The organism is Pseudomonas mediterranea CFBP 5447 (assembly GCF_000774145.1).
Lineage (GTDB): Bacteria > Pseudomonadota > Gammaproteobacteria > Pseudomonadales > Pseudomonadaceae > Aquipseudomonas > Aquipseudomonas mediterranea.
This window is the reverse complement of the sequence record NZ_KN322983.1, coordinates 1-57,671: the sequence shown is the minus strand read 5'-3', so window position 1 is coordinate 57,671 and position 57,671 is coordinate 1. Positions and strand designations below refer to the sequence as shown.

General features: G+C 62.7%; 46 protein-coding genes (1 of these 46 running past the window's edge). 18 read left to right on the top strand and 28 right to left on the bottom strand.

Annotated features, from left to right (window positions below):
* Positions 1–20 carry the 3' end of an SRPBCC family protein gene (locus N005_RS05795; protein WP_047700253.1) on the top strand. It extends 328 nt beyond the left edge of the window, so the window shows 20 of its 348 coding nt (coding positions 329–348); its start codon lies beyond the left edge, outside the window; it ends in the stop codon at positions 18–20.
* A gap of 7 nt (positions 21–27) precedes the next feature.
* Here the strand turns inward: N005_RS05795 and N005_RS05790 are convergent, their stop codons facing one another.
* From N005_RS05790 to N005_RS05745, 10 genes are all read right to left on the bottom strand, one after another.
* Positions 28–1,407 (bottom strand): PepSY-associated TM helix domain-containing protein, encoded by a 1,380-nt coding sequence (locus N005_RS05790; protein ID WP_047700249.1) that lies wholly within the window; start codon positions 1,405–1,407, stop codon positions 28–30.
* Positions 1,408–1,558: 151 nt separating this feature from the next.
* Positions 1,559–3,685: a TonB-dependent copper receptor gene (locus N005_RS05785; RefSeq protein WP_047700248.1), complete on the bottom strand. Its 2,127-nt coding sequence runs from the start codon at positions 3,683–3,685 to the stop codon at positions 1,559–1,561.
* A gap of 82 nt (positions 3,686–3,767) precedes the next feature.
* The gene (locus tag N005_RS05780) at positions 3,768–4,172 is read right to left on the bottom strand and encodes a DUF2946 domain-containing protein (RefSeq protein WP_144402655.1); all 405 of its coding nucleotides are present in this window, start codon (positions 4,170–4,172) and stop codon (positions 3,768–3,770) included.
* Positions 4,173–4,226: 54 nt separating this feature from the next.
* Positions 4,227–4,706, bottom strand: coding sequence for a copper chaperone PCu(A)C (locus N005_RS05775; protein WP_047700244.1), 480 nt, complete (start codon positions 4,704–4,706; stop codon positions 4,227–4,229).
* 47 nt (positions 4,707–4,753) lie between these two features.
* Positions 4,754–5,152 (bottom strand): DUF2946 domain-containing protein, encoded by a 399-nt coding sequence (locus N005_RS05770; protein ID WP_047700241.1) that lies wholly within the window; start codon positions 5,150–5,152, stop codon positions 4,754–4,756.
* Positions 5,153–5,299: 147 nt separating this feature from the next.
* A complete protein-coding gene (locus N005_RS29630; protein WP_230165321.1) occupies positions 5,300–5,593 on the bottom strand; it encodes a helix-turn-helix domain-containing transcriptional regulator in 294 nt (97 codons plus the stop codon).
* A gap of 255 nt (positions 5,594–5,848) precedes the next feature.
* Positions 5,849–6,205 carry a DUF6124 family protein gene (locus N005_RS05760; protein WP_047700238.1) on the bottom strand — a complete coding sequence of 119 codons (357 nt, stop codon included), beginning with the start codon at positions 6,203–6,205 and terminating at the stop codon, positions 5,849–5,851.
* 352 nt (positions 6,206–6,557) lie between these two features.
* Positions 6,558–7,274, bottom strand: a complete 717-nt coding sequence (locus N005_RS05755; protein ID WP_047700237.1) for a cobalt-precorrin-6A reductase — start codon at positions 7,272–7,274, stop codon at positions 6,558–6,560.
* Entirely contained in the window at positions 7,271–8,368 is a 1,098-nt protein-coding gene (locus tag N005_RS05750; protein ID WP_047700235.1) for a cobalt-precorrin-5B (C(1))-methyltransferase, read from the bottom strand. Before N005_RS05750 ends, N005_RS05755 begins: the two co-directional genes overlap by 4 nt.
* Positions 8,361–9,572: a bifunctional cobalt-precorrin-7 (C(5))-methyltransferase/cobalt-precorrin-6B (C(15))-methyltransferase gene (locus tag N005_RS05745; protein ID WP_047700233.1), complete on the bottom strand. Its 1,212-nt coding sequence runs from the start codon at positions 9,570–9,572 to the stop codon at positions 8,361–8,363. The genes N005_RS05750 and N005_RS05745 overlap by 8 nt, the downstream gene beginning before the upstream one ends.
* A 382-nt stretch (positions 9,573–9,954) precedes the next feature.
* Here N005_RS05745 and cobG point away from each other — a divergent pair, with 382 nt between their 5' ends.
* The 5 genes from cobG to N005_RS05720 all read left to right on the top strand — a co-directional run bounded on the left by cobG (position 9,955) and on the right by N005_RS05720 (position 21,716).
* Complete coding sequence (gene cobG / locus N005_RS05740) at positions 9,955–11,286, top strand: precorrin-3B synthase (RefSeq protein WP_052126361.1); 1,332 nt, start codon at positions 9,955–9,957, stop codon at positions 11,284–11,286.
* A complete protein-coding gene (locus tag N005_RS05735; RefSeq protein WP_047700231.1) occupies positions 11,286–11,912 on the top strand; it encodes a precorrin-8X methylmutase in 627 nt (208 codons plus the stop codon). Before cobG ends, N005_RS05735 begins: the two co-directional genes overlap by 1 nt.
* Positions 11,912–12,643 carry a precorrin-2 C(20)-methyltransferase gene (locus N005_RS05730; RefSeq protein WP_047700229.1) on the top strand — a complete coding sequence of 244 codons (732 nt, stop codon included), beginning with the start codon at positions 11,912–11,914 and terminating at the stop codon, positions 12,641–12,643. Before N005_RS05735 ends, N005_RS05730 begins: the two co-directional genes overlap by 1 nt.
* On the top strand, positions 12,640–14,340 hold the full coding sequence (gene cobJ / locus N005_RS05725; protein WP_047700227.1) for a precorrin-3B C(17)-methyltransferase: 1,701 nt from the start codon (positions 12,640–12,642) through the stop codon (positions 14,338–14,340). The genes N005_RS05730 and cobJ overlap by 4 nt, the downstream gene beginning before the upstream one ends.
* A gap of 317 nt (positions 14,341–14,657) precedes the next feature.
* Entirely contained in the window at positions 14,658–21,716 is a 7,059-nt protein-coding gene (locus tag N005_RS05720; protein WP_047700225.1) for a TcdA/TcdB pore-forming domain-containing protein, read from the top strand.
* Between the two features lie 27 nt (positions 21,717–21,743).
* Here the strand turns inward: N005_RS05720 and N005_RS05715 are convergent, their stop codons facing one another.
* Entirely contained in the window at positions 21,744–22,406 is a 663-nt protein-coding gene (locus N005_RS05715) for a hypothetical protein (RefSeq protein WP_047700223.1), read from the bottom strand.
* A 213-nt stretch (positions 22,407–22,619) separates the two neighbouring features.
* Here N005_RS05715 and N005_RS05710 point away from each other — a divergent pair, with 213 nt between their 5' ends.
* The gene (locus tag N005_RS05710; RefSeq protein WP_047700221.1) at positions 22,620–23,438 is read left to right on the top strand and encodes a hypothetical protein; all 819 of its coding nucleotides are present in this window, start codon (positions 22,620–22,622) and stop codon (positions 23,436–23,438) included.
* 13 nt (positions 23,439–23,451) lie between these two features.
* Here the strand turns inward: N005_RS05710 and N005_RS05705 are convergent, their stop codons facing one another.
* From N005_RS05705 to prmA, 8 genes are all read right to left on the bottom strand, one after another.
* The gene (locus tag N005_RS05705) at positions 23,452–24,048 is read right to left on the bottom strand and encodes a MarC family protein (protein WP_047700219.1); all 597 of its coding nucleotides are present in this window, start codon (positions 24,046–24,048) and stop codon (positions 23,452–23,454) included.
* A 62-nt stretch (positions 24,049–24,110) separates the two neighbouring features.
* A complete protein-coding gene (locus N005_RS05700; protein ID WP_047700218.1) occupies positions 24,111–26,882 on the bottom strand; it encodes a hybrid sensor histidine kinase/response regulator in 2,772 nt (923 codons plus the stop codon).
* A gap of 99 nt (positions 26,883–26,981) precedes the next feature.
* Positions 26,982–28,277: a phosphoribosylamine--glycine ligase gene (gene purD, locus N005_RS05695; protein WP_047700216.1), complete on the bottom strand. Its 1,296-nt coding sequence runs from the start codon at positions 28,275–28,277 to the stop codon at positions 26,982–26,984.
* A gap of 173 nt (positions 28,278–28,450) precedes the next feature.
* A complete protein-coding gene (gene purH, locus N005_RS05690; protein WP_047700214.1) occupies positions 28,451–30,058 on the bottom strand; it encodes a bifunctional phosphoribosylaminoimidazolecarboxamide formyltransferase/IMP cyclohydrolase in 1,608 nt (535 codons plus the stop codon).
* Positions 30,059–30,141: 83 nt separating this feature from the next.
* Positions 30,142–30,462, bottom strand: coding sequence for a DNA-binding transcriptional regulator Fis (gene fis, locus N005_RS05685; protein ID WP_024781407.1), 321 nt, complete (start codon positions 30,460–30,462; stop codon positions 30,142–30,144).
* Positions 30,459–31,466 (bottom strand): tRNA dihydrouridine synthase DusB, encoded by a 1,008-nt coding sequence (dusB, locus tag N005_RS05680; protein WP_047700212.1) that lies wholly within the window; start codon positions 31,464–31,466, stop codon positions 30,459–30,461. Before dusB ends, fis begins: the two co-directional genes overlap by 4 nt.
* 184 nt (positions 31,467–31,650) lie before the next feature.
* Complete coding sequence (locus tag N005_RS05675; protein ID WP_047700210.1) at positions 31,651–32,886, bottom strand: DUF3426 domain-containing protein; 1,236 nt, start codon at positions 32,884–32,886, stop codon at positions 31,651–31,653.
* A gap of 30 nt (positions 32,887–32,916) precedes the next feature.
* A complete protein-coding gene (prmA, locus tag N005_RS05670; protein ID WP_047700209.1) occupies positions 32,917–33,795 on the bottom strand; it encodes a 50S ribosomal protein L11 methyltransferase in 879 nt (292 codons plus the stop codon).
* Positions 33,796–34,039: 244 nt separating this feature from the next.
* Between prmA and N005_RS05665 the strand changes: the two genes are divergently transcribed.
* Entirely contained in the window at positions 34,040–37,987 is a 3,948-nt protein-coding gene (locus N005_RS05665; RefSeq protein WP_047700207.1) for a dermonecrotic toxin domain-containing protein, read from the top strand.
* A 64-nt stretch (positions 37,988–38,051) separates the two neighbouring features.
* On the opposite strand, the gene accC is transcribed toward N005_RS05665, so the two are convergent.
* The 5 genes from accC to N005_RS05640 form a co-directional block, all read right to left on the bottom strand.
* Complete coding sequence (gene accC / locus N005_RS05660) at positions 38,052–39,407, bottom strand: acetyl-CoA carboxylase biotin carboxylase subunit (RefSeq protein WP_047700205.1); 1,356 nt, start codon at positions 39,405–39,407, stop codon at positions 38,052–38,054.
* A 17-nt stretch (positions 39,408–39,424) separates the two neighbouring features.
* Positions 39,425–39,895 carry an acetyl-CoA carboxylase biotin carboxyl carrier protein gene (gene accB / locus N005_RS05655; RefSeq protein ID WP_047700204.1) on the bottom strand — a complete coding sequence of 157 codons (471 nt, stop codon included), beginning with the start codon at positions 39,893–39,895 and terminating at the stop codon, positions 39,425–39,427.
* A gap of 48 nt (positions 39,896–39,943) precedes the next feature.
* On the bottom strand, positions 39,944–40,396 hold the full coding sequence (gene aroQ / locus N005_RS05650) for a type II 3-dehydroquinate dehydratase (protein ID WP_047700202.1): 453 nt from the start codon (positions 40,394–40,396) through the stop codon (positions 39,944–39,946).
* Positions 40,397–40,811: 415 nt separating this feature from the next.
* Positions 40,812–41,579 carry a methyl-accepting chemotaxis protein gene (locus N005_RS29930; protein ID WP_408003374.1) on the bottom strand — a complete coding sequence of 256 codons (768 nt, stop codon included), beginning with the start codon at positions 41,577–41,579 and terminating at the stop codon, positions 40,812–40,814.
* Positions 41,580–42,810: 1,231 nt separating this feature from the next.
* Positions 42,811–44,472, bottom strand: a complete 1,662-nt coding sequence (locus tag N005_RS05640) for a diguanylate cyclase (RefSeq protein WP_047700198.1) — start codon at positions 44,470–44,472, stop codon at positions 42,811–42,813.
* A gap of 287 nt (positions 44,473–44,759) precedes the next feature.
* On the opposite strand from N005_RS05640, the gene N005_RS05635 reads away from it, so the two are divergent.
* The 6 genes from N005_RS05635 (at position 44,760) to N005_RS05610 (ending at position 51,577) form a co-directional block, all read left to right on the top strand.
* The gene (locus N005_RS05635; RefSeq protein WP_047700196.1) at positions 44,760–45,827 is read left to right on the top strand and encodes a DUF2333 family protein; all 1,068 of its coding nucleotides are present in this window, start codon (positions 44,760–44,762) and stop codon (positions 45,825–45,827) included.
* Positions 45,828–45,830: 3 nt separating this feature from the next.
* The gene (locus tag N005_RS05630; protein ID WP_047700194.1) at positions 45,831–46,376 is read left to right on the top strand and encodes an NUDIX hydrolase; all 546 of its coding nucleotides are present in this window, start codon (positions 45,831–45,833) and stop codon (positions 46,374–46,376) included.
* 165 nt (positions 46,377–46,541) lie between these two features.
* Positions 46,542–46,913 (top strand): translation initiation factor Sui1, encoded by a 372-nt coding sequence (locus N005_RS05625; RefSeq protein WP_024781395.1) that lies wholly within the window; start codon positions 46,542–46,544, stop codon positions 46,911–46,913.
* Between the two features lie 210 nt (positions 46,914–47,123).
* Complete coding sequence (gene speA, locus N005_RS05620; RefSeq protein ID WP_047700192.1) at positions 47,124–49,037, top strand: arginine decarboxylase; 1,914 nt, start codon at positions 47,124–47,126, stop codon at positions 49,035–49,037.
* A 450-nt stretch (positions 49,038–49,487) separates the two neighbouring features.
* The gene (locus N005_RS05615; RefSeq protein ID WP_047700191.1) at positions 49,488–50,786 is read left to right on the top strand and encodes a type VI secretion system Vgr family protein; all 1,299 of its coding nucleotides are present in this window, start codon (positions 49,488–49,490) and stop codon (positions 50,784–50,786) included.
* The gene (locus tag N005_RS05610; protein WP_047700188.1) at positions 50,783–51,577 is read left to right on the top strand and encodes a DUF4123 domain-containing protein; all 795 of its coding nucleotides are present in this window, start codon (positions 50,783–50,785) and stop codon (positions 51,575–51,577) included. Before N005_RS05615 ends, N005_RS05610 begins: the two co-directional genes overlap by 4 nt.
* Before the next feature lie 4 nt (positions 51,578–51,581).
* On the opposite strand, the gene N005_RS05605 is transcribed toward N005_RS05610, so the two are convergent.
* The 4 genes from N005_RS05605 to N005_RS05590 form a co-directional block, all read right to left on the bottom strand.
* The gene (locus N005_RS05605) at positions 51,582–52,931 is read right to left on the bottom strand and encodes an MATE family efflux transporter (protein ID WP_047700186.1); all 1,350 of its coding nucleotides are present in this window, start codon (positions 52,929–52,931) and stop codon (positions 51,582–51,584) included.
* Between the two features lie 257 nt (positions 52,932–53,188).
* Positions 53,189–53,536: a DUF6124 family protein gene (locus N005_RS05600; protein ID WP_047700184.1), complete on the bottom strand. Its 348-nt coding sequence runs from the start codon at positions 53,534–53,536 to the stop codon at positions 53,189–53,191.
* A 505-nt stretch (positions 53,537–54,041) separates the two neighbouring features.
* On the bottom strand, positions 54,042–54,389 hold the full coding sequence (locus tag N005_RS05595) for a DUF6124 family protein (RefSeq protein WP_047700182.1): 348 nt from the start codon (positions 54,387–54,389) through the stop codon (positions 54,042–54,044).
* A 533-nt stretch (positions 54,390–54,922) separates the two neighbouring features.
* Complete coding sequence (locus tag N005_RS05590; protein WP_024780721.1) at positions 54,923–55,216, bottom strand: hypothetical protein; 294 nt, start codon at positions 55,214–55,216, stop codon at positions 54,923–54,925.
* 163 nt (positions 55,217–55,379) lie between these two features.
* Between N005_RS05590 and N005_RS05585 the strand changes: the two genes are divergently transcribed.
* The 4 genes from N005_RS05585 to N005_RS05570 are packed head-to-tail and all read left to right on the top strand — an operon-like array spanning position 55,380 to position 57,628.
* Positions 55,380–55,685, top strand: coding sequence for a MazG-like family protein (locus N005_RS05585; RefSeq protein ID WP_003186192.1), 306 nt, complete (start codon positions 55,380–55,382; stop codon positions 55,683–55,685).
* Positions 55,682–56,431 (top strand): methyltransferase domain-containing protein, encoded by a 750-nt coding sequence (locus N005_RS05580; RefSeq protein ID WP_047700179.1) that lies wholly within the window; start codon positions 55,682–55,684, stop codon positions 56,429–56,431. The genes N005_RS05585 and N005_RS05580 overlap by 4 nt, the downstream gene beginning before the upstream one ends.
* Positions 56,432–56,443: 12 nt before the next feature.
* A complete protein-coding gene (locus tag N005_RS05575) occupies positions 56,444–57,052 on the top strand; it encodes a DUF4136 domain-containing protein (RefSeq protein ID WP_047700177.1) in 609 nt (202 codons plus the stop codon).
* Between the two features lie 21 nt (positions 57,053–57,073).
* The gene (locus N005_RS05570) at positions 57,074–57,628 is read left to right on the top strand and encodes a DUF4136 domain-containing protein (protein ID WP_047700175.1); all 555 of its coding nucleotides are present in this window, start codon (positions 57,074–57,076) and stop codon (positions 57,626–57,628) included.
* Positions 57,629–57,671 lie beyond the last annotated feature (43 nt).

Below are 57,671 nucleotides of genomic sequence, written 5' to 3'. Positions count from 1 at the left end.
GCGACCTGTTCCGGCCTTGACCGTCGCTCAGGAGATTGCATCACTGCGGATGTCCTGGGCCCTGCGCGAAATCCACAGGCGGTCGATCATCCACACCACCACCAGCGACGCCCCCACCAACGGAAATACCACCGCCAGGACCAGCATGATGAACACCCCGGTTTTCCACGTCGGCAGGTCGTGACGCATGGGCGGTACGCCAAGCTTGCCCTGTGGCCGGCGCTTCCACCACATCACTATGCCGCTCACGGCGCTGAGCAGGATCATCAGGCAGATCAGCAGTACCACGATCTGGTTCGCCGGGCCGAACATCTTGCCTTCGTGCAACATGACGCCGGTTTCGGTGGCGCGGGCGACGACGCTGTAGTGAGCCCAGCGCACATCGGCCAGGACCTTGCCGGTGTACTGGTCCACATGGAGAGTCGCGTCGTTGCGCGGATCATCGGCGAACACGGCGATGGTGAAGACTCCCGTGGCCGTGGTCGGCAGGGTGATGCTGTAGCCAGGTGTGACCTTGTGCGCGGCGGCGATGTCCTGCACCGCTTGCAGGCTGATGGCCGGGGCGGCAGGACCCTCGTGCATGCCACCGTGGGCCATGTGCTCGGCATGATCGCCGGACATCGGCATCGGCGTGTTCTCCACGGCCCAGGGCACGGTCTGGCGATGGGCGCTGTTGAGGCTGCCGGCGTCGGCGTCGGACTTGGGCACGTCATTCCACATCGCGGCGGGGAAGCGATTCCAGAGATTGGCGTACTGTTTGCCCCAGAAGCCGGTCCAGGTCATGCCGCTGAGCAGCATCACCAGCAGCAACGCCGCGCCCCAGAAGCCGATGACAACGTGCAGGTCGCGCCAGAACAGCCGGCCACGAGCATTCCAGCGCGGCCACAGGACCCCGGCGGACGATTGCCCGCGCGGCCACCACAGGTACAGCCCCGACACCACCAGCACCACGCCCCAGCCGGCAGCCATTTCCACCAACCGATCACCGACGGTGCCGATCAACAGTTCACCGTGGATGGCCCTGGCCATGGCTTGCAGGTTGTTCTTGGCGTCCTGTTCGCCGAGGACGTCGCCGTGGTATGGGTCGATGAAGACGTTCAGCTCCCGGCCCTTGTCGATCACCACGAACTGCGCGCTGCGTTCGGCGTCGGCCGGTGGCAGGTACTGTTTTACCTGGGCTTCGGGGTAGGCCTGGCGGACCTGTTGGAGCAGGTCGTCCGCAGCCATCGTGTGATGGCCGGCCGGGACGTTCAGCAGGTTGCCGTACATCAGTGGATCGAGTTGCGGCTTGAACAGGTAGATGATGCCGGTCAGGGCCAGCATCACCATGAATGGTGCGACGAACAGCCCGGCATAGAAATGCCAGCGCCAGGCCAGGTTGTAGAAATTCGGTTTCGGTTGGCTCATCGAAAAGCGCTCCGCTTGGCAAATGTGGTTGTACGATCAGATCCCTGTGGGAGCGAGCCTGCTCGCGAAAGCGGCGGTACATTCAGCATCGAGGTGACTGATAGACCGCATCGCGAGCAGGCTCGCTCCCACAGGTTCTGTGCACTTGTTGTTAGAAACTCATGTCCACCTTGGTCCAGAGCGTGCGCCCCGGTTCGTTGATGGCTTGCGGGTCACTGGCCGGGTAGCCGAATCCGGCGTTGCCGGCCAGGTTCAGGTGCTCGGCGTAGGCTTTGCCGAACAGGTTGTCGACGCCGCTGCTGACCTTCCAATGCGGGTTGATGCGGTAGGCGCCATTGAGGGAGAAGACCCCGAAGCCCGAGCTTTTGCCATAATCCTTGCCCACCACGTTGCCCCTGTTCTCGTCGACGCGATGCTGGGCTGCCACCACCCGCCACAGGGCGCCGGCGCTCCAGCGGTCTTCGCTGTAGGTCAGGCCCAGGCGTGCGTCCAGCGGTGGCATTTGCGCCAGGGCCGTGCCGTCGCTGCTGTTCTTGCCCCAGGCATAGGCCAGGGTCGCATCGGCTTTCCAATGCTCGGTCAGTTGGAAGGCCGCGCCGAGCTCGCCGCCCATGATCCGCGCATCGATATTCTCGGCCCGCGAAGTGCTGCCCATCATGCCGGGGGTGTAGTCGAACAGGATGTAGTCACGCACCTGCCCGATATACCCCGACGCCCAGGCTTCGAGGGTTTCGGTCTTGTACTGCAGGCCGAAGTCGAGTTGGGTGGTTTTTTCCGGCTTGATCGAATCGAAGGCATTCCGCGAGCCGGTGGGTCCGTTATCCGGCGAGAACAACTCCCAGTAGTCGGGGAAGCGTTGCGCGTGACCCAGGCCGGCATAAACCGTCGTGGGGCTGTCTGCCAGGTCGTGCTCGTAGCGGACGAAACCGCTGGGCAGGGTATCGGCGCGGGTATCGTCGGCAGTGGGATTGGGTCGGGCCATCATGCCGGAGCCGATGCTCTGCCGGTAATCCTTGGCCGAGGCCCGGTCGAGACGGGCGCCGGTCACCAGCCTGTCGCGGTCGGCGGCGTACCAGGTCAGCTCGCCGAAGACGCCGTAGTTGTGAAAGTCGGCGTCCTTGGTGCGCGGCAGTTCCTTGTAGGTGTCGACGCCCATGCTGCTGCGTTGGCGATGCTCGTTGGTCTGGACATCCAGGCCGCTGATCAGCTGCACATCGGCCCAGCGCCAGGTGGCCTTGATGCGCGCGCCCAGTGTGCGTCGGTCGACGTTGGACGCCATGGGCCCGGCCATCATCCCGGTGCCTGAAGGCGTGCGCAGCGTGTAGTTGTCCATCACGTGGTCGGCGTAGTTGTAGTAGACCTGGGCCTCGATCTTATCCAGCACCTCGCCGAGGTTCGACCGTTCGAAACGCAGCCCTAGGCTTTCACGCTTGAACTGCGAACCGTCCATGCCTCGCCCGGCGTAGCGCGCCTCGCCGTCGCCCTTGCCGGCGGTCAGTTCCAGCAACGTGTCGGCATCCGGCGTCCAGCCAAGGGTGACGTCGCCGTTCCACTTGTCGTAGCGCGACGGCACGGTGTCGTTGTTGCCGTCGCGGTAATCGTCCGAATGGGCGGTGTTGCCGATCACCCGTACGTAACCCAGGGACCCGCCGGCAGCGGCGTCCAGCACTTTGTCGAAGCGACCGTTGGAGCCGGCCAGCACACTGGCATTGACCCTTGTGCCCAACTCACCGAACTGTTCCGGCTTGCGGTCGAACAGGATGGTCCCGGCCGACGCGCCCGGGCCCCACAACACGGTTTGCGGGCCCTTGATCACGGTGAGCTGATCATAGGTTTCCGGTGAGATATAGGAGGTCGGCGCATCCATGCGGCCGGGGCAGGCGCCCAGCAGCGTGCTGCCGTTGGTGAGGATATTCAGCCGTGAGCCGAACATGCCACGCAGCACCGGGTCGCCGTTGGTGCCGCCGTTGCGCACCAGGGCGAAGCCGGGAATGGTCTTGAGGTAGTCACCGCCGTCACTGGCCGGGACCGGCTGGCGCGGATCCTTGGGGTTGGTGACCACGGTCAGCGGTGAGCTGGGCGCAATGGCGGTAATGACCGTCGGGCTCAGTTCCTCGACCTGGCCTTCATGATGGTCGTGCTCATCGGCCAGCGCGTGAGACGTCAGTAGCAGGCCGCACATGGCGGCGACGGCAGGGTGAAAACGCACCCGTGCCTCATTCGGAGGGCAACTGGCCTGGGCAGTGCCCAAAGCGATGCCGGCAGAAAACCTGGACATGATGATTCCATCGAACAAACGTAGACGACACGGTCGGGTAGCCTGGAGCTGTCTTGTGCGACCGGGTTGGTAAGTGTCGGATCTACGCGTCGAGGGGCGGTGCGCGGGTGCGGGCGCCAGGGAAGAGGGCCGGCCGGGCATGGCCCAGGCGTGGGGAAGGGCTGGTGTAGGTGTTGGCCGTTGGGGTGTCGAAAACGGCCAGGGACTGCCCACCGGGCAGGGCCGGGCAATTGAACAGCAGGCTGCAATAGCCGCATTTTTCCCACAGCGCGTGATGCTCGTTCCGAGGCGTGTCGTGTTCGGCTGTCGGAGCTTCATGTCCGGCGTGAGCCCCTGCGTCCATGTCCATGCTCATGTCCATATCCATGCTCATAGGCATGGACGAAGACATGTGCTGATCCATCGGCATCGACTGGGAAACCAGTGGACCGATAAAGATCATCAGCATGGCGAACAGGCTGATCCAGCTGCCGCGTGCCAGGCTCATCGGCTGGCGGCGGGGCATGGAGGGCCTGGCGCGGGGAAGACCCATGGGCCGCTATCAGTGCGTGTGGGCTTCGGTCATGGTGCCGTCGGGGGCTTTTTTCTGCACCGCAACGTCGACCGTGACATCCCCGGCTTTCTCGAAATGCAGGGTCATGGCAAAGCGTTTGCCGTCACTCAGCAGGCTGCGATCCTTCAGGTCCAGCAGCATGACGTGGTACGCCATGGGGGCGAAGGTGACGGTGGCGCCGGGGGCAATCGCAACCGTGGGCACGGGCTGCATCTTCATCAGGTCGTCCTGCTTCACGTGCTCGTGGAGCTCGGCCTTGCCGGCAATCGGCGTGTCGACGCTGAGCAGTTTGTCCGCCGTTGCCCCGGTGTTGTGGATCACGAAATACGCGGCCACGGTGGGCGCATTGGGCGGCAATTCCTGGGACCAGGGATGGGCGATCTCAAGGTCGCCGACCTTGTACTGATGAGCATGGGCAAAGCCGACGGGAAGCAGCAGGGCAGCCAGCAGGATGAGTCTGTTCAACATGGTGATTCTCCGGAACGATTCAGGACGCAATTTTTATGCGGTGGGAATCAGACCAGAGGCGAGGCGCGGGGGTTGAGACTCGGCCATTGCTGGCGCGGGGTGGGACTGTCGTGGGTCGAGTGGACGAGGCCGTGATGGGCAGGCTGTGGGGCCAGGTACAGACGCGGAGCCTGTCCGGTGAGCGCCACCAACGACGCCGAGCCTGCGCAGCACCAGCAATGCTGCATGGTCGAATGATCGTCGTTACCGGGCGTGCTCTGTTCGAGCTTGCCCAGGGAAATCGCCACCAGCTTCGTGCCGCTGGAGGAACAGAAACTGCCCCATAACAACTGCTCGGCCGGCGCATTGCCCTGTGCGGCCGCGCTGCCGGAAAGCGGCATGGCAAGCATGTTGAACAGCACTGCGAAGCAGGCGATCCAGGCAAATGCAAGCCGTTGTCGGGACATGGGCGAATCCGCTCGGTTGGGCGATCAGGTGGCGGTATTTAGCCTGATCGCGGGCTGGAAGTAAAAAAGCCATGTGCGGTGTAGGGTCGCAGGGCTCCTGTTAACAGTAGCAATAGATCGCCAGATGAGCGCTGTTGTGGCGAGATATCAGTCGACGTTCGATTGGTCACCATCCGCATCGAGGGCAATCGGCGTCATGTCTTTTGCTCGAGCGATATCGTCGAGAGCCGCTCGTACCAGTACGCCGTCACCATCGTCCTCGTCGAAACAGGCATCCAGATACGCGGTCATTTCCTCAGGCGTTTTGAGATAAATAGCAGCATCGAAGCGTGTGAATGTTCCGGTCATTGAGAGCGCCTCCTCCAACAGTAGCTGAGCAAACTCAGGGTCACGCCTGGCGCGTTCGACAATCGTGTGTTTGTAGTTTCGTGTGAGGGCCATAGGATTACCTTCAAAGACTCCAATAGCTGGTGAGTATCTGTGGCGAGAAGATTTATTCCCCGTTGGGCTGAGTAGACACTGTGGGAGCAAGGCTTGCCCGCGATGAGCGCGACTCGGTTCCAAGATAAACCGCGTCGGCTTCATCGCGGGCAAGCCTTGCTCCCACAAAGCGCAGCGGTGTGACGTTTCGCTAGACCCTCCTTGCCACAGATATAGAGTTCGACCCTTGTAGTGATCAAGCCAAGAGCCTGTTGCTTACCTTGGGTCAACCTCATCCAATGCCCGATTTGCCAGCAACTGGCCCAGCTCGATCATCTGTTGAACTCCCAGTGCGATGTGCCTTCGCGAGCCCTCCAGATCGAACGCCAGGTCGCTGACCATTGCGTTGGCCGAAGCCAGGGTTTCGCTGAGGTTGGCGAGCAGGCATTCGGCGTTAATGCCGGGAGCTATAACGAAAAGGGTATCGAGGGTGTCGGATTTTTCTTCAGCGGGCGGTTTGAGGTAGTAGTCCAAGGCGCGGGTGGCCGCATCATCGAGTTTTTTTGAGTTGATGCTGTTACCGCCAGATGCAGTATCGGCGGTGTCTGGGGGATTGGGTGTGATCTTGAACATTGCTGAAAACTCCTTGTATGGAGCCGCAACGGCTTCGCGACTAAACGAAGGGAGGCGGCTGTACGCAGGTTAGTCGACCGGGGAGTTCAGCATTACCGGCGCGCCCGAGGGCGCCCTGCGCACAACCACCATCAAGCGCAGGTTGGATACCTGACTGGACGGAGCTTATGAACCAGCTGAAAGCCTCGGGCGACTAAACCCGATCACTGAGGGGCAGTGACGGAGTCCAAGCTACCGGTGCGCTCCCAGGTCCACAAGCCGGCGGATTCTGGCGCAGTTGTAGGCAGCGGCGCAAGGCGATGTAGTCTGTGTTCGTAGTCTCAGTGCGGTCGGATCGTGAAGGTCGGCGGAGTTACATCGACAGCGCCGACAACATCTCCTCAAGCGTCCAGAATTCACGATCCACCCCCGCCAACACCGGCCGCCTCAACACCAACACCGGCACTCCTCGCTCCCGCGCCACCTCCAGCTTCGGCTCGGTTGCGGTGCTGCCACTGTTCTTGCTGACCAGCACATCGATCTGCCGCCGCTCGAACAGCGCCCGCTCGCCGTCGATATGGAACGGCCCTCGGGCGCCGATGACTTCGCAGCGTTCGTTGCCGGGGTAAACGTCCAGGGCGCGCAGGGTCCAGAATTGCTCCGGGGGAATCTCATGCAGATGTTGCAGCGGTTCGCGGCCGAGGGTGAAAAGGGGGCGGTGGAAAGGCTTCAGGGCCTGGATCAGTTCGGCCCAGTCGGCGACTTCGCGCCAGTCATTGCCATGGCGGGGCTGCCAGGCCGGGCGGCGCAGGGCCCAGCAGGGAATGCCGCAGGCGCGGGCTGCCTGGGCGGCGTTGTGGCTGATCCGGGCGGCGTAGGGGTGGGTGGCGTCCAACACCAGGCTGATGCCCTGGTCGCGGATGAATTGCGCCAGGCCCTCGGCGCCGCCGTAGCCGCCGACGCGCACCTGGCAGGTCAGGTCGGTGGGGACACGGCCCACGCCCGCCAGGCTGTAGATGTGTTGAGGGCCGAGGGTGCGGGCGATGGCCAAGGCTTCGGTGATGCCGCCCAGCAGCAGGATGCGTTTCATGTAAAGGCTCCGGCGTGGCCGACGATCCCGCCCTGGCGGTCGATGGCGAAGACTTCGACTTGGACCTGGGACGGCACGATGCTGCGGGCGAAGGCCAGGGCGTGCCCGCACACCGCGTCGCCGAGGGCGATACCGGCGGCGCTGGCCATTGCCAGGGCCTGTTGGCTGGTGTTGGCGCCGCGGATGCCTTGCTGCAGAGCCACGTCGGCGCCGATTGCGGCCGCCCAGTCGGCCAACTGTGGCAGGTCGATGCTCGAGTGGCGGCTGTGCAGGTCCATGTGACCGGCGGCGAGTTTGCTGATTTTACCAAAGCCGCCGCAGAGGCTGAGTTTGTCCACCGGAACCTTGCGCACGTGCTTGAGCACGGCGCCGACGAAGTCGCCCATTTCGATCAAGGCGATTTCCGGCAGGTTGTAGACCCGGCGCATGGTGTCTTCGCTGGCATTGCCGGTGCAGGCCGCGATGTGCAGGTAACCGTTGGTTTTCGCCACGTCGATGCCCTGGTGGATCGAGGCAATGTAGGCCGCGCAGGAGAACGGCCGGACAATGCCGCTGGTGCCGAGGATCGACAGGCCGCCGAGGATGCCCAGGCGTGGGTTCATGGTTTTGAGCGCCAGGGCTTCACCGCCCTCGACGTTGACCGTGACTTCGAAACCGCCGGTATAGCCGGTTGCTTCGGCCAACCGGTCCAGGTGATCACCGATCATCTTGCGCGGCACCGGGTTGATCGCCGGTTCGCCGACCGCCAGCACCAGGCCCGGTCGCGTCACCGTGCCGACGCCGCGCCCGGCAACGAAACGCACCCCCGGTTCGACCGTCAGCCGCACTTGGGAAAACAACAACGCACCGTGGGTCACGTCGGGGTCGTCGCCGGCGTCCTTGATCGTCCCGGCCTCGGCCCCCTGGCCGGTCAGGCGACAGAATTCCAGACGCATCTGCACCTGTTTGCCCTTGGGCAAAACGATCTCCACGGCATCGGCGCAATGACCTTGCAGCAACAGGCGTGCCGCCGCCAGGCTGGTGGCCGTGGCGCAACTGCCGGTGGTCAGGCCGCTGCGCAGGGGCGCGGGTTGTTCGGCGGTTTCGTCACGCATCGAGGGGCTTTACCAGGTCCAGCAGGGTAATCGGCAACGCCTGGCGCCAGGTGTCGAACTCGCCCAGTGGTTGGGCCTGGGCGATGTGGATGCGGGTCAGTTCGCCGCCATGGAGTTCGCGCCAGTTCATGAGCGTCATTTCGCTTTGCAGGGTCACGGCGTTGGCGACCAGCCGGCCACCGGGCTTGAGTTGGGCCCAGCAGGCTTCCAGCACGCCCTCACGGGTGACGCCGCCGCCAATGAATACGGCGTCCGGTCGCTCCAGTCCCACGAGGGCCTGCGGCGCTCGTCCGCGAATCAGTTGCAGGCCGGGTACGCCGAGAGTCTCGCGGTTACGTTCGATCAAGCCCTGGCGGCCTTCGTCGGCCTCGATGGCCAGGGCCCGACAGGCAGGGTGTGCGCGCATCCATTCGATGCCAATGGAGCCGCTGCCGGCGCCCACGTCCCAGAGCAATTCGCCGGGCATCGGGGCGAGGCGCGCCAGGGTGATGGCGCGCACGTCGCGCTTGGTCAACTGGCCGTCATGTTCGAACGCGGTGTCCGGCAAACCGGCCAGGCGTGACAGGCGCAACGCCGAGGGTTCTGCCCGGCACTCGACGGCGATCAGGTTCAGGTCGGTGATGTCCGGCTCGGACCACTGTGCGGCGCAGCTTTCGATCCGCCGCTCTGCCGGGCCGCCAAGGTGTTCCAGCACGGTCATGGGGCTGGGACCGAACCCGCGCTCGCGCAGCAATGACGCCACCGCACCTGGGGTGTGGCGGTCGTTGCTCAGCACCAGCAGCCTGACGCCTGCGGATAAATGGGCATTGAGTGCCGCCAGGGGGCGTGCCACCAGCGACACAGTCACAACGTCCTGCAGCGGCCAACCCATGCGCGCAGCCGCCAGCGAACATGACGATGGCGCCGGGATGACCTGCATCTGCTCGCTTGGCAGCTGTTTGGCGAGGCTGGCGCCGACGCCAAAGAACATCGGATCGCCGCTGGCCAGCACACACACCGGCTCGTCCCGTCGTGCCAGCAGCGGTTCCAGGGAAAACGGGCTTGGCCACAGCTCCCGTTGGCCGCGGATGCACACCGGTAATAACGCCAGTTGGCGCGCGCTGCCGACAATGCGCGTCGCCCGCAACAGGGCATGGCGGGCCGTTCGGCCCAGGCCCTTGAAGCCGTCTTCGCCGATGCCCACTACGGTCAGCCAGGGGGTCATCTCTGTTCCTCGAATGGGTAGGTTTGCTCGACGGGCACTTCTGTCCCGCGAACCGGGCCGCCATCATACCGTGCCGGTGGGAGCAAGGCTTGCCCGCGATGGCAGTGCTCCATTCAACATTACCGTCACAGAGAGACCGCTATCGCGAGCAGGCTCGCTCCCACATTGGTGTGGGGGCGCCCATTATTTTTGCGCCAGCCGCAGGTCCCGTGTGGGAGCGAGCCTGCTCGCGATGGCGTCGGTCCATACAACCCCACCTTGCCCGCCAGAGCGCTATCGCCAGCAAGTCCGCGTCTCACATTCCTGACCGCACTGCACATAATCCGACGGGCAAGCTTTTCATGCCCCCCGGCAAAGCAGGCATAATGGCGATCTTTCGCCGATGCTGACCGGTTTGCCCTTGAACGAACGTCCATCCACCAACGTCATACGCCCCTCGGGTTGCCCGGGGTTGCTGCGTGTCGTCCAGGCGTTGGACGGCGGCATCTGCCGGATCAAGCTCGATGGCGGCGCCATCCGGGCGGATCAGGCCGAAGCCGTGGCGCTGGCGGCCGAGCGGTTCGCCGGTGGCGTGATCGAGGCGACCAACCGGGCCAACCTGCAGATCCGCGGGATCGGCCCTGAGCACGCCGCGTTGATCGAGTCATTGCTGGCCGCCGGACTCGGCCCGCACACGCCGGCCGGCGACGATGTACGCAACTTGATGCTCAGCCCCACGGCCGGCATCGACCGACAGAGGCTGCTGGACACCCGCCCGTTGGCCGCGCAGCTTCTGTTCAGCTTGCAAACCCACGACCGATTCCATGAACTGTCGGCCAAATTTGCCGTGCAACTGGACGGCGGCGAGGCGCTGGCGATGCTCGATCACCACCATGACCTGTGGTTGTCGGCGTTCATGCGCCACGGTGAGCCCTGGCTGGCGTTCGGCTTGGCCGGTTCGCCGCTGGATGCACCGGCCGGCGCGGTGCCCCTGGCCGAGGGACATGGGTTGGTGCTGGCGGTGCTGGAACTGTTCCTCGACCTGGCCCGCCCGGACCAGACTCGCATGCGCCACCTGCTGGCAGAACTTCCCCACCCGGAATTCATCCAGCAACTGGCCTGCCGGGTCGCGTTAAAACCGTGTACCGGTTGGCAGCGCGACGGGTCCATCGATGGACTGCACCTCGGCATCCAGCCCCAGCATAACGAACGTGTCTACGTGGGCGCCGCCGCGCCCCTGGGCCGACTCGACGCCGTCATGCTGCGAGGCCTGGCGCAACTGGCAAGGGAAAAGGGCGACAGCAGCCTTCGCTTCACCCCGTGGCAAAGCCTGTTGTTGCCTAACGTACGCCGCGAGGATGCGGACGAAGTGCTGACGCGGCTCGAAGGGTTGGGCCTGCTGTGCTCGGCGGAGCAACCGTTGGCGCATCTCATCGCCTGCACCGGTTCCAGTGGCTGCGGCAAGGCCCTGGCCGACACCAAGGCCGATGCCCGGCGCCTGGCCGACATGCTGCAACGCCAGGGCCACGGGATGAAGGTCCATTTGTCCGGTTGCCCGCGCTCCTGCGCGGCGGCCCATGTCGCGCCCGCCACCTTGCTGGCGGTCGCTCCCGGTCGTTACGACCTCTATTTTCGCGATGCGACGCAGCCGGGTTTCGGCGCGTTGCAGGCGCACAACCTGACTATTGAAGCGGTCGGCCAATGGCTCGACGCTCGCCCCCGGAGCCCCCTTTGATGCTTGATTACATCCGCGACGGTCAGGAGATCTATCGCAACTCCTTCGCGATCATTCGCGCCGAGGCCAACCTGGCGCGCATTCCGGCCGATCTGGAAAAACTCGCGGTACGGGTGATCCACGCCTGCGGCATGGTCGAGGCGGTCGACGGGCTGCAGTTTTCCGAAGGTGCGGGCACGGCCGGGCGCCAGGCCCTCGCTGCCGGTGCGCCGATCCTGTGCGATGCGCGGATGGTCAGCGAAGGCGTGACCCGCGCTCGCCTGCCGGCCAACAACCCGGTGATCTGCACCTTGCGCGACGAGAGCGTGCCGCAGTTGGCCCGCGATTTGGGCAACACCCGTTCGGCGGCGGCCCTGGAGCTGTGGCGTCCACATCTGGAGGGCAGCGTCGTGGTGATCGGCAATGCGCCCACCGCGCTGTTCTACCTGCTGGAAATGCTCGACGCCGGCGCACCGAAACCCGCGTTGATCCTGGGCTTCCCGGTGGGGTTCGTCGGCGCGGCCGAATCCAAGGCGATGCTGGCGGCCAACAGCCGCGGCGTGCCGTTCGTGATCATGCAAGGTCGACTGGGTGGCAGCGCCATGGCGGCGGCCGCCGTCAATGCCCTCGCCACGGAGATTGAATGATGCAGCAGCGTGGACGTCTGATCGGCCTCGGCGTGGGCCCCGGTGACCCGGAACTGATTACCCTCAAGGCCCTGCGTCTGCTGCGCGAATCCCCCGTGGTGGGGTACTTCGTCGCCAAGGGCAAGAAAGGCAACGCCTTCGGGATCATCGAGATGCATCTGCAAGAGACGCAAACGCTGATGCCGCTGGTCTACCCGGTCACCACCGAAGTGTTGCCGGCGCCGCTGTCCTATGAGCAGGTGATCGCCGACTTCTACGACACCGCCGCCGAACAGGTGGCCGTGCATCTGGATGCCGGGCGCGACGTGGCGGTGATCTGCGAGGGCGATCCGTTTTTCTACGGTTCGTACATGTACCTGCACGATCGTCTGGCCGAGCGCTACGACGCCGAAGTCATTCCCGGCGTCTGCTCGATGCTGGGCGGTGCCTCGGTGCTCGGCGCGCCGTTGGTGTACCGTAACCAGAGCCTGTCGGTGCTCTCCGGCGTGCTGCCCCATGACGAACTCAAGCGCCGGTTGGCCGATGCCGACGCGGCGGTGATCATGAAGCTGGGACGCAACTTCCCCAAGGTCCGCCAGGTGCTCGGGGAACTGGGCCTGGATGGCCGGGCCCTGTACGTCGAACGGGCGACCATGGCCAATCAGAAAATCGTGCCGTTGGATGAAGTCGAACCGATGTCCTCGCCGTATTTCTCGTTGATCATCGTGCCGGGCGAACGGTGGCAGGGATGACGCTCAAGGCACCGGCAATCGTCATCCTCGGCCCGGGCAGTCTCGCCACGGCCCGGCGGGTCCAGCAGTGCTATCCCGGCGCCTTGATCCACGGCCTGGCCGGGCGGGTCGAGGGAGTGGACCGTCACTACCTGGAATTCGGCGCGACGTTGCGCGAGCTCTATCAACAGGACACACCCATCATCGCCCTGTGCGCGGCGGGCATCGTCATCCGCACCCTGGCGCCGCTGCTGCTGGAAAAAGGCGTCGAGCCCGCCGTGCTGGCAGTGGCCGAGGACGGCAGCGCCGTGGTGCCGTTGCTCGGTGGCCTGGGCGGGGTCAACGTCATGGCCCGGGAAATAGCGAACACCCTGCAAGTCGCCCCGGCGATCACCACCAGCGGCGAATTGCGTTTCGGCACTTGCCTGCTCAATCCACCGAGCGGCTACCGGCTCGACGATCTGGAACAGGGCAAGCGCTTCGTCTCCGATCTGCTGGCCGGTGAGCCGGTGCGCATCGAAGGGGCTGCGCCGTGGCTGGATCAGGCGCACTTGCCTCAGGACCAACAGGCGCGCCTGGCCATCCGTATCGACAGCGCTGCCGGGGTGCCCGCAGTCGATGAACTGCGTATTTATCCCCGCAACGTTGCCGTGGCGCTGGGCGCCGGGGCGACGGACATAGCGGCCGCAATTGGCGCTGCCCTGGAACAGGCCGGCCTCGCGATGCAATCGCTGGCTTGCGTGTTGGCGGCGGACAGCGAAATGACCCGTCCAGACTTGCACGAAGCCGCTGCGAGCCTGGGCGTGCCACTGCGCTTTGCTTGCGCCAGCGGCGACATCGCGCAGTGGTTAAGCGAGGCCCTCGGCCAGCCGGCCTCGATTCGGGTCATGGGCAGCCTGGCTATCGCGGTCGCCGAACAGCCTCTGGATCCGCAACGCATCGGCCGTCCACGCGGGCGTCTGGCGGTGATCGGCCTGGGCCCGGGCGCGGCCGAGTTGATGGTGCCGGCGGTGCGCGCCGAACTCGACCGCGCCAACGACGTGCTGGGCTACGAAACCTACGTGCGCATGGCCGGGCCATTTCGGCCTGATCAGGTGCAGCATTGCACCGACAACCGCGAAGAGCTGCAACGCGCCCGCCACGCCTTCGAACTGGCCGCCCAGGGCCGCTCCGTGGTGGTGGTGTCGTCTGGCGATCCGGGCGTATTCGCCATGGCCGCCGCGGTCCTGGAAGCGCTGCATGAGTCGACGAATGCCGATTGGCACGCTGTCGACCTGCAGATCCTGCCGGGCGTCTCGGCTTCCCTGGCTACCGCCGCCCAGGCCGGTGCGCCGCTGGGCCATGACTTCTGCGTGCTGTCGCTGTCGGACAACCTCAAGCCCTGGTCGATCATCGAGAAGCGCCTGGACCTGGCGGCACAGGCGGATCTCGCGCTGGCGTTCTACAACCCCATCTCCCGTTCCCGGCCCTGGCAACTGGGGCGGGCGCTGGAGATCGTCGCCCAGCATCGAACCGCGCAGACGCCCGTGGTCCTGGGGCGTGACATCGGCCGTCCGGGCCAGAGCCTGCGGGTCACGACGCTGGGGCAGTTGACCCCGGATCAGGTCGACATGCGCACCATGGTCCTGGTCGGGTCTTCGACCACCTGCGTGTTCCCCCGCGCCGACGGTAGCCAGTGGGTGTACACGCCGCGCTGGTATGGCGACAAACCGCTCTGATACAACCCGGCGGTCCGTTCGGGCCGCCGTCGTTTCTCGAACTCGCTGATTGTTGAGTGTTTTCGCTTATATAACTTGGTCCGTGACATAAAGTTGCGGGCATGTTGCGCCTGTAACATGGAGTTGGTTTCTTATTTGGAAATTTATTGGCTTGCTTATTAGTTGAGCCGTGCGCGGGCGTCAGGTTATTTTTATTCGCGCTTATCAAGAGCGATGCATTTTGAGAGTTCAACGCCCAGTGCTTGGATGCACGTGTGGGCTGCTGTTGCCTGAAAAAAGGCTTCGGCTATTCATGTACGATAAATGGAAGTGTTGTTATGAGTGAAAGGAAGTTTTCGACAGAGGGTTATGTCGATTTCAAGGGCTTATTGAAACTGAAGGATCTTGAGCAGGCGTTGGCGCCCTACAAGGGCACCGATCAATATGAGGCGGTGCTCCGCTATTACTCCGGCTGTACCGCTGTGCAGGATGCGCCATCCCTGCTGAAACCACTGGGGCTGCTCAAGCAGGCATTGACGACATTGCCGGGCAATCGTCAACGCCGTGCGACCGAACCGACGCCGCCCGGCGGCACCTTCCCAATGGATCTGGTGCACATCCAGAATCAGGTCGAGCATTTTGAAGCGCGCCTGCAGAACAGTGTCGAACAATTGAAGGTAGCAGCCACTGAAGTTCCGAAGAAACTGCACTTTGCCTGGCTCGGCGGTGGTGTTGGTGCGATTCAACGTGATTACATCAATATATGGAAACAGGTGCTGGGCGCAGCCGACCATCAACTTTATCTCTGGTATGACAGTGATGCGCTGCTGGCCTATGAAACCAACCGGATTATTGTCGAGGCCGCCAAGGCCGATGCCATGTCCAGCGGCGGAAAGGACAGTACCGATGCGTCTGAGTTGGGTGACCGTTATGAAGAGCGAGTCATTGTCCTCAAACAACAGATATACGCACACATCAAGAAAACAGTGGAAAACGGCGGCAGTGCCGATGATGCGCGAGTGGACCTGCTGGTTCGGGCCTATGGCCAGGACAAGGCGCGGCTGACGAGCCTCAAGGCCGATAACCGGCGCAGCCTCCAGGCATTGGCCGAAGGGAACCTGGTACTGCGTGATCTGGCCCGGGGTGAAGGGCTGCAACTGAAAGATATCTACCAGCGCGAGATCAGCCTGCGGGGCAATTTTGCCGCAGCCTCCGATGTGGTGCGCGCCGAAGCGCTGTTCAAGGAGGGCGGCAGGTATACCGATGTCGACTGTCTGCCACCCTTGCTGGAAAAACTCGGGCCAGTCGACATTCGCGGGTTCAAGACCGACGCGCGCCTCGGCGCCCTGCAGTTGCTGCTTGATCGCAATCCCGACTGGATGCCGGGACGCCAGGCCTTGCGCAATCGGTACAAGGACTACCTGGAACAGATTCCACTGGAAAGCCGCGAGGCACTCAAGGGATTCGCCGACAGCAAACCCGCGTTGGATCGCGTTTTTCGCATGCCGGAGGAACGTCTGGCGCGTCCGTACGAGTTGCGTGCCGTTGTCGTCCGGAATTCATTGAGTAACGCATTTCTGATGGCTCATCCAGGTGCGGCCATGCTCAAGGCCATGCTCGAACGTTTCAGATTCAACTATGAAGTCGTGGATGCCACTGCTCGCCTGGCCGATGAGCAGAACATTGCCTTGATCGATGTCAACGCCATGGCCCGTGCTGCCGATCAGGCCGTGACCCGGGTATTCGGTACCTTGCGTGAGCTGTCGCCGGACGCGGAAATGATGGTGTCTTTCCTGGCCCAGGCCGCCGCTACCTACTACAGCGACGGTATCCGCCCCCAGAGCGAAGTGACGATCTACCTGACCGGACCTGGCGCCATGCGCGAGGGGATGGCGGATTATCAAAAGGCGCATTTCACGCCTCGAATGGCTGAACGTTGGCGAACGGAGGCCGCGATCCCGGCAGTGGGCTCCGTTAACCTGGCCACCGAGGAAGAGCAGGACCATTCCTGGAAGGAGAACGAAAGCAATACCACGGACTGGCTCGCCAACGAGCAGAAGCGCTGGCGGGATGACCGCTTCAAGGCCCGTTATGCCGGCGACATGGCTGAGCTGCTCAACTACCGCTCGCTCACGTTCGATGAAGGCTGGCCGGTGCTGGAGGGGCGTCATGTGCTATCCACCGAGTTGCTGCAGCATCTGGCCGATGACCTGGGTGATACCTTCATGAACGCGATGAGTCGTGGTCATACCGGCACGGTGACTTTCGGCAAGGCCATCGTGTTGAGTTTTGCCGAGCGCCAGTCGATCCGTGACCAGAGCGCGAATGTGCTGCCCCCGGCATCTTTGAGCGATGCACAGACGCAGCGCTTGTCCATCACCGAACTGCTCGGCCGTCTCGCCAAAGGCAGTTTCGAAGTGGCTCAACTGAGCCCGTTGCAGCGCCTGCTGGTGGGGGCGTTGATCGGTGCGCAAACCCTGGATAATCGCAGCTTCAACGCAGTTCGCCCGCAACTGGATAACCTGGCCAACAACCTCGATGAACGAGGCATCGCGGGTAACTATGCGACGATCGAGCGTGTCTTGTTCAAGCTGCAGGCGCCGGCCTTCCAGGCCGGGTTGGCCGACCCGGGTGGTGAGCCGCCCGGACATTCCGAAACCGCCCTGGAATTGAAGAAGAAGGCGCTGGAGCAGCCACTGACATTGCGCCAGTGGGGACGGCACGTCGCCCGGATCCAGCAGGTGGCGAAGCTTGAGTACCGTGTCCGGATCACCGAGCGCCTGGCGACTGTCCTGGACGGCTTCGAGGCCGACGCGATCAAGCTCGTTCCCCAGGACCTGCTGCTTCAGGGCGAAGGCGACAGGGTGGGCGGGCGCTGCTATCCATTGGCCCTGGTCATGGCGGCGGCCATGACGACCGGGAAGGTGGCGGTCAACACCCTGCGCGAGCGCTTCTACCTGGGCGCCATTGAGCCTGAGGCCAGCGATTGCGTGACGTTTTTGCAAGGCGTGGAAGCGTTGCGCGAAGTGCAGCTCAGTGACGTCGGCAACGCATTGGGGCGCTCGGATCTGAAACGGGTGGTGGAGACCCTGCAAGCCAGGACGACCACCGGCACGCTGATGCTCAATTCCGACAACCACGCCATGCTGGTGGCCAGGACCTTCGACGGCGAGCGCAGTACCTATCACTTCTACGATCCGAATTTCGGTGTCTTCGAGTTCGAGCATGCCACTCGATTCAGACAGGCACTGGAGCGGTTCTTCATTCAGCAGGAAATGGCCGTTCACTATGCGGCGTACGGTGATACGGCCCGTCCGACGTTCGAGCTGATCGAGCTGGACGGTGAGCGCGTTTCGAAAGCCGCGCTGCCCGGTTCGATCCAGGTCGCGGAGCTGCTGCGGCCCGGCGCCTTGCCTGGACGTGCGCAACCCCCCGTCAGACAGCGGTTGGCCAGTGCCCACGGGCAATCGCTGATGAACAATCCTCGTCTCGGCAGCCGCCTGCTGGCGCTGGACGGTCACTGGTGGGGCCAGCGGATTGCAGAGGTCACGACCCAGCTCAAGCAGCAGAACCGATTGGCGCCGCAACTTGTGCCGTTATTCGAAACCCTGGAAATCACCTCGGACGGGTCGTATCGGATCAACCTGATCGATCCGAAAGAGCCCGAGCAGTTGGTACGGATTGTCAGCGACGATCATCGACTCCTGCGGATCAAGAACTACCTCTCGGAGCGTTTCCTGACCCTGGCCAACAAACCCCTGGTCCCGGGCAAGCCTGCCGAAGTGGGCAGTGTCCACACCCTCAATGCCGGCTTCAGCATACAGGCGCTGATGTCCGCGTTGACTGAGCGGGAAGGGTCGGACCGTTCTTTGTCCCTGGCGGTGCGACTGCATGTCTATGTCAATTACGCACAGCTGGTGCATGGCAACGTGGCCGATGTGGCCGGCTTGATCGGTTTGGTCCGGCAAGCGCTGGCGGAAGAAAAACTGATTGCCCGCACCGTTGCGCCTGTGGTCAAGGCGGCGCTGGGATCCAGCGTGAGCGAGGCGACCGGAGGCGTGCTGCAACTGGCCAATGTCGGGTTCGATATCTATCAGTTGTCGACCGCGTCCAGCGAGATCGAGCGCGCCCGGTTCGGCACGCAGCTGGCGTTCGATTCGGCCGGGCTGGTGCTGGCGGCAGGAGCGCTCGGCCTCGGCGCCACCACCGCTGGAGCGTTTCTTGGCGGGGCTGCCGTGATCCTGGGCGGCCTGGCGGTAGGCGTAGCGGCAGTGACCCAGGGGTTCGCCGCCATCGCCGAAGAAGCCAAACAGGTCGGGCTGTTCTTCGATGAACTGAGCAAGGCCCATCTCCAGGCCTATCGTTTCGATACCCATAGCGATGCCTGGTTGCCGCGCCCGTCGCTGATCGTCGGCACGTTGGATCTGGTGCGTGGCGAGCTGGTTCTGGACAGCCCGAGGCTGTATCCGTTGCGGGATCATTTTGGCGTGCCGACGTTCGATGACGATTATGACGAGGCGATCGATATCCGTCGGGAGCTGCGGTTGGTCGATCGGGTCAGGTTCAGCCCGTCCGCTGGCCAGGCCATCGTACTGCCTTGCGTGCCGAGAACTTGTTATCGCTATGAGTACAAGGCGTTGCCATTCGCAGGATTGCGTCATGACGTCGGCTTCGACACGGCACGGCGGCTGGAGAAAAAAAAGGCGGATGGCGGATGGCTGTTCCTGTTTTCGTTCTATTCGTTTCCGAGCGACTACATCCTGTATCGCCTGCTCCCGGACTATCGGCCAACCGTCATCGACGTGGTGCTCGATGAGGCCGAGCGTTCGCTGGTGGTGCCTGTGCTTCCAGCGCAGTGGCAGCAAAAAATCAGCTATCGGATCAAAGGCGCGGGCAAACGCTGCACAGTGGGACTCAATCCCGGCGTGAGCCTCACCCTCGAGTCGCTGAACCGTCAGAAGTCGAGCTGGGTACTGGACGCTCCCTGGGCCAATGAGGGCGACATCCGGGTCGAGCGCTACGCGAAGCTGTTCGTGGGTACCGTCCAGGTGAGCTTCGCGGGAACGGGCCTTCATGACGTGTTGCTGCGGATCGCTGGTCAACAAGTGTTCCAGGTCGGGTTGGGTGAGCGCACACTCACGCTCGTCGAGCAAGAGGTGCCTGCGGGCTTGGATCGACAGGCGCTGCAGCCGCACCTCAGGAGCCTGGCGCAAGGTCATCGCCTGGTGATGCCCTACACGCCGCTCCATCGCTACCTGGTTCCTTTCGAGAAGCTCGACGAGCCCCGTCACGTCACGGCCTGGTATGACGCGAAGGAGGACCGTTTCCTCTACATCCGTAACGAGATCCCCGGTACCGATGACGTGCTGTTGGGGGCGGTGGCGGGCGACAGCGCCTATTTCTACGACCCAAAGGGTTTGATCGTCTGGCAGGCCGACGCGACCACCGGGCTGTTGAGTCATCGTTATTGGCTACGCAGTGCCAGGGATGCGGCGACCACCATCAGCCGCGTCGAGGCGGACGCCCAGGGCGTGGTCCATGTCGAGCAGCGCATCACCCGCGCCGACCAGACCCGCGATGTGCTGGTCTATGTGATCCATGACGGGCAATTGCTGTTGAGTTCGGTGACCCGGGAAGCAGGGCCGGCGCTGGAATCGGTGTTCAGCGCCAGCGAAACACTGGCCGACTGGAGCCAGGTCCTGGGCAACGGTTACCCCTTCACACCGTATGTCGACAACGAGGCGGCTTACATCACCGTCAGTTGGCAGCCTGCCGCCTTCGTGTCGGTCTGCTGGAAAATCGATGCGCAGTGGCGGGACATGGCCTGGGTTCGTCGCAGCGACCAACTGATCATCCGCCCCGCGCCGAAACACAATCATCTGCGCGGCTGGCCGGACTCGATCAAGAACATGACGGACCTGACCTTGCTCACGCCGAAAGATGGCAGCGATGTGTTCATCGTATACGACAGACCCGCAAAGGCGCTGTGCCGTCGGCGACGCATCCTGGTGGCGGACAAGTGGCAATGGTCGAGTAAGTGGAAGCAGCACGAGAAACTGGAAAATATCATCGCCATCGACGATGGCTACCTGGTACTGACTTCCGACGGGCTGTTCTACACCCTCACGGACCAGGGCGAACTGAGCCTGGGCGGCATGAACGCGCCATGGTTCAAGAATCGGACACATTGGTGGTCTGCATTGGAGCCGCTGGCCCGACGACACGCCACCGAGCGTCTGGCCCTTGTGGGTCTGACCAATTTCAGCGGTGACGCGAAGTTGTGTGCCTGGTACATCGGCAACAGGCTGCTGCTGGCTGAACCGGGGCATGGCAAGGAAATGCGCCTGCTGAGCGTCACTCCAGATGGCGAGGCGGCCTGGCTGTTCGATGTCTCGACTGGCGGAGTGTATCGCCAGGCCTTCATCGATCCGCAGAAGCTTGAGTCGGTCTTCGAGCAGGGCACGCGAGTGCTGCAGGCTGATGCGTTACCCACGGCGCAGCGTGAATGGGCGTCCTGGACATTTGCCGAGGTGACGGTCGAAGGCACCGGGTTGCGGGGCGTGACACCCGAAGGTGTCGTGGTTTCGCTGCGCAATCGCGAGCCGGCGTTGATCACGGGCGTGACGCGTGAATGGGTCATTGCCCGGGATGGCCGGGAGCAGAAGGCGCTCGAGCAATTGGCGGACCAGCCGTCTTGTAGCGCGTTGCTGACCGTGGAGGATCCCGACGACCTGAAATGGTTCGTCACTGAGCGCAAGCGCCTGGTTCGGGTGTCCAGGGCCGATATCCCGGGAACCTTCGATGTACTGGGGACCCAGCGACAGGACAACGTGCTGCTGCATGAACAGAGCAAAAGCAGGCTGCTGAGCTACCCGGCCATAGAAGAGGCGGGATCCGTCGGCTACGCCCAGCGTGAGGGTGAGGTCCTGGTCGTCGGCGCGGAGAAGATGAAGATCGATGATTTGCTGCCGGACGATGTCACGACCCTGGTCCTGCGCATGGGGCAGGGGAGTGTGAGTTACCGGCTGACGAAGGCGGCCTGGCTGAGGCTCGAATCGGTCGTTCTCGACTGCCGGCCTTCTTTGGATGGCGCGTCTGCCGAGCCTGGCAAGTTGATCTGGGAGCTGGATGACCCGGACCGGCTGCTGCTGAGCATCGTCGATGAGCACTTGGTGATCATTGATCCTGACACTGGGCACAGTGTGATTGTTCGTGAGATGTATGCCGGCGATATCAACTTGCGCGGTGAGGTCTTGCTCAGTTTCGAGGAACATCGACGCTATGCCGTTTCAAAGCTGATAAAACGCTTGGACGCCCAGCCGAATCCCCGCAACAGCATCACGCTGAAGGAATTGCTGGGCGTTTCGCAGAGGATGGAAAGTAATGCGGTGACCTGATCAGGCTATAAAACAGGTAGAGCCAAGTCAGGGAGTGTTCATGAGGCGATTTCTTCTCAGGTTGAATCGCCTCATGAGGTGTTCGTCCAGCTTCTTTTTGATAAGCGTTCTTTTACTGTCCAAATGGCTTCTGTCCAGTTTGAAAAATGCCTGCTGCTGGATGATTTTTGCCGAGCGCTTTTCCCAATCCCAGAATAGAAAGTTGTGTTTTTTTATATTCACACTCAGCTCGAATTTATAGACGGCGATATGCACATTGTTCCATGAGTCGTAGCGGGCCGGGATGATCTGAAACGTTTCCCCTTGCCGGGTTTCCCTGTCGAAGGACAGCATGGCCGGCTGATCCACCTTCAGGGCGTCGAGGGTATCGATCATGGCGTTCGCTTGCCGTGAGTCCTTCATGAGCTGGGCGCCATGGACCAGGAAATCCGCCACCGAGCCAGAGACAATGTGCCTGGAGCGGGTGTAGATGGTGCCGTCGTACAGCGACCAACCAAGGAAATTCATTGTGCGGACATATTCCTCGAACCAGCCTTTCGAGCCGCTGTAGCGGTTGTGACCAAGGTCGGCCGATCGGACGGCAATACTATTGCAGTCCGCGATGTCGTTATGATCCTGCAGGGAAAGCGTCTCGAGATAGGAAAACAGATTAGGACCGGTGACCAGGCCGGCCAGTGATTCGTTGTTCATGGGAAACCTCCGTTAAAGTTGTCTGTTATAAATACAACGATGGTCGGTAAGTTCAAGTGAGTGAGCGAGTTGATTTAAATCCGAATATTTTTGGGGTGAGAGGCAAGAGCGGCTACATATGTTGTAATGGGCTGAAAGTTGCAGTTTTCCTGAAGGGTAAATTAGATTGCTGTTGGTCCGCAGGAGCGGTCATTACATAATCAAGGAAGTTATATGGAACAGTTTGAAAGTGAAGTAAGTATTGAGCAGAGTATTGAACTGATCGGTGCGCGCATCAACAGGCGCAAGGCGCTGGTTTCTGCCGGTCGGCGTGTGCGTCGATCCGCGGCGTTGCAGGACAGCCCCACCAGGGACCTGGACGCGCTGATGTTGGGAAACGCGCTGGTAGGCTACGGCGCCAACATGTCGCTCAGCAACATGGCGATCATGGAGAACCTGATGACCATGGCCATCATGGAGGCCAACTTTGAAGTGCCGGGCGGCAAGAACACCCTGGCGTGGTATGACGCGTTTATCCGCTGCCTGCACGACCTCGGCTGTTTCGTGGCCGATGACGGCTATACCCGCTATTCCGAGAGTTCCCAGCGCGTGGACATGGACTTCGTGATCAGCGACATCGTCAAGGGAATCATCGATGGGGTGAAGGCCAGTGTCCCGGCAGCGTCGGTGCTCGGTGCGGTGGTGAATACCACGATCGACGGGCTGAAGCAGGATAAGCAAACCCTCGATCTGTACAACAGCCAGGTCAAGACACCCGAGGGCGCCCGCCTCTCCGTCATCCCCTGCGAGCAGTTGGCCAACGGGATCCTGATCGCCTCGTCCGCCTCGATCAGGCAGACCGGAACGTCGAATAACGGCGGTGTGCTTTTCGTGAACTGGCAATCGTCGGCGCGGGAAATCTTTCGCGGTAAATCCTTCGTGACGTTCAACCCGGCTCGTTACGAAGAGTTCAGGTCGGAGATCGAGGAATACCTGGGCGAGCACCGCCGGGAAGTACTGCGAAAGCGCTTCAACCGCCGCAAGCAAGGCTGACCGGTCAGCGGTGCTAGGGCACCAGGTAGCCTTTTACGCCGGTGAAGATGATCTGTGCCGCCAGCGCACAGACGAATAACCCCATCAGGCGACTGACGATCTGCAAGCCCTGGTCACCCAGGATCCGTTCGATGCGGCTGGACAGGTAGAGCACGACGCCGACGGTGAAGCTGGCCAGGGCGATGCTGATGATGGCCATGAGTTTGTCGTCCCAGTGCGGCTGGCTCACGCCCATTACCAGCAGCGCGCCGATGGTACCGGGGCCGACGGTCAACGGAATGGTCAGCGGGACGATGGTCACGTCCTGCTGGACACTGTCGGTCTGTACCGCCGACTTGCCTTGGGCCATGCCCAGCGCCGAAATGAACAGCACGCTGCCGGCGCCGATACGGAACGCATCCACGGTGATGCCGAACACGCTGAAAATCACCCGTCCGAACAAATACAGCAGGACGCTGGAGACCAGCGTCGCGATCGCGACCTTCCAGGCCAGGCGTCGCTGCTCCTTGCGCGAATAGCCACGGGTCAGGCCGATAAAGCACGACAACACGAAGAAGGGGCTGTAGAGCACCAGCATCTTCAGGTAAACGCTGAACAGCACATGGAGCATGGTCGGGGCTCAGGGCGGAAGAAGAGGACGGAAGTCTATCAGGCGGTGTGACGTCTGTCGGCTCAGGACGTTTGCGCCGTACGGTTCTGTTGTTCGCGCTGGGCCACCCAATGCTCGATCAGCTCGCGCAGCTGCGACAGTTCCACCGGCTTGGCCATGTGGCCGTCCATCCCGGCCTGGCGGGCCCGCTCCTTGTGCTCGGCGAGGATGTGGGCGGTGAGCGCTACGATGGGCGTACGGGTTCGCTGGTTGCCCATTTCCCAGGCTCGCAGTTGCTGGGTGGCGGAAAACCCGTCGAGGATCGGCATTTCACAATCCATCAGGACCAGGTCGTAACGCCGTTCCTTCATGGCCTTGAGGGCTTCCTCGCCGTTGCTGGCGGTGTCGGGTTGCAGGTTGAGCTTGCCGAGCATGCCGCGGATGACCTTGGTGGAAATGCTGTTGTCTTCGGCCACCAGGATGCGGAAGTCACTGGGGACTTTCACCGGTGCGGCGGGACCGGCATTCATTGGGATATTGGGGGCATGGCCTCTGTTGCGCTGGTTCAGTTCGTCCGCGAGGGTGGTCTTGAGGGTATAGCCGGCCACCGGTTTGGCGAGGATGCGCTTGACGCCGCTGTTGCGCGCCACGATCTTGCTCGGCGCGTTGCTGATGCCGGTGAGCATGATCAACAGGATGTCGTGGTTCAGGCTCGGGTCTTCCTTGATCTTGGCCGCCAGTTGCATGCCGGTCATGCCGGGCATGTTCTGGTCCAGCAGCACCACGTCGAAATAATCCCGCAGGTGGGCCTTGGTGCGTAGCAGCGCCAGGGCTTCCTTGCCCGATGGCACCGCGCTGACGTTCAAGCCCCAGGCGCTGCATTGCTGCACCAGCACCTTGCGACAGGTCTCGTTGTCGTCAACGACCAGTACCCGGGCGCCTTGCAGCGGGCTGTCGAGATCGGAGGTCGGATGCTCCAGGCGATCCGGGTCCAGCGGCAGGGTCAGCCACAAGGTGCTACCCTGGTTGCTTCCGCTCTTGATGCCGAACTCGCCGTGCATCAGCATGATCAATTGGCGGGCGATAACCAGGCCCAGGTTGCCGCCCAGGCGCGTGGCCGACAGGAAGTTCTTGCTGTGCAGCTCCGCGTGCATGAGCGTGTCGCGCTCTTCGGCGTCCATGGGCACCCCGCTGTCCTGCACGGCGATGCGCAGGCGCGGTTCGCTGCTGCGCTCGTCGAGGGCGACGACGATCAGCACCTCGCCCTCGTCGGTCTTCTTCAAGGCGTTTTCCAACAGGCTCAGCAACGCCTGGCGCAGCCGCGTCGGATCACCGCTGATCACCCTTGGCACCTGGGGCTGGATGAAGCTGATCAGTTCGACATTCTGCTGCTCGGCCTTGGCGCGGAAGATGCTCAGGCAATCCTCGATCAACGCATTGAGATCGAACTGCACATCGTCCAGTTCGATCTGGCCGGATTCGAGCCGGGAAATGTCGAGGATCTCATTGATCAGCGTCAGCAACTCGTTGCCGGCGCTGTGGATGGTCTGCACATAGTCGCGTTGCTTGACCGACAGCGGCGTGCCCAGCAGCAGTTCGGTCATGCCCAGCACGCCGTTCATCGGGGTGCGGATCTCGTGGCTGATCTTGGCCAGGAATTCCGCCTTGGCGTTGATCTCGGCATTGCTCGCGGCGAGGTCGCGACTGATGCTGAAACGGCTCTCGTTGATGGAGCGCTGGCGTTCGCCCAAGGCTACGCTCATCAACAGGCCGCTGATGCAGATGAACACCAGCAACGTGACGATCAGGCCTTGGGGAGCGACCTCCGTGAGGCCCTGCAGGGCCGGCAGGATGATCAGCGTGCCCAGGTTGAAAACCACCATGGCCGCGACAAACAGCCGTGCCGGGCGATAGCCTTTCTGCCAGTGCCAGGCGCTGACGAACAGCATGCTCAAGCCGGCCAGGGCCACCAGCGCATAGGTCATGATATTGAGCGGCAGGGTGTTGACGAACAACAGCAACAGACTGCACAGCATGATGAAGACGATGTCCCCCAGCAGCAGCCGGTTCAGCGGATGCGGTCCCAGGGGGGCAAAGAAGCGGTAGGCGAACATCAGGCCGCAAGGCGCGGTCAGCAACAGGGCCAGGTAGGCGCCCGGCGTCTGCACCGCCGGCCAGTCGGGCAGCCAGCCCCCCGCCAGGTTCAGCAGCAGGGCCAGGCTCAGCATCAGCAGCCCCTCGCAAGCCGCCAGCCACAGGCAGCTGCGTGAGCGGGTGTAGGCGTAGCGGGTGAGGTTGTGCAGGATCAGCATGGCGATGCAGCCGAACAGCAAGCCATAGATCAGGGTCTGGTTCTGATCCGCCGCCGCCATGATTGCCGGCTGCAGGGTGATGTACGGGCGCAGTTCGTGCCGGGATGCCAGTCGCAGGTAGACGTCCAGCGGTTTGTCGCTGCGGGGCAGGGCCAGCATGAAGTCGCTGCTCGGCACCGAATGTTCGCTGCGGGGCAGGGCGTTGCCGGTGATCTGCTGGTCGACCAGGGCATCGCCGTCCAGCACGTAGAGATTCAGGCGCGCCAGGTCGGGCGCGAAGATGCGCAGGATCTGTTCGTGCTTGTCGGGAGCCAGTCGGAAGCGCAGCCACAGCGCGCCATCGGGCCCGGCGGCCTGGAGACGGTCGAGGTCGATGGGGCTGAACTGGTTGGTGTAGCGGGCGGAACGGATGTCGCTCAGCTTCAGGTCGCCCTGTTCGTCGAGCAATACCGCCCAGCCGCTGCCTGGCGCGGCCTGGGCCGGGAGCATGAGCAGCGTCAGCAGGGTGACGGTATAGCCTATGGCGATCCTGAGCCAGCGCACGGCGAAATCCCTTCGTAGGTTGATGCCAGATTATAACTATGCGCGGCGCCCTGACAGACAGGCAAGGGCCACGAAGCCCTGCCTGGCTGAAAGGCCGGGTTATTGCAGATTTTCGCCACGCTCGCGGGCAATGGCACGATAGCCGATGTCCTTACGGTAGAAGCAACCTGCCCAATCGATCTCGGCCGCAAGCTTGTAGGCCTGCTGCTGGGCGGCGTCGACACTGGCGCCCATGGCGGTGGCGCACAACACGCGACCGCCGGCGGTGACGACCTGGCCATCCTTCAGCGCGGTCCCGGCGTGGAAAACCTTGCCTTCCAGCTGGGCTGCGGCTTCCAGGCCATGGATCGCGCTGCCCTTGGCGTAGTCGCCCGGATAACCGCCGGCTGCCAGGACAACACCCACGCTCGGGCGCGGGTCCCACTGGGCTTCGACCTTGTCCAGCGCCTGGGCCAACGCGGCTTCGACCAGCAGTACCAGGCTCGATTGCAGGCGCAGCATCACCGGCTGGGTCTCAGGATCGCCGAAACGGCAGTTGAATTCGATGACTTTTGGGTTACCAGCCTTGTCGATCATCAGACCAGCATAGAGGAAACCCGTGTAGACGTTGCCTTCCTCGGCCATGCCGCGCACGGTCGGCCAGATCACCTGGTCCATGACGCGCTGGTGCACCTCGGCGGTGACGACCGGAGCCGGGGAATAGGCGCCCATGCCGCCGGTGTTCGGGCCGCTGTCGCCGTCGCCGACGCGCTTGTGGTCCTGGCTGGTAGCCATTGGCAAGACGTTTTTGCCGTCGACCATGACGATGAAGCTGGCTTCCTCGCCGTCGAGGAATTCTTCGATCACCACCCGGGAACCGGCGTCACCGAAGGCATTGCCGGCCAGCATGTCGCGCACGGCGTCTTCGGCCTCGGCCAGGGTCATGGCCACGATCACGCCTTTACCGGCGGCCAGGCCATCGGCCTTGATCACGATCGGAGCGCCTTTCTCCCGCAGGTAGGCCAGGGCCGGCTCGATTTCGGTGAAGTTCTGGTAGTCGGCGGTCGGAATCTTGTGCCGGGCCAGGAAATCCTTGGTGAAGGCTTTGGAGCCTTCCAGCTGTGCGGCACCGGCGGTCGGACCAAAGCAGTCCAGGCCACGGGAGCGGAACAGGTCGACGACACCGGCGACCAGCGGCACTTCCGGGCCGACGATGGTGAGCGAGACGTTCTTCTCGGCGAAATCGGCCAGTTGTTCCAGGGCCAGCACGTCGATCGCGACGTTCTCGCACTTGGCTTCGATGGCGGTACCGGCATTGCCCGGCGCCACGAAAACCTTCTGCACGCGCGGATCCTGGGCCACTTTCCAGGCCAGGGCGTGTTCACGGCCACCGCTGCCAATGATCAAAACATTCAAAGAAAGACTCCTTCGGAGAAGCTGCAAGCTACAAGCTGCAAGTAAGAGCGAATACGTGTGGCTCTTGTTTGCAGCTCTTGGCTTTGAATTAGTAAGGCTGCACCGGTAAAAAGATCGACATCTGCCTGCTCTTTTCTTGCCGCTTGCAGCTTGAGGCTTGTAGCTACCGCCGGTCAGTGGCGGAAGTGGCGCATGCCGGTGAATACCATCGCGATGCCTGCTTCGTCGGCCGCGGCAATCACTTCATTGTCACGCATCGAACCACCCGGCTGGATCACCGCAGTGATGCCGACCTTGGCCGCGTTGTCGATGCCGTCGCGGAACGGGAAGAACGCATCGGAGGCCATGACCGCGCCCTGGACCTGCAGGCCGGCGTGTTCGGCCTTGATGGCGGCGATGCGGGCCGAGTTCACGCGGCTCATCTGGCCGGCGCCGACGCCGATGGTCTGGCGGTTCTTGGCGTAGACGATAGCGTTGGACTTGACGTACTTGGCGACTTTCCAGGCGAAGATCAGGTCATGGATTTCCTGCTCGTTCGGGGCGCGCTGGGTCACGACTTTCAGGTCGTCGCTGCCGATCATGCCGATGTCACGGCTCTGTACCAGCAGGCCGCCGTTGACGCGCTTGTAGTCCCAGGCCGGTGCACGGTCGGCCGACCATTGTCCGCAGGCCAGCAGGCGCACGTTGGCCTTGGCGGCGACGATGGCGCGAGCCTCTTCGCTGACCGAAGGCGCGATGATCACTTCGACGAACTGACGTTCGACGATGGCTTTGGCCGTTTCGGCGTCCAGTTCACGGTTGAAGGCGATGATGCCGCCGAAGGCCGATTCGGTGTCGGTGGCGTAGGCCAGTTCGTAGGCCTGGCGGATACCGCCCTCGGCATCCGGGCTCACGGCCACGCCGCACGGGTTGGCGTGCTTGACGATCACGCAGGCCGGCTTGACGAAGCTCTTCACGCATTCGAGCGCGGCGTCGGTGTCGGCCACGTTGTTGAACGACAGTTCCTTGCCTTGCAACTGGGTGGCGGTGGCGATGCCGACTTCGGCAGGCTTGGCTTCCACGTAGAACGCCGCGCTCTGGTGCGGGTTCTCGCCGTAGCGCATTTCCTGGGCCTTGATGAACTGGGTGTTGAAGGTGCGCGGGAATTCGCTGCGGCCTTCGGTCGACAGGGTTTCAGCGGCCTGGTTCACGGTGCCCATGTAGTTGGCGATCATGCCGTCGTAGGCAGCGGTGTGTTCGAAGGCCTTGAGCATCAGGTCGAAACGCTGGGCGTAGGTCAGGCCGCCGGCCTTGAGGTTCTGCAGCACGCCGGCATAGTCGCTGGCGTTGACCACGATGGCGACGTCCTTGTGGTTCTTGGCCGCCGAGCGGACCATGGTCGGGCCGCCGATGTCGATGTTCTCGATGGCGGTCGGCAGGTCGCAGCCCGGCTTGCTGATGGTGGCTTCGAACGGGTAGAGGTTGACCGCCACCAGGTCGATCGGCTTGATGCCGTGTTCGTTCATGATGGCGTCATCGATGCCACGACGACCCAGGATCCCGCCATGGATCTTCGGGTGCAGGGTCTTGACCCGACCGTCCATCATTTCCGCAAAACCGGTGTAGTCCGCGACTTCCACTGCGGCGACGCCATTGTCCTGCAGCAGCTTGAAGGTCCCGCCGGTGGAGAGGATCTCGACGCCCAGCTGTTGCAGCTCGCGGGCGAATTCGAGGATCCCGGTCTTGTCGGAGACGCTGATCAAGGCGCGGCGGATCGGCAGGCGGGTGGTCTGGTCGGTCATTTCAATTTCCATCAAAAGCAAGGGAAGTCAGCAAAAAAGGCGACCGTTTTCTACGCGGGCGCCTTTCTGGTTTGATTGAATGCTTACAGCAGATCGTACTGCTTGAGTTTCTTGCGCAGGGTGCCGCGGTTCAGGCCCAGCATCTCACTGGCCTTGGTCTGGTTGCCCTTGACGTAGTTCATCACGCTTTCGAGCAGTGGCGCCTCGACTTCCGAAAGCACCAGGTTGTACACATCCGTGACGGCAGCGCCCTCAAGGTGGGCGAAATAATTGTGCAGCGCCTTCTCGACACTCCCGCGAAGGGTCTGACCCTCTTCGCTGGGCGTGTTGAGGTGCTGTTTCAAATTCACGTTGTCGCTCACGGGTGTTATTCCACTCACTAAAGTCTCGGTCATCATCGTCATGCGGCCACCCCTTCGTCCCCTGTCAGGCTCTTGTAACGTTCAGCGAAGAAGGCCTGAACGTCGGCGCATTGTGCTTGCGTACCATCCAAACGATTGAAGCGGGCGCGAAACTCCCTGGCGCCCGGCAGGGTTGCGAGATACCAGCCCACATGCTTGCGCGCGATGCGCACGCCCATGACTTCTCCATAGAAGGCATGCAGCGCGGCTAGATGCTCCAGCAGAATTCGTTCCACCTCGGACATTTGCGGCGCAGCCAGCTTTTCGCCAGTGCGCAGGAAGTGTTCGATCTCACGGAAAATCCAGGGCCGCCCCTGGGCAGCCCGACCGATCAACAGGCCGTCGGCACCGGTCGCGTCCAGCACGTACCGGGCCTTCTCTGGCGAGTCGACGTCGCCGTTGGCAAACACCGGTATCGACACCGCCTGCTTGATCGCGGCGATGGTGTCGTACTCGGCCTCGCCGGTGTACAGGTCGGCACGGGTGCGGCCATGGACCGCCAACGCCGTGATTCCCGCCTGTTCGGCGATCTTCGCCACCGTCAGGCCATTCTTGTTTTCCCGGTCCCACCCGGTGCGGATCTTCAAGGTCACCGGCACATCGACTGCGGCGACGACCGCCTGCAGGATCTCGGTAACCAGGGCTTCATCCTTCAACAATGCCGAGCCGGCAGCCTTGTTGCAGACCTTCTTGGCCGGGCAGCCCATGTTGATGTCGATGATCTGTGCCCCCAGCGCCACGTTGGCCCGGGCCGCCTCTGCCAGCATCTGTGCATCGCCACCGGCGATCTGCACCGAGCGGGGCTCGGGATCGCCCTCGTGGATCATGCGCAGACGTGACTTGCGGGTGTTCCACAGGCTCATGTCGCTGGTGACCATTTCCGAAACCACAAGACCCGCGCCCAGCCGTTTGCACAACTGACGAAAGGGCTGATCGGTGACGCCCGCCATGGGGGCGAGAACCAGACCGTTCTGCAGTGTGTATGGGCCGATGCGTACCGCCGACATAGGACTTCCCTGAAGTGGGGCCGGATCATGAGAGTTCGAAAAAGGGTTGGCATGATACCCGCTCTCGATGACTGGATAAAGATGGAATTGGATAAAATCTGAACAGCTATTTTGTTATCGCCAGCGGTTTGGTCCGGCTGGGGTGGGTCAGAAAGCTGCCGTCAATCGACTGGCCCCGCTGACTTCACTCGGGAGAGTGGAAGCTCAGACTGTAGTTCACCGCTTTGGGGCCCGGATCCAGAATGTCCAGAGCGATATGAATAGGGGTCTGCGGTGGCATTTCCCCCAGGCCCTCGAGATCGCCGCCCAGGTACTCTCCGGGCTTGAACCGACGGCTGGCGATCAAGTGTCCGTTTAGGTCGGCGAAGCGCAGTTCCAGCAGCGGAAAAGGCTGGGAGAAGGGCGCACGATTGTAGATGATCGCGTCCACCACCAGGGCGCCGCTGAAGTCCGGATGACTGCGCACCACAAGGTTGCTGCTTTTGATCTTGGCGATGTCGACCTTGGACGGCACGTCGCAGCCGATGGTCGGACATATCTGCAGGAACCAGGGGCGGTACTGGTCCTGGCGGGCCAATTCCTCGAAGTGGTAGGCGATGTACTGGCCGGCCAGCGCGGCGGCGGCCAACAGGATCAACAGACTCCACAGCAGGCGCCGTCCCCAGGGCGAGCGGCGCTTGCGCCAATCCAGTTGCAACGGATCATCGTCAAGGTCCTGAAGGACTTCGGCACGGATTCCAGGCTCCTGGCGTTCGCGTTTCTTGCGCGGCAGGGCCGGTTCTTCATCGATATCGTCAATATCGTCGGTGGCGGACAGGCGCTCGAGGCGTTCGTCGGGGTCGTCGTCCGGCGCCAGGTGCAGCGGCGCGCCAGGCACTTCGTCCGGTTCCAGTGGTTCGAGCGTCAGGGGCAGGGACAGGGACGGCTCGGTACGGGGTGGTCGGACCGGTTCGTGGGGGGCGAACGGCTCGATGGGGGCTTGGGCGACGGCTTCCGCGCGCTCGGCGGGAGACTCGCTGTACAGGCTGTCGGACCAGGGTTCTTGCTCGTCGGAAAGGTGGTCCCGCTGCGCGCTCAGGTTATCTTCGCGGCGTCGGCCGAAGGAGTCCGGTGCCCGTTTGTCACGGCGCTCCAGGCGCGCCAGCTCCTTGTCCAGGTCATCGAGGTCGAGCTCGGCGGCGGTCCACTGCTTCTGGCTGATCGCCCTGGGCGGTGCTTCGACGGCGGCAGGCCGGATGGGCGCGGGGGCGACGGGAGCGGGCTCCCGGGCGGTCCGCTGTTCCAGCAGCTGCCGTGCGGCATTGAACACCTGCAGGCACGAGCCGCAACGAACCACCCCGCGGGCCACGCTCAATTGAGCATGGCTGACGCGAAAACTGGTGTGGCAATGCGGGCACTGGGTGACGAAGCTGTCAGTCATGCGGCAATCCGGTGGATACAAGCGGCCATTCTAGCGCCGACGTCCGGTGATGCGCACCCAGCCATCACGATTGGCAATAGGATCCAGGTCAAAGTCGGCGGCATAAGCGGCGGCGACTTCCTCGCCCTGTTCAGCGAGGATGCCCGACAGCGCCAGTCGTCCACCCGGCTTGACCAGACCTGACAGTTGCGGCGCCAGGGAGACCAACGGTCCGGCGAGGATATTGGCCACCAGTACGTCGGCCTGGACCTGGGGCAGGTCCTGCGGCAGATAGAGGGGGAACAGTGCTTCGGCAATGTTGTTGCGCCCGGCGTTGTCGCGGGACGCTTCCAGGGCCTGGACGTCGATGTCGGTGCCGACCGCCTGTTTGGCGCCCAGCAGCAGCGCGGCAATGGCCAGGATGCCCGAGCCGCAGCCGAAGTCGAGCACATCGCAGCCCTTCAGATCCTGGCCGTCGAGCCATTCCAGGCATAGCGCAGTGGTCGGGTGGGTGCCGGTGCCGAACGCCAGGCCCGGGTCCAGCAGCAGGTTGACGGCGTCCGGCTCCGGCGCCGCGTGCCAGCTCGGTACGATCCACAGCCGCTGGCCGAAGCGCATCGGCTGGAAATTGTCCATCCAGCTGCGTTCCCAGTCCTGGTCTTCGATCACTTCGCTGTGATGTTCGGGCAACGGGCTGCCGGTCAGCAGTTCCAGATGGGCCAGCACGCTGGTCGCTTCGGTGCCCCCTTCGAACAGGGCCAGCAAGTGGGTGTGGGACCACAACGGGGTGGTGTTGAGTTCCGGCTCGAAGATCGGCTGGTCTTCGGCGTCCATGAAGGTGACCGATACGGCGCCTACTTCAAGAAACGCATCTTCGTAGGTTTCGGCTTGTTCCGGGCTGATGGCCAGACGTACTTGCAGCCAAGGCATGGCGGGCACCTTTGGAAATGAATCTACAGGAAGCAGCCTCAGTGACCTGTGTGGCCACCAGGCTGCGAAAGCTGCGCAGTGTACGCCAGGTCGTCGCCAAAGTGGATAAGCCCGGTCGCCCGTGCGGCTGATTCGAGTACCGGTCGCGACGACCTTCCAGCGTGATGTTTCGATATATATATGTATGACATGGAGGTATTGCACCGCGGATAAGGTGAGGGTCCACACAACAGGGAGGAACGTGATGGACAACACTGCCGAGGGGCAAAGCAAGGCGAACGGCGCGGGAGCGGTATCTATCCCGCAGGCGGAAACCGCACAAGCCGTTCTGGAAAGGCTGGCACGCTGGAAGGCCGTTATCGACCCGCGATTGCTGGGCCAGATGACTTTATTGGAAGTGCTGGAAGAGTATCTGTTGGTCGAACTGCGTACCCATTACCAGGAAGGCAATATCGATCCATATTTCATCGGCACCCTGCTGGACACGGTGCTGCAACGGATGATCGACAACGAGCCGCTGGCGCCTGACCCGGAATACGACGTGGCATTCCGTTGGCCTGGTGGGCCCGACATGGGGTTTTCGGCCGAGCGTCAGGACGTCATTGTCCAGGTCGTGGAGTCCGCAGCCTGGGGCGGCATCAACCATTACAAGGACTACCTGCGTCGTTATTGGCAAATGACCGCGGGTGACGCCTCGCTCGAGGGCCTGGTCCAGCAGAAGCTGGCCGGACATATGGCGGCCGTCGACAGGATTTTTCAACCTGACCAACTGGCCGGCCTGGACGTCGAGGCGCTGCGAGAGCGCATCGAAACGCTTGAGGACGCCTGGCAGCGCATGAGTGAATCAACGGCGCTGGCCACTGCACAGGAGCGCGCGAATCTCGATGCGGTGGCCAGCCTGCAGTTGCCTCGTTGGTTGCAGGTGTTGGGCGAGCCTGAGCGAGCGTCGCTACTGTTGCTTCAGGAGCAGACTGTGCAGGCGCAGACGCGGGTCGATGAGTTGCTCGCTGGCCTGGGTTCGCTGCAGGCCTTCGCTCGACAACAGGCCAAGGCGCATATCCGACATGAACTGGACATGGAGGTCGAGCCGGACCGCGTGCGGGTGACATTGCAATGGAGAGCGGTGGTTGACCAGCCCATCCAGCGTCACAGTCTGAGCGAGCTGGTGGCGGCGGGCCCGGTGAGGTCGGATGCCGTGTCGGTACTGTTGGTGGAAAATGGCGCGATGCTGCGCAATCAGCCCCTTGCATCGGCTTTCGTCATCCGGTTGTTGGCGGACGTGGATGCGCCCGCCGGGTACTTGCAGGCGCTGACTGATCAATATGAGCGGGCGGATCTGAAGCGTGCCATGTTCGACTGGCTCGCGGCCCGTCTGCGGCAAAGCGCATTTGTGGCGCGTTGCGCGGGGCATTTGAAGGCGGTCAATCATGACGCGATCAAAGCCTTGTGGGAGGGCGGGGGAGTGTCCGTCAACCTGCTGCATGTCACCGGTCTGGCACTGCCAAACGGCCTGCGATGCGCCGATCTGTTGCTGTTTTTTCGTGAGGATATGCAGGGCGACCTGGTGCTGTATGCCCCCGCCAGGCCCGATGGCCAGGAGTGGATCGAGTTGCCGTCGCTATGGGCCGTGAGCATGGAAATAGGTGCATGGACCCGAACCGAAGCCGGGCGCGAATACCTGGCGCAGCAACTGTCGCCCGATAGCCGCGAGCTGGCTCGGGAATACTTTGCCCGTGTGGTGGACAAGCCGGTTTCCTGGGATTCGAACAAGGATCCGCGGGTAGGAGGGACCGGGTTCAGGGTATGCCTGGAAGACGCTGTGACCATGGGGCTGGCCAATAACCTGGCGCAGGTGCAGTTGGACGAGTCGCCTCGCTGGTACTCCGCGTTGCCGCTTGATGCCCGTCGAAACATCAGCAGCTTGAGTCAGGAGTTGCTGGTTCACCAGCGGGCGTTCAACGAGCAGCTTGCGGACTTCGAAGTCTTCGTGGATTTCGCCAGGCGCACCGTCGCCCAGGCGATCACGCCTTACTTGCGCAGTAGGGGCGTACTCGAGCCGGTGGATCCCGCGACTATCCTCATCGACTACAGCCCGGGGCTTGCGGGTCGGAACACGAAGACCGCAAGCCTGCTGGATCTGGTCATCCATGGGTACGACGACAACTCGGGTATCGATGATCCCCGCAAAGGCGTGCGCTCTTCTGTCGGGCAGGACCTGGGGCAGGTTCGCAGTGCCGACCTGGCGCTCTATATCCGACAGGCCTATGTAGGCGAGCACTATGGGAAGGAAATCCGCGCCAGGTTCCTCGACGTCGATTCGCCTGCCTACATCAAGCGCCGCAATACCTACCGTCACATGCTGCTGATCCGAATGGACCGTGATCTGCGCGTCGCGAAGGGCAAGGGCCTGTTGAACGATTCGGAATTCTGGTGGCTCACCCGCCAAGTCACTCTGCTGGGGGAGTCGGCGGCAGTGTCCGGCCCTGAATATCCGGGGACTGTGGTGAGGCGCGAGGGCGTGCTCAGGTTCACTGTCGATGGGCATGTCGTATTGGGCGTTTACGTTTTCACCTACTTCGATCCGAAACGTTCATCCTGGCTGTACACGCCAGACGCGCCGGACGGGGTTACCTTTCGCCGGTACCGGGATTTTTCCGGAGGGGTCGCTGCGCGACTGCATGACTATGTCGTGGGGCGGGTGGCGCTCACCGCCAGGGAAAAGGCAAGGCGCTCGCTGGAGGCCCTGGCAGAGGGAAGTGCGCGCGTCGATACGTTGCGCGAGTTCAATCGGATCGTCGACATCCGCACCGAGTTCGATGCCTATATCGAGCGCAGTGTCAGCGATGTGGAGGATGTCACCACCAGCCGTACCGAAGTGATCGAGAACCAGGTCCTCAAGGGGCTGCTCTTTGCGTCCGCCCCGGTATGCATGGTGTATCCCCCTTTTGTCCTGCTGCTGGATATCGGCCTCGTTACCGTGAGTTCAGGGCAGGCCATCGAGGCGCATGTCCAGGGCGACACGGAAAGCGCCCTGTGGCATTGGATGTTCGCGGCCTGGGGAGCGTTGTTCGCTGCGTTCTGGCCGCAGATCGTGAGCGCTGCCAGGCGTCTGACGCAGGTCGTGAAGCCAGCATCGTTGTCCGCCCGACGCTTGAGGCATGTGGCCTCGGTTGTTGCCAAAGAGAGTGATCCGGTGCTGCAGCCCATACGCTTCAAGCCCCGTCAGGCCCTCAAGGAAGTGCCGGCAAACCTGACGGAGGTGACTGCGCAGGGCATTTTCAAGGGCACCTGGCGTAGCCCGTCCAGTGCGTCACAGCCGCAGGACATCTACTTCATCAAGCGCAAGGGCAGGTACTACCGGGTGAAGAAGGATCCTTCTTCTGACGGTCTGCGCCTGGTGGATGCCAGGAATCCCGGGGCGCTTTATCAGGAACCCCTGCGCAGGCTGCCGAATGGCAAGTGGGTATACAACAGGCCGGGCTTGCTGGGTGGAAACGGCGAGGTGGCCTACCTTGGGCGCGTGAATGACTTGCGGGAGGCGTTTGCTGGTCATGTCTTCCCGGACGTCTCAAGGGGGGCGTTGCAGGGCGAGGCGGTGGTGGCGAGGTTCAGCGAGGCGGTCGCGGACAACTATCTGTTTTCACTGAACGCGCAGACCTGCGTGATCGCTTCGCTGTACAACCCGACCACCAGGATGGGGGCCGTCATTCACTTCGATCACAATATCCGCTCGCTGATCGAACGCAGCCTGCGGGATGTGACGCAGCGCCTGGGCGGAGCGGTGCAGGATATCCGTGCCAGTCTGGTGGGCGGGGATTGGCTGACCGGCACTGACATCGGCGGACGGGTCAGGTCGGCGATGCGGCGCCAAGGCCTGCGACCCACATGGGATCACTGGTCGTACTCGTCCTGTTTCGGCAATACCTATGGCGTCGCGCTGGATCTGCGCAGTGGCGTGACATCGGTATTCAAGACATCGCGTGGCCAGGTCGAACGCTACTACATACCGGTGCTGGCGCGAGCGAAAAAGAGCGCCGATCCGGTGTCGGTGCGAGCACGTGGGTTCATGAGGCGCGTGCGCAACGAGCCCCTGGTTGCCAATCCCAGTGGTGCCGTCAGCACCGGGCAGGGGAGGCCGGTGACTTCCGCGCAGATCGAAGCGCAGGCTTTCTCGACGGTGGTGCTGAGCTGATCGGTCGGCAGGCAAAAAAAGACCCCGGCCAACGGACCGGGGTCTTTTTACATCACTTGGGACATCAAGCCTCGTGGGCCAGCTTGTGCTCCAGGTAATGGATGTTGACGCCGCCTTCGCAGAAGCCTTTGTCACGGACCAGATCGCGGTGCAGCGGGATGTTGGTCTTGATCCCGTCAACCACGATTTCTTCCAGCGCATTGCGCATGCGCGCCATGGCTTCGTCGCGGGTCGCCCCGTAGGTGATCAGCTTGCCGATCAACGAATCGTAGTTCGGCGGAACGGCATAACCGCTGTACAGGTGCGAATCGACGCGAACGCCATTGCCGCCCGGGGCGTGGAAGTGCTTGACCGTGCCTGGGCTTGGCATGAAGGTTTTCGGGTCTTCGGCGTTGATCCGGCATTCCAGCGCGTGACCGCGGATGACCACGTCATCCTGGGTGAACGACAGCTTGTTGCCGGCGGCGATGCTGAGCATCTCCTTGACGATGTCGATACCGGTAACCATTTCCGAAACCGGGTGCTCTACCTGAACACGGGTGTTCATTTCGATGAAGTAGAAGCGACCGTTCTCGTACAGGAACTCGAAGGTACCGGCGCCGCGGTAGCCGATGTCGATGCAGGCCTTGACGCAACGCGCCAGGACTTCCTGGCGGGCCTTCTCGTCGATGCCCGGTGCCGGCGCTTCTTCGAGGACCTTCTGGTGACGACGTTGCAGCGAGCAGTCGCGGTCGCCCAGATGGATCGCTTGGCCCTGGCCGTCGGACAGCACCTGGACTTCGACGTGGCGTGGGTTGGTGAGGAATTTTTCCAGATAGACCATCGGGTTGCCGAACGCCGCGCCAGCTTCGGAGCGGGTCAGTTTCGCCGAGGAAATCAGGTCTTCTTCCTTGTACACCACGCGCATGCCACGACCACCGCCGCCGCCGGCGGCCTTGATGATCACCGGGTAACCGACTTCGCGACCGATGCGCAGGGCGGTTTCTTCGTCCTCAGGCAGCGGGCCGTCGGAACCCGGAACGGTCGGTACGCCGGCTGCGATCATGGCGTGCTTGGCCGACACCTTGTCGCCCATCAGGCGGATGGTCTCGGCTTTCGGGCCGATGAAGGCAAAGCCGGAATTCTCGACCTGTTCGGCGAAGTCGGCGTTTTCCGCCAGGAACCCGTAGCCTGGGTGAATGGCAGTGGCGCCGGTCACTTCGGCGGCGGCAATGATCGCCGGGATGTGCAGGTAGGAGTGCGCGGCAGAAGCCGGGCCGATGCAGACGGATTCGTCCGCCAGGCCCAGGTGCATCAGCTCTTTGTCGGCCTTGGAGTAAACGGCGACGGTCTTGATGCCCATCTCTTTGCAGGCACGCAGGATCCGCAGGGCGATCTCACCGCGGTTCGCGATCAGGACTTTTTCCAGCTTCGCAGTCATCAAAGGCTCTCCGCGGTTCAAACGATGGTGAACAGCGGTTGGTCGTACTCAACCGGCTGGCCGTCTTCAACGAGGATGGACTCGATCACACCGCTGGTTTCAGCTTCGATGTGGTTCATCATCTTCATGGCTTCGACGATGCACAGGGTGTCGCCTTTCTTCACGGTCTGGCCCACTTCAACGAAGGATGGCGAAGTTGGCGAAGACTTGCGATAGAAGGTGCCCACCATTGGCGAACGAGCGACAGTGCCGTTGAGCGCTGGAGCGGCGGCGGCAGCTGGAGCAGCGGCCGGAGCAGCAGCGGCCGGAGCGGCTGGCGCTGCTGCGGCGGCTGGAGCCTGCATCGGTGCCGGGGCGTAGAACTGCTGGGCTGGAGTCTTGCTGTGACGGCTGATGCGTACGGACTCTTCGCCTTCCTTGATCTCCAGCTCGTCGATGCCGGACTCTTCCAGCAATTCGATCAGTTTCTTAACTTTACGGATATCCATGAATCATCAACTCCCAAGGGTCGGTCAGGGGCGTTTAACGCTTGTTGTTCAAGCTGTTGCCTGTTTTTCAAGCTGCTCTAGGGCGGCCTCCAGGGCCAGTCGGTAACCGCTGGCGCCAAGGCCGCAGATCACTCCCACCGCTACATCGGAAAAGTAGGAGTGATGGCGGAAAGGTTCGCGTTTGTGCACGTTGGACAAATGCACTTCGATGAATGGGATGCTCACCGCCAGCAGCGCGTCACGTAATGCGACACTTGTATGCGTAAAAGCTGCTGGATTGATCAAAATGAAGTCCACGCCTTCGCCACGGGCGGCATGGATGCGGTCGATCAATTCGTATTCGGCGTTGCTCTGCAGATAGAGCAGGTGATGGCCGCTGGCGCGGGCCCGCTGCTCCAGGTCCTGGTTGATCTGGGCCAGTGTCACGGCCCCATAGACGCCCGGTTCACGGGTGCCCAGCAGGTTCAGGTTGGGTCCGTGCAGGACCAAAAGGGTCGCCATCTGCTGTTCCTTGTTATCTGTGAGCAGGTATCAGAACCCGGCGACTATGCCGCAAACCCTTAATGACTGTCCAGTTCTCGGCAATAGCCGGCACGATGACCGATGTTTGCGAAAAATTTGTGACCATGGTCTGGGATCCGGTCACCACTCCTTCACGGATCACGCTGAACCCTGTGGGAGCGAGCCTGCTCGCGAAGACGGCGGCACATTCAACATCCAAGCAATCTGACCCACCGCCATCGCGAGCAGGCTCGCTCCCACAGGGGGTTGGGGGTGGGCGTGGAGATTGGGTTCACCCGCGGTCTGGGTGGGAGCGAGCCTGCTCGCGATGACGACGGCACATTCGACACTCATGCAAGCTGATCCACCGTTATCGCGAACAGGCTCGCTTCCACAGGGGGATTGTCGGTGGCAATCAAACCCGAAACGCCTGCACCACCGTATGCAGGCGCCCGCCCAGCACCAGCAGGTTTTCGCCCTGTTCCCGTCCTTGGCCGATACGTAGCAGGTTTTCCCCGCCCAACTGGTGAATGCGCTCGCTGTGATCGCGGATCTCGCTGACGGCGCCGCTCTGTTGGGCGGTGACTTCGGCGATGCGCACGGCGGTGTCGGCGATGGTCTGGATGGCATCGACGATTTTATCCAGTGCACCGTCGGCCGCTTGTGCCTGGTTGGCGGTGGCTTCGGCGTGTTCGACTTGGGCGCGCATGCCATCGACTGATTGACGCGCGGCCTGTTGCAGGCGGGCGATCAACGCCTGGATTTCGGCCGTGGCCCCTGCCGTACGTTGGGCCAGCGAGCGCACTTCCTCGGCCACCACCGCAAAGCCCCGGCCCATCTCGCCGGCGCGGGCGGCTTCGATGGCAGCATTGAGGGCCAGCAGGTTGGTCTGGTCGGCAATCGAGCGAATCACCGTCAGCACGCCACCGATGGTGGCCGATTCCTCGGCCAGTTGTTCGATCATCTGCGCGTTGCCTTGTACTTCGCCCACCAGTGCGTGCAGTCCGGTAAGGCTCAAACCAATGACTTTCTGCCCCTGCTCCACGGCGTGTCCGGCGCTGCGGCTGGCGTCGGCGGCCTGGCTGGCATCGCCGGCCACCTGCTGAATCGTCGCTTCGAGCTCGCTGAGGGAGTCGCGGATCAGCGCCGTATCGTCGGCCTGGTATTCCGCGCCGCTGTGCATTTCCGCGCTGAGATCGGCCAGGGCCCGGCTGCTGCCGGCGACCTGTTCGGCGTTCAGGTGAATGGTGCCCACCAGATCCGCCAGATAGGCCCGCAGCCGATTGAGGGACGCTTGGATATCTTGCAGCTCACGGTTGCTGGCGCCCACGTGGATGTCGTGGCTGAAGTCGCCTTCGGCCCAGGTCGACAGGGCCGGCGCCAGGTGCGTCAAAGTCCGGGCCAGGCGTCGTTGCAAGGTGTCGATAAGCAGTGCGATCAACAGAATCAAGCCGATCATCACCCCCTGGATCAACCGGACCTCGCCCTGGATCTGCCCGTGTTGGGCACGCACCACGGGCTCCAGGGCATCGATCGCCTGTTGCACGTCGGCGGTTTTCACATGGGTGGCGTTGCTCAGTTCGGTGCGCTTCTGGATCAACTCGCGGGTACGCGCCAGCTCCGCGGGATAGCGTCCGAGCAGGCTGTTGAGTTCGCGCTTGAGGGCGATGCCGGCGTCTTCTGCGACCGCTTTGTCCTGGTTCTCCAGACCCATCAGCGCGGCGAAATCATCGCCGGCGGAATCGCTGCTGGTTGTCACGCCCAGCAACGGCAGGCTGTCCAATTGACCGGCCTGCGCACGGATACTGGCCACTTCCCGCTCGACATCACTGGCCAGCTCGCTGCGCCCGCTGCTGACCAGCTTGTCCCGTGCGAGGGACAGCCGCCCCAGGTGCTGCGATGCGTTGAACAACAAAGGCAAGTAGCTCGGGGCACCGTTGGCGTACTGGGCGAGCTGGTCCAGGTTGGCGCCCAGTTCACGCTCGGCTTGCAGCAGCAGGGCCTGGGGATCGCCGGCCAGCTTGCCGGCGGCCAGCAGATCGGTCTTGCTGAAACTGTCCAGGCTCGACAGGCTCGGCCTGAGGGTGCGGGCCAGTTCCGGGGGAAATTGATCCAGTTCTTTTTGCAGGGTGTCGAGGGCCTGGCTGGCGGCGCTGAGGCGCAAGGCGTCGCCACTGGCCAGATAATCCTCGATGTTGCGCGTCACCTCGCCCTGGAATTGCCGGGACAGGCCGAGGTAGCGCTCCATCAACAGGTAGGGACGTTCCAGGGCGACTTGGGACCACCATAGCGTGGCGCCGAGGCCCAGGCAGACGGCCAATAAGAGCAGGGTATTGAGGTTGGTCAGCAGTTTCAGGCGCATTCAAGGTCTACCGGGGGCAGAATCGTAAGTGCCTGAATTTATTGCGTTTGAATTACAGCTTTATGACTGAATCGGTGGATTCCGATGAAAAAGTGGCACTTTGCCTTGCGCTCTGTACCCGGTTGCGACCGGCATGCTTGGCGCGATACAGCGCTTCATCCGCTTCACTGGCCATCATCAGGCTGTCGGACTCCTCGCTCATCTCCACCACACCGGCACTGAACGTGCACCACAGGTCCTGGGGCTGGGCCGGGTAGTGGATTTCAGCAAAGCGCTGACGGATTTCATCCAGTACCGAGCAAGCGTCGTTGATGTTGGTGTCCGGCATGACAATGGCGAACTCTTCGCCACCATAACGGCCGATGAAATCGGTCTTGCGCAGACGCTGCTTGAGAAACAACGCCAGGCTCTTGATCACCCGGTCACCCATGGGATGGCCATGGCTGTCGTTGACCCGTTTGAAATGGTCGATGTCGAGCATGGCGAAGCTCAGTGGCTTGCCTTCGCGGCGGGCGCGGAAGCAGCAGTCTTCGAGCAGTTGCAGGATATGGGTGTGGTTGTACAGGCCGGTGAGGCTGTCACGCACCATTCGCGCCTTGAGGTTGCGGGCCCGGGCCGCGCGATTGCGCACGGTGGTGATCAGGTGGCGGGGCTTGATCGGCTTGGTCAGGAAGTCATCGCCACCCTCGCTCATGGCATCGAGCTGCTTGTCCAGGTCGTCTTCGGCGGACAGGTAGATGATCGGCACGCTGACATAGCGGTCATTGTGGCGGATCACTTTCGCCAGTTCCGTGCCGGTGCAGGCGGGCATGTACATGTCGAGAATGATCAGGTCGGGCTGGAAATCGGCCAGCTCGGCCATGGCCTGGATCGGTTCGATCAGCGTGCGGGTCACGATGCCGGCGCTGTTGAGCAGGCGCTCGGTGTGCAGGGCCTGGGCGCGGGAGTCATCGATGATCAGCACTTTATAGGGTTCGTACTGGGCGACGCAGGTCAGCACCTCGATCTTTTCCAGCAGGCTCGAGGCCTCGAGGGTGCCGGTGAGGAATTCCTGCCCGCCGGCGCGCACGGCCGCCAGACGGGTTGGGGTATCGGTTTCCAGCAGGCTGAAGAACAACAGCGGCAACGGCTGTTCCAGGCCTTGCTGGGCTTCGGCCGCCAGTTTCAGGCCGATGCCGGGGCCGCTGAAGTCCACGTCCATGACAATCGCCGCCGGCAGCCGCTCGACCATCGAGGCACGAAATGCCGCGACACTGTCCAGCGCCTGGGCGCTGAGGCCGAAGAATTCCAATTGTTTGGCCAGGCGCTCGGCACGGTCATGGTCTTGCAGCAACACATAGATGGGTTTGCGCAACGGCGGCAGGAAGGTCTGTTCGAGCTGGTCCCCATGGCGCAGGCCGGTACGGGACAGGCGCTGCATCAGCCGATTGATCTCGGTGATCAGTTGACTGCTCAACCGCCCGCGATTGGCATCCACCGCTTGCAGTGATTGGCTGATGCCGTGGGCCAGTTGGGAGTGCTCCGGCTGTTCGAAGCGCTCGGCAAAACGCAGCAGGCGCAGATTGGCCTCACTGAGCTCCAACAGGTCGGTGCTGGACCACTCGCTGCGTTGCAGGCGCTGCCAGATCTCCAGGATCTGACGAGCCTGATGAATTACCCGCTGGGCAAAGTGGTGCTTGAGGCGCTCACGGCTGGGGTCTTCTGGCTCGGTCATTATCCTGACTACTTAGTTAGATACATGCTGAGGTCGACTGGTGGCTCTATGCTAGCATCTCTTTTCATACGCATGAGTGTCGTACGTCAATAATCTGCCCGGCAGCGACATTCAGTTTGTGACCGGTCGGTTTCGTAGGCCGATGGCCGCGCTTCCTTTATAGTTGCCATCCGACTGCCTTGCCTGGGCCAGCATGATTTGCGCGGGATTTATCGCGTTTCAAATCAGGCACGATGGCGTAGGGTTGTGGTCGAACCGTGAACTCAAGTGATTGAAGGGACATCGCCATGCTGGACTGGAAAAACCGCGCGGGCAGCGCACCTGAACGTGCCGCCGAGCCGAAATCGGCCACCCGCAGCTACCTGGGTGGGCTGTTTTTCAGCCGCGCGCTGGCCACGCTGATCGGCCTGTATCTGCTGGTGACCATTGCCATCGGCTGGTACTGGAGCCAGGAGCCCGCGCTGTTTCCCGTGCAGCAGAATGCCCAGGCGGCGGCCGAGAAGGATGGCCGGCAAATGGTGGTCGGCTACACCACCGTCGAGACCCTCAAGACCGTGGCCGGTACCTTGCTGACCAAGCCGGGCGGCTACATTTCCAACGACCGTTTTCCACCCGGCCTGTGGATGGACAACATGCCGAGCTGGGAGTACGGCGTGCTGGTGCAGGTCCGCGACCTGAGTCGTGCCTTGCGCAAGGACTTCGCCCGCTCCCAGTCCCAGTCCGCCGAAGACGCCGACCTGGCCAAGGCCGAGCCGCGTTTCAACTTCGATAACCGCAGCTGGGTGCTGCCCTCCAGCGAGTCGGAGTACCAGGAAGGCATCAATTCCCTGAGTCGCTATCAGGCGCGCCTGTCCGATCCAGCCCAGAAAAGCGCGTTGTTCTATGCCCGTGCCGACAACCTGAACAACTGGCTGGGGGATGTCGGTACTCGCCTGGGTTCGCTGTCCCAGCGCCTGTCGGCCAGTGTCGGCCGGGTCAAGCTCAACACCTCGCTGAAAACCGAAGTCCCGGCCCCGGGCCAGGTACCGCAGGTGGATGAAGAAGTGGTCGAAACCCCATGGCTGCAGATCGATAACGTGTTCTACGAAGCACGCGGCCAAGCCTGGGCCTTGTCCCACCTGCTGCGCGCCATTGAAGTGGACTTCGCCGATGTGCTGGCGAAGAAGAACGCCACGGTCAGCGTAAGGCAGATCATTCGTGAGCTGGAGGCCTCCCAGGAGCCGGTCTGGAGCCCGATGATCCTCAATGGCAGCGGCTTCGGTGTATTGGCGAACCATTCCCTGGTCATGGCCAACTACATCTCCCGCGCCAACGCGGCGGTGATCGACTTGCGGCAATTGCTGAACCAGGGCTGATCCATGAGCGAAAGCCCCCGGGAGGCCGCTCATCGAGTGGCCTCGGATGCCGAGCTGATCGCTTGGGTCGATGAACACGACAACCTGCTCGGCAGCCTGGTGCGTTCGGACCTGCGCGAGCGGGGCCTGATCGGGCGTGGCACCTACATCATGCTGTTCAACTCGGCGGGTGAGTTGTGCGTCCACCGGCGAACCCTGAGCAAGGCGATCTATCCGGGCTTCTGGGACGTGGCGGCGGGCGGGATGGTGCAGGCCAACGAGACCTACGCCGAGTCGGCGGCCCGTGAACTTGAAGAGGAACTGGGGGTGAGCGGGGTGCCACTCACCGCCCATGACCATTTCTACTTCGAAGACCCGGGCAGTCGCCTGTGGTGTTCGGCGTTTTCGGCGGTGTGGGACGGGCCCCTGGTATTGCAGCCTGAAGAGGTGCTCGAAGCGCGTTTCATGCCGATCGAACAGGTACTGGATGAAATCCGGCACAAGCCTTATTGCCCGGACTCGTTGGCGGCCCTCGAACGTTATCTGCGCGGTGTCGCAAAGAAGCTGTAAATTGGCGCGGATTGGCCCTTAGCAAGTCGGCTTTTTGCCGTTACACTGCGCGACTTTTCAAGCTGAACCGACGTCTTGCGGTCCAGTAGCGCTGCCCCTGCCTGAGTGGGGCTTCGCGGTCGAGGCACTCCCCGACCAGTCTTTGTCCTCCCGAGAGGATTGCCGGTGGCCAAAAAAGCCGCATCCTTCGCCGCCCTGGGCGGCCTGGTATTTTCTACCGACGCCGGTCGTCATTGCCCTGATTGCCGTCAGCCGGTGGATGCCTGCATCTGCAAACAGACCGTCATCCCCGCTGGTGACGGTATTGCCCGTGTGCGCCGTGAAAGCAAAGGCCGTGGCGGCAAGACGGTGACCACGATCACCGGCGTGCCATTGGCCGAAGACGCGCTCAAGGAACTGGCCACCACGTTGAAGAAACGCTGTGGCACCGGTGGCGCGTTGAAAGACGGCGTCATCGAGATCCAGGGCGACCACGTCGAGCTGTTGCTGGCGGAACTGGTCAAGCACGGTTTCAAGGCAAAGAAATCCGGCGGCTAGCAGCCTCTGTGAAAACCGCTCCGGCTTGATCCGAACCCGATGTTCGAGGTCGCCCATAGGGTTTTCACAGAGCCTGTTCTGAACGGGTTTCTAAACTCAGCGCTGCCAGCAGGGTCTACCCTGCTTGCAGGCAAATCGTCATTTCCATTCTCTAGACTGCGCCAGCCTCCGACCGGATGGTGCATTTTGACTTCTTTATAGGGGACTTCGATGTCCGTACGACGCACACGCAAAGACGATGGCAGCCAATGGACAGTTGCGGACAGCCGCAGTGTTTACGGGATTCGCCATTGGGGGGCCGGGTATTTCGCGATCAATGACGCCGGTCGCGTCGAAGTTCGTCCGAACGGTCCCGACAGTTCGCCCATCGATCTGTTCGAACAGGTCGATCAGTTGCGCCAGAGCGGTCTGTCGCTGCCCTTGCTGGTGCGCTTCCCCGACATCCTGCAAGACCGTGTGCGCCAGCTCACCGGCGCCTTCGACAGCAACATCGCGCGCCTGGAATACCAGAGCCAGTACACCGCGCTCTACCCGATCAAGGTCAACCAGCAGGAAGCGGTGATCGAGAACATCATCGCCACCCAGAACGTCTCCATCGGCCTGGAAGCCGGCTCCAAGCCGGAGTTGCTGGCGGTGCTGGCCCTGGCGCCGAAGGGCGGGACCATCGTCTGCAACGGCTACAAGGACCGCGAGTTCATCCGCCTGGCGCTGATGGGCCAGAAGCTCGGTCACAACGTGTTCATCGTGATCGAGAAAGAGTCCGAAGTCGGCCTGGTGATCGAAGAAGCCGCTTCGCTCAAGGTCAAGCCACAGGTTGGCCTGCGGGTACGCCTGTCGTCCCTGGCGTCGAGCAAATGGGCCGACACCGGTGGCGAGAAGTCCAAGTTCGGCTTGTCTGCCGCACAGTTGCTGTCGGTGGTCGAACGTTTCCGTGCGGCCGGCCTGGACCAGGGCATTCGCCTGCTGCACTTCCACATGGGCTCGCAGATCGCCAACCTGGCGGACTACCAGCACGGCTTCAAGGAAGCGATCCGTTACTACGGCGAACTGCGCAACCTCGGCCTGCCGGTGGATCACATCGACGTCGGCGGTGGCCTGGGCGTGGACTACGACGGGACGCATTCGCGCAACGCCAGTTCGATCAACTACGACATGGACGATTACGCCGGTGTCGTGGTCGGCATGCTCAAGGAGTTCTGCGATGCCCAGAGCCTGCCGCATCCGCACATCTTTTCGGAAAGCGGTCGCTCCCTGACCGCGCACCACGCGATGCTGGTGGTACAGGTGACCGACGTGGAGAAACATGTCGACGACATGCCGGTGATCGACAACAAGCAGGAGCTGCCGGAAACCGTGCAGTGGCTGGTTGACCTGCTGGGCCCGACCGACATCGAGATGGTCACCGAAACCTACTGGCGTGCCACCCACTACATGAGCGACGTGGCCACCCAGTACGCCGATGGCAAGCTGACCCTGGCGGAAAAAGCCCTGGCCGAGCAGTGCTACTTCGCCGTCTGCCGCCGCCTGCACAATTCGTTGAAAGCGCGCCAGCGTTCCCATCGCCAGGTGCTGGATGAACTCAACGACAAGCTCGCCGACAAGTACATCTGCAACTTCTCGGTGTTCCAGAGCCTGCCGGACACCTGGGCCATCGGCCAGGTGCTGCCGATCCTGCCGTTGCATCGCCTCGACGAGGAGCCGCTGCGCCGCGCCGTGCTGCAGGACTTGACCTGCGATTCCGATGGCAAGATCAAGCAGTACGTCGACGAGCAGAGCATCGAGACCAGCCTGCCGGTCCATGCCCTCAATCCAGGCGAGGACTACCTGCTGGGGATCTTCCTGGTCGGTGCCTACCAAGAGATTCTTGGCGATATGCACAACCTGTTTGGCGACACCGACTCGGTGAACATCTACCAGAATGCCGACGGCAGCGTGTACCACGCCGGTATCGAAACCCACGACACCATCGAAGACATGCTGCGCTACGTGCACTTGTCGCCGGAGGAGTTGATGACCCACTACCGCGACAAATGTGCCAGCGCCCGGATCAGCGCCGCCGAGCGCACCCAGTTCCTCGACGCCCTGCGCCTGGGGTTGACGCGTTCGTCGTACCTGTCGTCCTGAGGCACAGATGAAAAACGGTCGAACTCGGGGTCTGTGACTAATGCCAGTCAGTCAAGGATCAAACGGCACAAAACCCCGTGGGAGCAAAGCTTGCTCGCGATAGCGACAGATCAGCCAACATTGTTGCTGACGGACTTACCGCAATCGCGAGCAAGCTTTGCTCCCACAGGTGTGTGGCCTGACTGAGCGGCATCAGGGCTCTGTGTCAGCGCTTTGATCGATCGACATTGCCCTTCGGGTCTGTCAGAAAATTCACCGTGCATCGCGGGTTTTTTCGGATAGTTCCGGAGGCATTTTTTTTTGCGCCGCTGTTATTTTCCGCACGTCGGCTGATTTATCCGATGCTGTCCTCATTTCATGTAGTCCCTTTCCTAACTTGTACTTGGGCTCTCTACTCCGCCATGGCTCTCAGCGAGAATCCCCGGCCGCCCCTCCTGTAGAGATACGCCGATGTCCGATCCAGCCAACGAGCCATCATTTCGTCTGGAGATAGCCGGTCTGCCCGAACCCTTTGTCGTGTCGGCCTTCCTGGGTAGCGAAGCCATCAGCGAACCTTTTGCCTATGAGGTGGAGTTGTCGCCCGGCGACACGCCGCCGGACCTGGCGGGCTTGTTATACCGCAGCGTCTGGTTGAGTTTCGGGGAGGTCGGCGGGGGCATCCACGGGCAGCTTCACGAACTTGTGCAGCAGCGTCCCGACGCCGGCTGTCGCCTGCGTATCGGGCCGAAGCTGGCCTGCCTGGCACAGCGCTTCAACCAGCGGGTACTGAGCGACTGCACGGTGCCGCAGATCATCCGTCAGGTGCTCAAGGGCCATGGCATCGGCGGCCGCCAGCTGTGCCTGGACTTGGAGGGGGATTACCCGCCGCAGGATTTCTGTACCCAATACCGCGAGTCCGACCTGCAGTTTCTCCAGCGGCTGTGTGCCCAGGCGGGCATCCACTTCCATTTCGAACACGCTCGGGACGGGCACTGCCTGGTGTTCTCCGACAATGGGGGCGGCTTTACTCCCGTCGACGAGGCAGCCTACGGGACGACTCCTGGAGTTCAGGTTTTCAATGTGCAAACCAGCGCTGCGGGGGAACAGGTCGCCCAAGGCAGCAGTGACCTGATGGGGCTGTACAGCGGGCAGGTGCTGTTGCTCACGGCCCATCCTTTCAGCGACTGGAACCAGCGTTGGCTGCTGACGAAGGTGGAGCACCGGACGGATGCCTGGGGCTATGGCAATCATTTCCAGGCCGTTCCCTGGGGGTTGCCGTTCGTGGCGACCGGGCTCCCTGCCAGGCCGCGCATGGTGGGCCGGCAACGCGGATGGATCGTGGAAGTGGATGAGCCGGCGTTGCAGATGGCCGGGCGGCTGGCGGTGCAATTCGATTGGGTCTATCAGGGCGAGGGGGCCAGTCCCAGTCATTGTTGGCTGCCATTGGCGCCCGAGCTGGCCGGCAGCGCGCGGGGGGCTTTCCGGGCGGGTACCGAGGTGTTGGTGGGGTTCTGCGAGGGCGACCCGGATCGCCCCATGATCAGTGCGCTCCTTGATGTGCCGGCAGTTGCGGAGGCAGCCTCGGACTCGACAACCAATGAGGCACCCTGGCCATCCGGAGCCGATCCGGCGTTGCTGGCTGCGATCCAGGCGGCCGAGCCGCTGGTGTTGCTCTGTCTGTTGCCCGGGGGCGGCAGCTTCAGTGCCTGTAATCAACCGATCTGCACCTGCCGGCTGGTGACGCGGCGCGACACGGATGCCGCGCCATGAGCGCTGCACGCCTGACCGGAACAGCGCCTCAATGGTTGTTGCTCGACATACCCGGCGTCCCCGGGGCGGCGCAGCGTCTACAAGAGCAATTCGCACAAGCGCGGTGCTTTGCCTTGTTCGAGGACACTGAATGGCATGGGCTCAAGGAGCACGGTCCGCTGCTGGTGGACTTGCAGCAAGCGCCGGCGCTGGCGAGCCTGTGCCATGTCGACGCGGGTGCCTGGCCGGGATTGTTGTTGGTGAGCGAATCGCCGGCTACGCAGTTGCTGGCGCATCTGCGACGCATGTTGACCGTGACCTTGGGTCCTCACCACAAGGCGCTGTTGAGCTATTACAACCCTCATACCGCGAGCTATTTCTTCGACGGCTGCGACCCCGGGGAACTCAGTTGCTGGCTGGGGCCGATCCGCCTGCTGCGCTGGTTCGGCGGCACCTGGGCCGACCGGGCCATCGGCAGCCAGGGCTGGCAACAACTGTCCAACCCGGGGCTGCCCGTGGCGCCGCTGGAGAATGAGCACAGCCTCAGCGATCGACAACAGCACAAATTGCAGCAATGCCTGCTGGAACGTCATGCCTGGCATTGGTCCCGTGCCACCGGGCGCGAGTATCGAGCGCTCTGGGATTGCCTTGAGCAGGGCCTGAAACTGGGCTTTACCGAGCGGGAAGTGCTCGACGGCTGGCTGTGGCTGCGCCTGCAACACCCCTACGCTCCGCCGCCGGCGCTGGTCGGCGGCTCCCAGCGCGAGCGGCTCGAACATCTGCGACGATTGTGGCAAGGCGATGAGGGGTGAGGTGCTATTGGGCCTGGGCGGCGAGCCAGCGATCCTGGCGGTGCAATTGCCAGGCGAAACCACCGAGGGTCAGGCTGCGCAACGCCATGAACAACAGGAAGGTGATCCACAGGCCATGGTTGCCCAGCGCTTGCAGTGCCCAGGCAAACGGCAGCACCAGCAACAGGGTCAGTAGCATGCCGTTGCGCATTTCCCGGGCGCGGGTGGCGCCGATGAACAAGCCGTCGAGCACATAGCTCCAGACCGCGATCAGCGGCAGGGCGGCGAGGTAAGGCAGGTAGCGGTAGGCGGTGTCACGCACGTCGGGGATGTCGGTCTGCATATCGACGAACAGATGCCCGGCGAGCAGGAACAGCAGCGCGAAGCCGATGCTTGCAATCAGTGACCAACCACACGCCACCACCAGTGAGCGGCGCAGCGCCAGGCGGTCGCGGGCGCCAATGGCGTGGCCGCACAGCGCCTCGACGGCATGGGCGAGGCCGTCCAGGGCATGGGCCGTCAGCAACAGCCCGTTGAGCAGCAGCGCGTTGGCCGCAACGGTTGCATCCCCCAGGCGCGCGCCTTGTACGGTAATCAGGAAAAACACCGATTGCAGGGCCAGGCTGCGAATGAAAATGTCCCGGTTCACCGCCAGCAGCGGTCGCCAGTTCTGCCATACCCCCAAGGCTGTCCAGACAATCTGCCCGGGCCAGGCTCGCAGGGCTTTGTGAGCCAGAGCCAGGCCGACCAGCGCCCCGGTCCACTCGGCGATCACCGAGGCCCGGGCCGAACCGGCCACGCCCCAGTCCAGGCCGAGCACGAACCACAGGTTCAGGGCGATGTTCACCAGATTGGTGGTCAGCAAAATCGCCAGCGGTGCACGGGCATTCTGGGCACCGAGAAACCAGCCCACCAGCGCGTAGCTGGCCAGCGCCGCCGGAAGGCCGAAGAGCCGTGTGTAGAAGAAGTCCCGGGTCAACTGATTGAGTTCGGCGGACGGCTGCATGAAGTGCAACGCCACGTTGCTCAACGGCACCCCGACGATTCCGAGCGTCACCGCCAACCCCATCGCCAGCAACAGGCCTTGCAACAACACTTGCCGCAACGTCGCGCCATCGCCACGCCCGGCCGCCTGGGCCGCGAACCCGGTGGTGCCCATGCGCAGGAACCCCACGGCCCAGGCCAGCACCGTATACAAACTCGCCCCGACCGCCACCGCGCCCAACTGATGGGCATGGGGCAAATGGCCGATGACGGTGCTGTCCACCAACGCCACCAGCGGCACGGAAATGTTCGAAAGAATCATCGGCGCGGCCAACGCCCAGACCCGACGATGGGTAAGACGGTCGCGCCAGTCGGCGAGCAGGTTGGGCATGGGGGCTCCTTGGTGGAGCGCAATTGTAGCGGGTTCTCTGTGTGATCGTTTCCAGCATGTGCGAAACACGCGGGATGCTCCGAATTCGTTGTGGCGAGGGGATTTAGCGAAACGTCGCACCGCCCCGCTCGGCTGCGCGGCAGTCGTAAACCCGGCTGACGCGGTTTACCTGATGCACCGCAGAGCCTGGTTTTGGGGCTGCTGTGCAGCCCAGCGGGGATAAATCCCCTCGCCACAAAGGGGATGTGTTGTTTCGGTTAGCGTGGGTCGACGTTGTCCAGCGCACGGTTGGCCAGTAAGCCGCCCAGTTCGATCAATTGCTGGATGCCCAGGGCCACGTGACGGCGCGAGCCGTCGAGGTCGAAGGCCAGGTCACAGGCCATGGCATTGGCCGAGGCCAGGGTTTCGCTGAGGTTGGCGAGCAGGCATTCGGTGTCGATGCCGTTCGCAACGGTGAACAGTTGGTCTGGCTGGGTTTCAGGTGGTTCGGGCTTGAGGTAGAAGTCGAGGGCGCGTTTGGCGGCGTTGTCGAAGGCGGTTGAGTCGGTGGAGTCGCTGGGGGATGTTGAATCGGTGACCGGTGGATTGGGGGTTACCTTGAACATGGTGAAACTCCTTATGAGTGGAGCCGTCATCCGTCGCTGCTAAACGAGGTGGGTGGCAGCTATACGCGGGTTAGCAGACCAGGCATCAAGGAACCCGGCGCACCGAAGTGCCCCACGCATAGCCGCCATAGTGCTGACAATCCGCTGCGGATTGACTGTTCCGATGGCGACACTGACGTGCCTTGATGTTATCCGAGCTGCTAAACCCGATCGCTGATTTGTCAGCGACGGGGAAACGATAAAACCCGGCCCCAAGGCGCACAAGCCGGCGGATTCTGGCGTAGTTGTAGGCAGCGGCGCAAGGCAGTGTAGCCGGGACCTACACCTGGAGAAGTGGAATAAACAGGGGGCTTTTGTGGCGAGGGAGCTTGCTCCCGCTGGGTGGCGCAGCCGCCCTAAACAGAACTGGCGCGTGCGTCCAGGCACACCGCATCAGCCGGTTTACGACGGCTGCGCCGCCGAGCGGGAGCAAGCTCCCTCGCCACAGGGGGATGTGTTGTTTCGGTTAGCGTGGGTCGACGTTGTCCAGCGCCCGGTTGGCCAGTAAGCCGCCCAGTTCGATCAACTGCTGGATGCCCAGCGCCACGTGGCGGCGCGAGCCGTCGAGCTCGAAAGCCAGGTCACAGGCCATGGCATTGGCCGAGGCCAGGGTTTCGCTGAGGTTGGCGAGCAGGCATTCGGTGTCGATGCCGTTCACAACGGTGAACAGTTGCTCTGGTTGGGTTTCAGGCGGTTCGGGCTTGAGGTAGAAATCGAGGGCGCGTTTGGCGGCTTTGTCGAAGGTCGTTGAGTCGGTGGGATCGCTGGGGGATGTTGAATCGGTGGTCGGTGGGTTGGGGGTGACCTTGAACATGGGTGAATCTCCGTGATTGGTTGAGCCACCACGACCTATCGCTAAACAAGTAAAGGTGGCGGCTGTACGCGGGTTAGCGATCCGGGTCACAGAAACCCCGGGTAGACCAGAAGGTCTCCCACGCACAGCCACCATGACGAGATTGCAGGTATAGAGCGTCTGCAATCGAGACTGGGCATTGTTGCGTCTGTATATGAAGCCGGATCGCTAAACCCGATCGCTGATTCGTCAGCGAAGGGGAAACGATAAAACCCGGCCCCAAGGCGCACAAGCCGGCGGATTCTGGCGTAGTTGTAGGCAGCGGCGCAAGGCGGTGTAGCCGGGGCCTACACCTGGAGAAGTGGAATAAACAGAGGGCTTTTGTGGCGAGGGGATTTATCCCCGCTCGGCTGCGCAGCAGTCGTAAACCCGGCTGACGCGGCTTATCTGATGCACCGCAGAGCCTGGTTTTGGGGCTGCTTCGCAGCCCAGCGGGGATAAATCCCCTCGCCACAGGAGATCATGCTGTCCCGGGGCAGGTGGCGATCCTTGAGTCAGTGAATGATCCAACTCAACAACCACAGCCCCAACACCAGCCAGATGATCCCCAGCACAATCGAGGCGCGCATGAAGGCGCGGATCGCCGAGTACAGCAGCATCAGGCCGAGGATCAGCGCGATGATGCTGATGATCGAGGTGTCCATGCCCAACGCTCGGGACAGGCCGTCGACGAAGTTGCCGCCGGCATTGGCCAGGGTGTTGAACAGGCCGCTGAGCAGGTCGACGATGAAACGGATTATCGAACCGAGTGCCTGGCCGAGCCATTCGAAAAAGCTTTCTACCTGCATGTTTGCATCCTGATGGAAGAGAATCGAGTCGAGCCTCGGGCTCCTGATTGTAGGAGCCGTTGGCGCCGCGATCGTTCGATTATGGGGCAAATTGCCGCTTCGTATCGAGGCGCTTGCCTTCCCCCGTCATCCCCCGGAAGCTATGGGCATCCAGGAGAGCCCGATGAACCTAGTTGAATTGACTGAACGCCTGCACGCCATTCGTGATCGCAACGATTGGCGGCAGTTCCACAGCCCGAAAAACCTCGCCATGGCCGCCAGTGTGGAGATGGCCGAGCTGGTGGAGATTTTCCAGTGGCTGACCGAGGACCAGTCGCGCCAACTACCGGCCGACAAGCTGGCCCATGCCGGGCAAGAGGTCGGTGACATTGTCTTGTACCTGTTGCTGCTGTGCAGCGAATTGGGTTTGGACATGGACGCCGTGGTGCGCAGCAAACTGGCCGACAGCGAGCGGCGGTTCGGCCAATGAGCGACCGTCATTTCGATCAGCTCGCCACGCGCTTTGCCGAAAAAATCTATGGCGGGGCCAAGGGTGCGATTCGCCTGGCGGTGCTCCAGGCCGATCTGCTCGAAGCCTTGCCGGAGCGCCCTCTGCGTGTGCTCGACATCGGCGCCGGCCTGGGCCATATGTCGTTGTGGCTGGCCGAGCGCGGCCATCAGGTCACCCTGGCGGAACCGGCCGCGCCCATGCTCGAAGGCGCCCGCCAGCGATTTGCCGATGCCGGCCAGGAGGCAACCTTCATCCAGGCGCCATGGCAGGAGTTGCCGGGCCAGCTCACCGAACCTTACGACCTGGTGCTGTGCCACGCGGTGTTGGAATGGCTGGCCGAGCCTCATACGATCCTGCCAGTGCTGCATCAACTCACATCACCCGGCGGCTGGTTGTCGCTGGCGTTCTACAACCGTGACGCGCTGGTTTATCGGAACCTGCTCAAGGGGCATTTCCGCAAACTGCGTAACAACGACATGGCCGGTGAAAAACAGAGCCTGACGCCGCAACAACCTCTTGATCCGCGAGAGCTGGCGGCGCAACTTGAGGGTGTGTGGCAGGTCGAAAGCCAGAGTGGCGTACGGGTTTTTCACGACTACATGCCGGTGGAGTTCCAGGGCCGGGTCGAGCTGCCGCAATTGCTGGAAATGGAGCTGGCCCATCGTCGCCATCCCGCGTTTGCCGGGCTGGGACGTTATCTGCACTGGATCTGCCGTCCCCTCTGATCGGAGAGCGAAATGCAAGGCCGTACAGGGTTACTGATGTTATGTCTGGGGCTGGCGGCCTGCCAGGGCACCAACCCCTATGTCGCCACCTCCAGGCCGCTGCCGCCGGCCCCGCCCGAGGCTGCCACGGTATTCGACCGCAGCGCATATCCGGCGGCACCCCGTGACTATGGGCGCTATCGCAGTTGGGCCTGGCTCAACGGACGCCTGCCGGCGGGCACTGCGTGGGCGGATTCGGCCCAGGTGGCCGAGGCGGTGAGCAATGCCCTGGACCAGCGCGGCCTGCGTCCGCTGCATGACAACCGACCGGCCGACCTGTTCGTCAGCGCCGACCTGCGGCTTGAAACCCGCTTGCGCCAGGTTCGGGAAGACTATGATTCAGGCTACTACGGTGGCTACAACCGCTACGGTCCCGGCTACGGCATGTACAACACCGTGCCGGTCGTGCGCACGTACCAGGAGCAGGTCGTGGTGGTTCGCGTCGACCTGTTCGACGCCCGCAATGGCCAACCGGTATGGAGTGCCAGCGCCGAGACCTCTCAACGTGGCAGGCCGGGCGATAACACCGATGCCATTCGTGAGGCGGTGGAGAAAGCCATGTCGTCCTATCCGCCTAGTTGATTACGCAACAGGAGAAGCGTGATGTTCCGTCGTCTTGCTCTACTGGGCCTTGCCCTGCTGCTCGGTGCCTGTGCGACCAACCAGGTCAATCATGATTTCGACACCAGCCGCGACTTCGCGGCCTATCGAAGCTGGAGCTGGAAAGAACCGGCGTTGCAGTATCGTCCCGATGATCCGCGGATCAAGAGTGACTTGACCGAGCAGCGGATCCGCCAAGCCGTGACCGATCAACTCGACCAGCGCGGCCTGCGCCCTGCCGTGGGCGGGCGCGGCGATGTCCTGGTCCAGGCCTATCTGATCGTCGAAGACCGCCAGCAACAAGTGACCACCAACTATGGCGGCGGTTGGGGCGGCCCCTGGAATGGCTACTGGGGCGGGCCGATGTACAACGAAACCCGCAACGTCAGCTACAAGGTCGCGACCGTGCAGATCGACTTGCTCGATGGCAAGGACGGCAAGCTGGTCTGGCGCGGTAGCGATGAGCGACTGGTCAGTAGCTCCCCCAATCCCGCTGACCGCGACAACGCGATGCGCGAGACGGTCGGGCGTATCCTGGCCAACTATCCGCCGCGGTGACCACCGCTATCGCGAGCAGGCTCGCTCCCACAGGGGAATTGTG

Bases quoted from the DNA above. Each gene is read 5' to 3' on its own strand.
- N005_RS05790 (WP_047700249.1), bottom strand. From the start codon at position 1,407: ATGAGCCAACCGAAACCGAATTTCTACAACCTGGCCTGGCGCTGGCAT.
- N005_RS05785 (WP_047700248.1), bottom strand. From the start codon at position 3,685: ATGTCCAGGTTTTCTGCCGGCATCGCTTTGGGCACTGCCCAGGCCAGT.
- N005_RS05780 (WP_144402655.1), bottom strand. From the start codon at position 4,172: ATGAGCCTGGCACGCGGCAGCTGGATCAGCCTGTTCGCCATGCTGATG.
- N005_RS05775 (WP_047700244.1), bottom strand. From the start codon at position 4,706: ATGTTGAACAGACTCATCCTGCTGGCTGCCCTGCTGCTTCCCGTCGGC.
- N005_RS05770 (WP_047700241.1), bottom strand. From the start codon at position 5,152: ATGTCCCGACAACGGCTTGCATTTGCCTGGATCGCCTGCTTCGCAGTG.
- N005_RS29630 (WP_230165321.1), bottom strand. From the start codon at position 5,593: ATGGCCCTCACACGAAACTACAAACACACGATTGTCGAACGCGCCAGG.
- N005_RS05760 (WP_047700238.1), bottom strand. From the start codon at position 6,205: ATGTTCAAGATCACACCCAATCCCCCAGACACCGCCGATACTGCATCT.
- N005_RS05755 (WP_047700237.1), bottom strand. From the start codon at position 7,274: ATGAAACGCATCCTGCTGCTGGGCGGCATCACCGAAGCCTTGGCCATC.
- N005_RS05750 (WP_047700235.1), bottom strand. From the start codon at position 8,368: ATGCGTGACGAAACCGCCGAACAACCCGCGCCCCTGCGCAGCGGCCTG.
- N005_RS05745 (WP_047700233.1), bottom strand. From the start codon at position 9,572: ATGACCCCCTGGCTGACCGTAGTGGGCATCGGCGAAGACGGCTTCAAG.
- cobG (WP_052126361.1), top strand. From the start codon at position 9,955: ATGCTGACCGGTTTGCCCTTGAACGAACGTCCATCCACCAACGTCATA.
- N005_RS05735 (WP_047700231.1), top strand. From the start codon at position 11,286: ATGCTTGATTACATCCGCGACGGTCAGGAGATCTATCGCAACTCCTTC.
- N005_RS05730 (WP_047700229.1), top strand. From the start codon at position 11,912: ATGCAGCAGCGTGGACGTCTGATCGGCCTCGGCGTGGGCCCCGGTGAC.
- cobJ (WP_047700227.1), top strand. From the start codon at position 12,640: ATGACGCTCAAGGCACCGGCAATCGTCATCCTCGGCCCGGGCAGTCTC.
- N005_RS05720 (WP_047700225.1), top strand. From the start codon at position 14,658: ATGAGTGAAAGGAAGTTTTCGACAGAGGGTTATGTCGATTTCAAGGGC.
- N005_RS05715 (WP_047700223.1), bottom strand. From the start codon at position 22,406: ATGAACAACGAATCACTGGCCGGCCTGGTCACCGGTCCTAATCTGTTT.
- N005_RS05710 (WP_047700221.1), top strand. From the start codon at position 22,620: ATGGAACAGTTTGAAAGTGAAGTAAGTATTGAGCAGAGTATTGAACTG.
- N005_RS05705 (WP_047700219.1), bottom strand. From the start codon at position 24,048: ATGCTCCATGTGCTGTTCAGCGTTTACCTGAAGATGCTGGTGCTCTAC.
- purH (WP_047700214.1), bottom strand. From the start codon at position 30,058: ATGACCGACCAGACCACCCGCCTGCCGATCCGCCGCGCCTTGATCAGC.
- fis (WP_024781407.1), bottom strand. From the start codon at position 30,462: ATGACGATGATGACCGAGACTTTAGTGAGTGGAATAACACCCGTGAGC.
- dusB (WP_047700212.1), bottom strand. From the start codon at position 31,466: ATGTCGGCGGTACGCATCGGCCCATACACACTGCAGAACGGTCTGGTT.
- N005_RS05675 (WP_047700210.1), bottom strand. From the start codon at position 32,886: ATGACTGACAGCTTCGTCACCCAGTGCCCGCATTGCCACACCAGTTTT.
- prmA (WP_047700209.1), bottom strand. From the start codon at position 33,795: ATGCCTTGGCTGCAAGTACGTCTGGCCATCAGCCCGGAACAAGCCGAA.
- N005_RS05665 (WP_047700207.1), top strand. From the start codon at position 34,040: ATGGACAACACTGCCGAGGGGCAAAGCAAGGCGAACGGCGCGGGAGCG.
- accC (WP_047700205.1), bottom strand. From the start codon at position 39,407: ATGACTGCGAAGCTGGAAAAAGTCCTGATCGCGAACCGCGGTGAGATC.
- accB (WP_047700204.1), bottom strand. From the start codon at position 39,895: ATGGATATCCGTAAAGTTAAGAAACTGATCGAATTGCTGGAAGAGTCC.
- aroQ (WP_047700202.1), bottom strand. From the start codon at position 40,396: ATGGCGACCCTTTTGGTCCTGCACGGACCCAACCTGAACCTGCTGGGC.
- N005_RS29930 (WP_408003374.1), bottom strand. From the start codon at position 41,579: ATGCACAGCGGCGCGGAATACCAGGCCGACGATACGGCGCTGATCCGC.
- N005_RS05640 (WP_047700198.1), bottom strand. From the start codon at position 44,472: ATGACCGAGCCAGAAGACCCCAGCCGTGAGCGCCTCAAGCACCACTTT.
- N005_RS05635 (WP_047700196.1), top strand. From the start codon at position 44,760: ATGCTGGACTGGAAAAACCGCGCGGGCAGCGCACCTGAACGTGCCGCC.
- N005_RS05630 (WP_047700194.1), top strand. From the start codon at position 45,831: ATGAGCGAAAGCCCCCGGGAGGCCGCTCATCGAGTGGCCTCGGATGCC.
- speA (WP_047700192.1), top strand. From the start codon at position 47,124: ATGTCCGTACGACGCACACGCAAAGACGATGGCAGCCAATGGACAGTT.
- N005_RS05615 (WP_047700191.1), top strand. From the start codon at position 49,488: ATGTCCGATCCAGCCAACGAGCCATCATTTCGTCTGGAGATAGCCGGT.
- N005_RS05610 (WP_047700188.1), top strand. From the start codon at position 50,783: ATGAGCGCTGCACGCCTGACCGGAACAGCGCCTCAATGGTTGTTGCTC.
- N005_RS05605 (WP_047700186.1), bottom strand. From the start codon at position 52,931: ATGCCCAACCTGCTCGCCGACTGGCGCGACCGTCTTACCCATCGTCGG.
- N005_RS05600 (WP_047700184.1), bottom strand. From the start codon at position 53,536: ATGTTCAAGGTAACCCCCAATCCACCGGTCACCGATTCAACATCCCCC.
- N005_RS05595 (WP_047700182.1), bottom strand. From the start codon at position 54,389: ATGTTCAAGGTCACCCCCAACCCACCGACCACCGATTCAACATCCCCC.
- N005_RS05590 (WP_024780721.1), bottom strand. From the start codon at position 55,216: ATGCAGGTAGAAAGCTTTTTCGAATGGCTCGGCCAGGCACTCGGTTCG.
- N005_RS05585 (WP_003186192.1), top strand. From the start codon at position 55,380: ATGAACCTAGTTGAATTGACTGAACGCCTGCACGCCATTCGTGATCGC.
- N005_RS05580 (WP_047700179.1), top strand. From the start codon at position 55,682: ATGAGCGACCGTCATTTCGATCAGCTCGCCACGCGCTTTGCCGAAAAA.
- N005_RS05575 (WP_047700177.1), top strand. From the start codon at position 56,444: ATGCAAGGCCGTACAGGGTTACTGATGTTATGTCTGGGGCTGGCGGCC.
- N005_RS05570 (WP_047700175.1), top strand. From the start codon at position 57,074: ATGTTCCGTCGTCTTGCTCTACTGGGCCTTGCCCTGCTGCTCGGTGCC.